Below are 57,671 nucleotides of genomic sequence, written 5' to 3'. Positions count from 1 at the left end.
AATGACCGTGAAGATTGCGACATTTACAAGATCGCGCACGCCAATTTTTGAGGTTTGCACATTGTTTTCCATAAAAATATCCTCCTTTGTTTGTTAGTTACTGCTAACCTATCTGTCAAAATGTAGCCGACGCTTTGAATATTTTCATATCAAACCATCGGCTGTAAGATTGTGTGAAAGCGCCTATACGCAGATCATTCGGGCGGCTTTAATCCGGCCACATGACATCACCCACTTTCCCGCCTTCAAAAATCGTTTTCCATCCGGCATTGAAGAACCAGCTCATACTTTGTATGTGCTTTTTAGCATCTTCTTTGGTCATATCATGGATAACGGTTTCAAAAAGGCCCGTATAAAAAGCGCTCGATAGCAGGTGGGCCAATTCCATTGTCAACCGGCCAGAAGAAATCGCATCGTTTCCAGTCTTTTCAATGTATTGCAAAGTGGTCTGTATATCAATCGCAACCACTCTGTGCATAAACTCCTGATAGCAATTTGTTTCGCCGCTGAGAAGCATGATTTTGAATTCATCAAGATGGGCGAAAACAAAATCCATCAGCTTTGAAAATTTGCCATTGGAGTAGCTATTGATTTGTGCTTTTTGTTCTTCCGGCTCTAAAGCCTCAAACCCGGCCAGCGTTTTTTGTAACAACTCGCAAAAGCCATCAGCAACAGGCTGGACAATACTGTGGTATAACGCCTCCTTGTCCGAATACCGATAGAGCAAGGAGCTTTTCGTTGTGCCTGCTTTTTCGGCAATATTACGCAAAGAAGCGTTCTCGTATCCATTGGCAAGAAATTCTTCTTTGGCACACTTGAGAATATTCTCCGTTACGCCTTCAATCATCTTGGCCATAGGCTCACCTCCTTCATGTTTTAGTCCACCGGTCTAAACCGATGGTCTAAATATAGCATAGAAAGATCAGATAGTCAAGATGGTCTTTCTATGTTTGGTTGTTAATGCTAACGGAAAACAATGTAACAGGCGGAAAAAATCCGCCTGTTCGATGCTGTTAAGCCATAATTAACTCATCTAAAACAATTTCCTCCGCCTGCGCTTTCAGCGTGTTCATCAGCCCCACCCAGCGCATGGGATCACGGACTTTCAGTTCCTCAGTGACGCCCGCCGCCTCCATCATACGGGGCAGCATGGCATCCATGCGCTCCCGCGCCGCCCGGTCAATCTCCAACAGGTGCAGGTACAGCTTTTCGCTCAAAATCAAGCTGCTGTAAAGGCTGGGTCGGTGTTCCTTCAGGTAGCGTTGCCGCATACGGCCATACTTGCCGATGGGGGCCTCCGGCTGCTCGGACAGCTTCAAGTCGGGGATGTAGTAATCTCCGCAGCGGGTGTAAGTCAATTCGCTCATGTTCATTCTCCTTTGCACTGTGATGGTCAAACTGCGGCACTGGCCGATACGGTGGCCTTGCGCGGCTCCTGCCTGGGTAACTGGCTGACGGTGGTAAAAATGCCCTTCTCCATGTCCTCGGCCCGGATAGCTGCCTTTGCCGCCTCCATTTTTGCCTTGCGCTTGGCGTTGTAGCGTTCTTCCCATTCCTTCTGCTTGCCGTTTGCTTTGCGGCGTAAATAGTTCTGGTGAAGCCTGTCCTTGCGTTCCTCCTTCTTCCGCAGTTCTTCCTGCTCCTCCGGGGTCAGGGGAACCGGCTGCAAGGCGGGCGGGATATACCGGCCCACAAAGTTGAAGTAGATTTCAACCTCCTGTGTGGTGTCCTGGCTGCCTTTGCGGGCGCGTTCATGGACAAGGATTTTCTCTACAAACTCGTTGAGCATGGTATTTGTCAGCGTGTCAAAATTCTCGTACTTGTCAATCAGGGCAATAAACTTCTCCGCAGATTTCCGGCTCTGCTCATAGCCGGTAACGGCCTTTTCCAGTTCAGCGATTTCCGCATTGAGGGCGTCCTGCTCTTTGGCGTACTGTGCGTCCAGCGCCTCATACCGGGCGTCCGGCAGTTTGCCCAGGGCATTGTCCTCATAGATTTTGCAAATCAGCTTTTCCAGTTCCCCAGCCCGCTTTTGGGCGGCGGCCAGCCGTTTCCGCTTCTTGGATATATCGGCGGTCTGCTGGGCGGCCTGCGTTTCCTGGACGGTGCGGATAAACTCGGCCCGGTCATTTTTAGAATACTCCGCGATGGCCCGGAGCATATCGGTTATCAGGGTCAGGACGGCCTCGGCCCGGATGCGGTGCTGTGTGGGGCAAAGGGAGCCGATAGGGTACTTACTGTACTGGCTGCAAGTAAACTGTGGGTCACGCTTGCCGTTATTGACGCGATGGACATACATCTTGCCGCCGCAGTCGGCACAGTACATCAGGCCGGTCAGAGGATGGGCCTCGCCCCAGCCGTCCGGGTAACGCCGGACATTTGCCCGGATGCGCTGCACATTGTCAAAGGTTTCCTGGTCGATGATGGCCTCATGGGTGTTCTCGAAAATCGTCCACTCGCTTTCGTCAACATAGTGGCTTTTCTTATCCTTGAAGTGCTTGCGGGTCTTGAAATTAATGGTGTGGCCCAGGTATTCCCGCTTTTTCAGAATATTCACAATGGTGGACGATCCCCAGCCGTAGGGGTCTTTGACCGGCTTTGACCTGTTTACGCCTTCGTGAAAGCGTGCCAGATGGACAGCGGGGATTTCAACCTTTGCCTCAGACAGCAGCTTGGAAATCTGATAGGGGCCGTAGCCCTCCATTGTCAGGGAAAAGATGCGGCGTACCACTTCGGCGGCTTCTTCGTCCACAAGCCAGTGTTCCCGCTTTTCGTCCCACAAATAGCCGTAAATGACGGTGCCGGTCAGGTGCTTGCCGCTCATGCCTTTGGACTTGAACACGGAGCGGATTTTTCGGCTGGTGTCGCGGGCATAAAACTCGTTCATGATATTGCGGAACGGGGTAAAATCATCGTCACCTTTCAGACTGTCCACGCCGTCGTTGATGGCGATCAGCCGGACGCCGCGCTGCCGCAAAATCTCCATGACCTGGCCGACTTTCAGATAGTCACGCCCCAGGCGGCTCATGTCTTTGATAACAATGGCCTCCACCCGTCCGGCCTCGACTTCCTCCATCATCGCCAGAAAGCCGGGACGGTCAAAGCGGGTTCCCGATACGCCGTCATCGGTGAAGTGGGTAGGGTTTGGCAGCCCATTCCTGCGGGCAAACTCCTCTAACATCTGCTTTTGATGGCTTATGGAGTTGCTCTCGCCCTGTAATTCATCATCGCGGCTCAACCGCTCATACAGTGGGGTGATTTTCTCGTTTCTCATGGCTGTACCTCCTGAAATGAAAATACTCTAAGTGACTGCTTCACTAACCATGACAAAAACCATGATTAAGAAGTCACTTAGAGCATACATCTCCAGTTACGGCGCAGGTAGATCCCATCCACATAGACATACGGATAGCGTCCGCCCTGCAGAGGGCGGTTCCGCCAATCCTCAATGTGGACATACGCTTTCTTGTTCAGCTCACTGATGGTGGAGGGTGAGACCTTGCTGCCCCAGAGGGCCTCGGTGATGTCCTCCACGCGCCGGACGGATACGCCGGCCAGGTACATCTCAATGAGAGCCTCTTCCACGCTGCTTTCCCGGCGGCGATACCGCTCAATGATAGCCGTTTCAAAGGAGATCCCTTTCAGCTTAGGCACCTTGAGGGTGACATCCCCGGAAGTGGTGGTGAGGTTGCGGTTGTAGTGGCCGCTGCGGTAGCCCTGGCGCTGCTCATTACGCTCGTACCGGGCTGCTTGAGTCAATTTCTCTGCCTCAGCCTCCAGCAGCTCGTTGAGGGTTTCCTCTACACTTCCGCGTACAAGTTCCTTGAGCTGCCCCTTGCTACGAAAATAAGTAGCGAGGGCGTGAACCTTGACAAACAGGCTTTCAACGCCTCATGAAAAACCATCGCAGCACAAAAAGCGGCAGGCCAAAACCTGTCGCCGGCCGAAGTATGGTACAGTGGGAATCAGCCTGGTGCCACCACAAAGTACCCCAGCTTTTGCAGTTCGTTCACCATACGGCTGGCCCGTTTGCGCTCACTTTGTTTTCTGCGGATCTCAAAACAGTCTTCGTTGTATGGAGAACCTGTCTTCAACATCGTGTAAATCAGCGCCAGCAGTTTGCGAGCCAAAGCAATCGTTGCACGTTTAGCGCCCTTCCGCTGTTTTATCCTCCAGTACCAACCGGAGAGGTACAAGCTTCGTTTTCCGGAGATGACCCATCCCACCTCACAGAGCATACTCTTCAGATACGGATTACCTTTGTTAATGTGAGCACTCTTGCGTTTTCCGGCACTCTCGTTGTTACCGGGACTCAAACCGGCCCAGGAGCATATATGCTGGGAATCCGGAAAGGCACTCATATCGGTACCAATCTCCGCGATAATGGCTGCTGCCGCAGTTACATCAATACCCGGTATGGAGCACAGGAGGCTCAATGCCTCTTCGTGCTTTATGATCTCTTTCGTAATAGCGTCCTCCACAGTATGCCGGTGCTGTTCAAGTGCTTCCAAGTGCCCAAATATCATGCGAAGAAAGCCGCGCTGGTGCTCCGAGAGCGAACCGTTCAAGGCAATCAGTATTTCGTCGATACGTTTCCGGGTCTGTGTTTTCAGACACCGATCCAGAGCTTCCCGCGAAATATTTCCGTATTCCATGAGATGACGGATGATGTTTCGCCCGGAAGCGCCAAATGCGTCCGACAGAAACGCTGTGAAGCGGAAACCGGAGCTTTGCAGAAATTTATCGATGCGATTCTTTTGGGCGGTAATGTCGCGAACGATGCTCTTACGATACCGGGTCAGATGCCGCAGTTCCCGGAAGGTCTTATCTGGGATAAAACTTCCCTTTAGTAATCCGGCACGGAGCAATGTGGCGATCCATTGCGCGTCCCGCATATCCGTTTTGCGCCCAGGCACATTCTTCATGTGGCGGGCATTCACGACCAGAATGCTGATCTGCCCATCAAAACATGGCTCCAGCATTTCGTAAATAGGCTGCCAGTAGATCCCGGTGCTCTCCATAGCGACATAGCGGCACTCTGCTTCCAACACCCAATCCCGCAGTTTCCGCATTTCCGGGATAAGTGTGCTGAAGGAGCGAATCTCGATTTCCGGATCGGTGCCCAGTTCACCTTTGGCAAGACAGGCAACAATAACGTCACGATGAATATCCAGTCCCATGGCGCAGGTCAATATGTCTTGCATCAAATCCCTCCCTGAATTATGCAGGCTGGGAATTGCCCGGGTGGGTATCCGAACTTTGCTACTCGTGCTCTTCACTTATGTGACGCAACATACTGCTGTTCTCTTGGGCAACTCGTCCACGTTGAACAAACGGGGTGAAAATCCACCAAGGTGCAACCGGACTACGCCTGCTGTATTCAGTTTAGCAAATCCTTCGGTTAACGCACAGACTATATTTTCATTCTCAGCTGTGATGGCATTTCATGAGGCGTTGATAACTTCTTCGTTTAGCTGTACAATTTTCTCGGACATGGTTTGCTGTCTCCTTTCGAATGGTGTGTCGCGACTTCATTCTACCAGAGATCTGCAAACCATGTCTCTTTTTATTTTTGCGAAATTTATTCTACCTGACCAGATTTTTTGACCCACACCGCAAAACAACTATTTGCAGCAAAAAATCCCCGAAAACCGAAGTTTTCGAGGATTTTTGGAGCTGCTGGGCGGATTTGAACCGCCGACCTCATCCTTACCAAGCGCCACCGGAACTTTTTTCTAACTATTTTTGTGCTTTATGGCCCTATCCGCTCCAATCCGCTTGCATTCCGCCACTCTTTGAACGCAAGGTTTCCGCCTGTTCCGCAACTGTCTGTGGCGGGTTGTGTGGTCAAACCGTTGGGCAGTAGGTTTGGCGATCTGGCAGTTTGCACAAATGTGGTCAAATCATGTTTTTGGGGCCGTTGCCGTAATACACCGTCCAACTTTTTCTGCGATTCACCATGAAACTGCTTTTGCGATGGTGTTAACAATGATAAGCGCTATAGAAAACATCTTGATCCTCATCACTCGACTGCGCTATGCCCACTTTTGCATCAAAAATTTGGTTTCAAAATTCATTCAAGTTAGAAGCAAATCAATATACACGATACTACCTTCAAAAAGTTGAGAGTTCTCGAGAAAAATTTGAAAAATTTGTTTCACATATTATATCCATTAGCCTTTTCTCTGCACTTTTTTGAATGTTTAATTGATAAATAACTTGAGAGTATGTTTAAAGTTCTTTGTGGGTTGTTTAGTTTATTATCACCCAAGTGCTCACCTTGGTGAATTCCCAAAGTAGTCGCAATTCGGTCGCAATTAAGTCGCAATCATTTGCTACTTAATTGTTGTCAAGTCTTTGCAAACCATCTACCGGCCTTCGTCTTCCCTTCGCAATACACCTTATTCTCTTTATGAAGTTCACGCATCAGCACCTGAATCTGATTCCGGCTATGCCCCGGCAATACCTGTTGCAGTTCCTTAAATGGGGTCCCTTTGTCACCGTTTGCACGAATATGCTTTAATAGCAGTTCCTTATTCGTTTCCCGATCCAAACCCACTACGCGCGTATGAACCCCTGATTTTCCAGCAGCCGCATACAAACTTCTGGCTAAGACATATTTGCTGCGCCCAACATGTTCTACAATCCCAAGTTCTGTCAGATGCTTGAGGCAGGGACGCAGATTCTCGGCAACACTCATCTCGTGATAGAGCGCATTGATCACCAAAAAGTCTCCAGTCGAAAGCGTTTCCATGCGCTCGTTGCCAATCTGATTGATTAATGAGAGCATTTTAGTATCCAATACAACTCCGTTCAAGGTGATACAAACAAAATTCTCGTCTGTCCCTGAAAAGTCCGGAAGCTGTTTTGCTTCTTTGATGCTTAGTTCATAAATGAGGTTCATTCCTTGACCGGATCGCTCGACCAAACCGCAAAGGGCAAGTATCTCCGCAATCCGACGATTGCGGGGCAACTGACGGTCGAGGATGTTATCTACCGAGATTCCGTTTGGAAATCCTCCAGGGCTCTCTATGACAAGCCGATCCCGATACTGACGAATAAAGACGCTTCCGCCCATTTGATAATTCCTGTGGCTCACAGCATTCAGAATCGCCTCCCGGACTACCCGCTCATTGAATGTCGGGATGTCATAGACAAAGAATCCTTCCTGATAATGCTGCTTATCATTTCTCAAGTTAATGAGTTCCCACAGGCGATTATAGCAGGCAAAAAATCCTACCCGGAATTCTTCCCGCTGATTTGCCGGCCCTGACGCATCCGATGAACGATATTCAAAAATGATCTCTGCCTGGGGCAGGTACTTCCCCAGCGATTCTCTCTTCCCGAACAGTGCCAAGGCCGCATAGGTGATCCCTTCTTCGGTGATTGCCTCACAATCCCGCAGCAGTTGTTCTGTGGATAGACTCATGATACGCCGATTCCCGCTCTTGTCTACCCACCGTGCCCGAAATGCCTCAATTGCCGTCTCATCCAAATCACTCAGAACCGCAAGTGGGCAAACGCTGCCTGAAAAATCAAATCCGGCCTCCGCATAGATCCTGCGCCGTATTTCCTCTGGCATGGGAATCAGACTATCACCTTCATACCACCAGGCAATTCCATCCGCCTGCACTGGTAAGCCTAATGGGCGAGAGGCCACATCAAATACCAAAACGCGTTTGCCTTGATATTCAAAAAGCTGGAAGTCTACCATAACTTTCAGCTTGTCGATCAATCCCTTGCGAGTGCGCTCTGGCTGTTCGAAAGCTCTGCTTCCCACCACTTGTCTCGGCCGTGCATCGGTGATTCCAAATACCAACTTTCCACCACCGCAGTTTGCCAAGGCGCAACAACACTTAGTAGCTTCTCCAGAATCAAAGCGGTTCTTTGCCTCTTTGAATTGGATATTCTCGCCTTCCTTGGCCTCCAGCAGTTCTTCAACAGTCATTGACTCGTACAATCGAAATCACTCCCGTGTTATCCTATTTTCAAATTCTAACACGATTCATCAGCTCAGAGCGCAAATAAACTCTGTGAATCAGCAGATTTTATATGTGTTTTCTGTTATAGCATATTATCTTCGCTCTATCCTGATATTTCAGCCTCTAACTTATCCAACTCCGCTTTCCTCTCGAAATGTTCCAATTGAAGGAATGCCAGCAAGCACATCTGGTAAGTCTCATCATACCAGTGCTCCACTTCTTCCGGAGTCATCTGCGCTACAATGGCGTTATATTTTGCGGGGTCAGCAGGGTCAACATTGTTATGCCGGATATTTACATTATTAAAGATACTGAACAAATCTCTCTCCAATGTCTTATCCGCCTTTTTCAAGTCCTTTCTTTTGGGTTCCAGTAAAGAAGCAAGTTGTACCAAAATGCTCTTTTTCTTTTCCAACTGTCCCTTCATAGCGTAATGATTATAGGAAATTAGACGATAAGACAAATCCGCCGGAATCAGGTCACTTTCGGCAACAGAAACTGCGGCAGGAGACTTCTCAACAAAGATTGTAACCTCGTCCTGTGTGGCATGCATATATCCCATCTTTTCCATCACTTGGCCGATTTGCTGAAGATAGAATTGCACATTGATCAGCTGCGGCCGAGTATTCCCATAGCCATAGGGAAAACTCAGAGGAATGCATTGATAAGCCAGAAGCAGATTCTCCATGTACTCACACAAAGAAATTAGATCATCAATCTTGAAATCGGCGGGGTCCTTCTCAAAATTGAAATTATGCAAATCATTAAACTCATCTAAGGAAAGGCAGGTCCCCCGAAAAGAGAAGTTGAGAAAGCATTCGCTCAATTCATCATACGCGGAGATTCGATTCGAATTAGAAACCGGAATGTCGCGTTCAAACAGCATCCCATAGAGTTTTTGATATTCCCGTTTCGGATCAATTTTCGCCTCCTGCAATATCTGTGCAAAGTTGCGTCGCATTCAGTCTCACCTCATTCCACCCGGGCCTGTCCATTCATCAACATGGGCAGGAGCCAGTCACGGACTCTTTTTAGTTCATGGTTCTCCTCTTCCAAAATACACCGCTTTTCACATAAAGGTGTAACTTTTTCTGCGAAATTATTAACAAGCGATTTCGGTGGTAATGGCACCGCAAAATTTGACAAGGTATCCTTTGATACCTCCTTGAATGTAGTCCCAACTCCTTGTTGCGCTATAGCCGGTACATTTCGTTTAATCAAATAATAAATAAAATATTCATGGTATCCAGCATTTGGAACTATCGATTTAAAACCTTGATTTGTACAAATTTCATTACTGGAAATGGCAAGATACCCAATAGGTGCTCGCGTACTCAACAGCACTGAATGCTTAGGCATTAGGACTGCCGAACTATTATCCAAACCACTCTGTGTAATATCACGCTCTCCATGACTAATAAACATCTTGTCTTCATTTTTAGATAAATCGTTTGGCGTAATCCACGCAATCCCATGATTGCAATAATAGTCCTCTCTGGTTGTCGTAGGTGTTCCACCTGAAATGACACTACCTATCTGCCCAATTGTACCAGCCTCCCACCCCTTCGGAATCTCCCGTTTGAGCTGGGGATTCCATACCATTTCACCGCCGGAGGCGCGGTAGGGACGGCCATTTTCGTCTGGAAAATCAAACTGCACGAACCAATAGTCATAAAGCGTCTTTGCCATGGATTCCAACTCGAAACAGATACTCTTATTTAATTGGATTTTTTGCTCCATTAAATAAAGCATATCTCCAATTTTCACCTGTTCCTTATATTCGGGAAGATATAAACTTAAAAACGAAAAAATATCCTCGTTGAAACTTGCCCGCAGGGTCATAAATGCGTTATTGGTGACCGCTTTCCTGAACAGTTTTCCCCGCAAATAAAAAGCAAGATATTTATGGTATGTAATCCCCTCCGTTTTAGGACGCAGCCGTTTGGTAAAGCCACTATAAGTAGCACTCGGATAATCTTTTGCAGCGACACAACTCATTGCTAATTCATCAATTGTTTCGCTGGTTCGAGTTATCAGAATATCCCCCTCTTTGATGGAATAGATATTCTGTTCTTGCTTTGATGTATCCATTAAATCGGGAAGTATATCCGGCAAAAAATAATTATTGAAAACAGTACTAAAAGAAACAAATGGGCTACCATGCCCTGCCTGTTCTTTTGTAGACGAGATGCCAGATGACATGCTATAAAGTTGCGAAAATGAATGATTTATAATCTTATTCATACTTTACCCGCCCCAACTGTTGCTTGATCTCCTCCTCCAGCCGGTGGCTCTCAGAAAATAACTCATCCAAGCGGATGGTGAACCCGTGCATCTTCTCCGCAAACTCCTCCGGCGTCAGATCTACATACTCGATCTTCACATCAAAGTACTGTCCGGCAGAAAAAGACAGTTTTTTCTGCCGGATCTCCTCATAGGTCACAGCTACGCAGAAATCATCCACCGGTTCCCCAGCGTTAAAGGCGTCAATAATCTTGGCGATCTCTTCCCTGCTGAGGACAGTCTTCTGGTTCTTTCCGTCCACTTTCTCTTTGATGCCCAGCTTAGAGGCATCCATCAGCATCACTTTACCGTCCCGGTTGTCTTTGTCCAAAAACAGAATGGAGACATTGGTACCGGTCGTGGCAAAAATATTGGAGGGCATGGAAACAATCCCCCGGAGCATTTGGTGGTTTACCAGATGCTCCCGGATTTTTTTGGGGATTCCAGTGCCGGCTGTCAAAAAGCCTGTTGGGACGACCACTGCCGCTTTTCCATGCTCTTCCATAGAGTAAATGATGTGCTGCAGGAACATCAGGTAGATGGCCATGCTGCTTTTTTCCTTGTTTGGCACATTGGGCACACCGGCAAAGAACCGTTCCTTATATGCCTCTCCCGCCAAGGTGTCCCGGTTATCGCTGAAATCCATATTAAAGGGCGGATTGCTGACGATATAATCAAATTTAGCAAGGCCGTTCCCCTTGGCGTTCAAATGCCGGGGAGAAACCAGCGTATCGTCGTGAACCACATTCCCCAGCGAGTGAACCAAATTATTCAGGATCAGGTTCAGCCGTAAAAACTCGTTGGACTTGGACGAGATATCTTGGGTGTAGATGGTGCAGTTGTCCTCCCCGATCTGGTGAGCCAGCGCCAGCACCAGGGTACCGGAACCGGCCGCTGGGTCGTAGACCGTCACATTTTGGATCTTCTCCTGCACCAGGATACGGGCAATGATCGTTGCAATGATGTGAGGCGTGTAGTATTCAGCGTACTTTCCGAAGTCTTTGTTGTAGTCCTTGATCAGATACTCAAAAATCTGGGCAAAAAAGTCGTAGTTCTGATCATACACCTCGGAGAAACTGAACTCGACCAATTTGTTGATAATGGCGCGGCAAAACGGCGTCTTTTTGGCCCCTTCGATGACATACTGGGAGATAGGATCAAAGAGCTTGATCTTTTCCTCCCCGCCGGTCTGGACAGAAAAAACATCCAAGTTATAATTGGAAATATCCACCAGAGTATCGTCGAACAACTCATGAAACGGATAGAGGGTGCCATCCGGCTTTTTCATGGAATCATCGTTCTGGTGGTTAAACAAATAGGAGATATAATGTGTCTTCTTCAGCCGGGCCGTGTCACCACCCAACATGGCCAGCAGCATCTCATACTGGTCATCTGGCATAGTCTCTAACGCTGCCTCCAGATTCTCTGCTTTTGCCAGGGTGGGTTCTACTTTTCGAACCTGATAGAAAAATTTATCGTTGAGATATTTATACAGAAACACCTGTGTGATGATTTTGTACTCGCCAGGCGAACCGCCCAGGCCAAAGTTGGCACAGATGGTTTTTAAGTCGTCGATCATCCGCTTGGTGCGAATGGTAAGGGATTCGATCTGCATTATGCTGTCCAGTTCCTTTCTGCAAAGTACTCCCCAGAGATGCAGGTATCAATAAACTTGACCTGCTCCATAGAGGGTTGTACTCCGTTATCTCGACACGACTGAATGATCGTCGGCATGATCTCCCTGGTGAAATAGGCGTGGTTGTCCATAATACGCTGATTTTTCAGCACTTTCTGATCCACCGACGTCTTCACACCCATGAGAATATCGAAGATGACCGGATCACTGCCGATGGGCGGCGGGCTGGCTTTGATGCGCTTATGGGTACGCATATATTTGGCATCGCCACCGTATTTAGCACAGAGCATTTGATCCCGCAGATTCTGCTGGGCGGCGGCTTTGCGGATTCGTTCCAGCTCCTGGATCTGCTCCTTCATCTCATCAGCTGTCAATTCCTCGATGTTTTTCTTTTTGAAGATCCGCTTCAACTCTTCTAAGAGCGTGATATACTCCGGGTCTTTGGGGTCGAGACTGCGCTCCAACTCCTGCCGGGTCTTTTCCAGTGTCTCCTGGTATCGATCCGCAATGACCATCTCGTCCTCTGAAACTTTGCGGAAGGTAAACTCGATTTGATCCAAGGCGATGTTCAGGATACCGGACGTATCTTCAATACTCTGCAGTTTCTCCTTGAGGTTCACCAGGTTGATCCGGTTATTGACCTCGCTGAGCAGAGCATGGAGGTTGTCCATGGTAAATCGCTGGGCCAGCTCCTCATAGCCGAATAACCGCATGAGATTGAACAGTTCCTTACAGGTCTCCAGCGCTTTGCGCAGATCATACAACTCCTGCTTATCATCCAGTGCTGTGATCTGCTGGGAGAACAACTCCGCATTGTCTGTGGCATAGAGGAACAGCTTCTGCTGGGCCGCCCGCAGTTCCCGCTCGACTTCCTCCTGAGATTTGAAGATGTTGTTGTACCTCTGAAACTCGTCGCCCAGTTCCGCCTGCAATTCCTTGAAATACGCCTGATTGGTCTTATCAAACTCGGCTCGGATGTCGGCAAAGTCGACCACATAGCCATACCGGAAGGACTTATAGGGGCGGTTCACGCGAGTCAATGTCTGGAGCAAATTGTGATCCTTGATGATACGGCCCAGGTATTGCTTTTTCAGCCGGGGTGCGTCAAATCCAGTTAGAAGCATATTGTAGACAACCAGCAGATCAATCTTGCCCTTCTTGAAATCATCCGTGTATCCGCGGCGGGTCTCCTTGTCCTCCACATCGTGGAGAATCAGCACATGGCTGACCTCAGTGTACCGTTTTAGTTCCTGGTCCACCATCCGCGCCTGATCGGAGGAATCGCAAACAATCATCCCACCGATGGTAGGATCACCCATGGCAATACGGCTGTGCAAGAAATCATCTACAATGTACTCCACTAACGCTGATACATATTTGGGGTGCGCATAGACATCCTTCTTTTTCAGAGACCCTTTCCGCGCCTCCAGTTCTTCTAAGACAGCGTTAAGTTTTGTGCGGTATTCGGTCTTGATACCTTCACGGATCAATTTCAGCGTATAGCCGTCTGCAATAGAGCGGTTATAATAATATTTGTGGATGTATTCTCCAAAGACATCCTTCGTGTTATAGCCATCGCCGATCAGTGGCGTACCGGTCAAGGCGATCATCACCGCTTCCCGGTCGGACGCTATAAGGTTTGCCAAAAAGGAACCCTTGGGACTGTAACTCCGGTGAGCCTCGTCCAGGAAGTAGATCCGTTGCACATTCACATCATAATCCGCTTTCCGGACGATGGACTCCGAGGAAAACTTCTGGATATTCACCACCGTAATGGTATCCTCACCTGTATTGTTGGCCGTGCCAATCGTGCGGATGTTCTGAATAAATTCCTCCTTGGAGTTTACTTTCTCCACATGAAGACCACGAGCAGCAAATTCATCTCCTGCCTGGGTTAGCAGATCCAAGCGATCAACGATAAAATAGAACTTCGTGATTTTTCCATGCCGCTGATAGTAGTCCCGAAGATAACGGACATTGTGGAACGCCAGAGCGGTTTTCCCACTCCCTTGGGTATGCCAAATAACACCATGCTTGATGCCGGCATCCAACTTCTTTTCAATTGCCAGCGTAGCAAAAAACTGTGGGTATCGCATAATGTGCTTTTGCAGTGTCTTGATACCATCCTTATCTGTGCGTTCCACATAGGCAAAGCCGTATTTCAGGAGTTTCAAAAAGCGGACAGGCAGAAATAGTGAAGTCAATATCCGATTTGTCGGCGTTAACTCGCTCAGATTTGTCTGATATTCCTTGGTACCGCGGATGGATACAAGGTTGTTGTCTCTAAGAATTAGCTCCTCGGCATCTTCCTGCAAAACGGGGATCATCGTTTGAATCTGCGGTTCCTCCTCACGGAAACGGTTAAAAAACAGTTTTTCATAGCTACTGGAGGCATAGAACGCTCCCGTGATAGGTTCTACCTCGGAGTCATCGTACTCCATGTTGTTGGAGAACACCATAATCTGCGTTATATTCGCAAAGCGTCGAAAGGTCTTCTTCTCAAATCGGCTGTTGATTCGCTTGTGCTCCGCAATGATTCCGTCCCGGTTATTGGGCTTTTTGACCTCAATAAAAGCCAGGGGCAGGCCATTGATCAGGAGCGTGATATCCGGCCGAAATTCATCATCTCCGTTTCGATAAGGAAGTTCTGTGACAACATGGTATGTATTTCGTGAAGTATCATCCAGGTCAATGATCCGCAAACCGTCAATGCCATCCAAAAGGATCTTGTAAAATGCACGGCCCAGATCGTCATTAGCCAGTTTGATTGTAAGTTCCTCAATCAGGTGATCAACTTCCGAAACTGAAAGCTTTCTTCCGTTCAACTGGTTGACAGCGCTATGCAGCAGCCCTCTAAAAATATTAGTGTCTGGGCAGATTTCGCCTTTGTACTGTTTCAGTGGACGATAAATATACCCAAGACGAGTTAGGTGCGCAATCGCCGGAATTTTGACGCGTGAATTCTCATTGTGGGCCATACCTGTCACCCCGTTTTCTCCCAAACTTATAGTTATTATATCAGGGTTTTTCAATTTCCTCAATCCAACAATATACGCACAGACAAGTTTTCATTTTGTAAGCAAGACCTTTGCAACAGTGTTGACAAAGAAACCCTTCCCCATTTACAGAAGCCCTTTGCTCCACTATACTGAATGCAGAAAAACAAAATGGGGGTGCGGGCAATGGCAGGCAGGCGGATCTGCGCCGGGTACTACCGGCGATACGATGACAAAACAGTCTATGTGATCTCCACGGCCACGGATGCCGACACCGGCGAGGAAACTGTCATCTGGACCGCCTATCCCTTCGCGGATGTCCCCAAGTACTATACCTCCAACAAGAAGTCTTTCTGCTCCTTCGTAGAAGTGGGCGGAAAGCGGAAAGCCAAGTACAAGCGGCTGACAAATATGAGGATCTCAGAGGCCGCCATCGAAAGACTGGAAGATGAAGGTTTCCGTGGGCCGGTGCGGAAAAGGCAGCGGCGGCAGCTGGAGGAAGAATACGACTCCCGCAGGTATCAGCAGTCTCTCACCTACCTTACATACGCCAAAGACTTGTGTGAGAATTACAACTTTGACCGGAGCAAATATCGCCTCTGCGTAAATGAAAAGAGGTTCGCCGCCATCACACGAAGCGACTTCACCAAGCTGAAAGAGGACCTACAGTTTCTGGAAAATGCACTGAAAACAGTCCTGTCAGAATACCAGGACTACTTCCGGGAGCGGTTCGTGGAGGGCCTGTCTATCCGCAAATACGCTGAGTCCCACCAACTCAACCGGGGCAGTGTGGACTACCTGCAAAAAAAGTTTTTCTCTGCCTTGGCCCGGCTTCTGAAAGAGCGGGACGAGGCAGAGGGCAAATGCCGCCTGTGGAAACCAGCACAAAATTGAACTGACCTAACACCAAGCGGAGTGTCTGCTGACAAAGCAGGCGCTCCGTTTTTCTGTCAATCGTATGTCAAAAAGATATACTTTCTGCAATAGAAAGTGGAGGGGAAAATCAGACGGCAATCGGCAAGTGTGTCAACTCTATGTCACACAGTAAGTGTCCTCGGGAAAGAAGTAGAGGGGAAGTTGAAGGCATGAGATTCCAGAGGCTCTGTTCATCGGCAAGACCACTAAATCAAGGCACTTTGTTTTAGTCATATCTCCGAATTTTATTCTCGGGGGTTGTCAAAACGGCTCGATCTTCCCCTATACAAATGGGAGAAAATTTTGAATAGGAGGTCGTTATTGTGAGGGAATCCAGTTACAAAAGCTACGATGACCTGCCGCTGTTTCTCAATGCGGAGACAGTGGCAAAGGTGCTGGGCGTATCCATCTCCAGCGCATACGAACTGATGCACCAGCCGGACTTCCCGGTGGTGCGGGTAGGCAGCCGGATGGTGGTGTCCAAGGAAAAGTTCATGGCGTGGGTATCTGTCCAGGCGGAAGGAGGCTGCCAGTGAAGCTTTTCCCATATCAGCGTGACGCAAAGCAGCATCGTTTCCCGCTGCCCAATGAGATCTGGAAGTGGAAACTGAAACCTCCTGCCTTTGCGATACTGGCGTATCTCCAGTACCGTCACTGCCGGAAGTTCAGTGGCACTGCCACGCCGGAGGAACTGGCGGAGCACACCCGGATGAGCGTTGAGATGGCCCAGTCCAGTGTTGAGTCCCTGCTCCACAGTGGACTGCTCACTGCCAATCTCGTCCCAATTCTGTCCGGTGTACACGGTGGCAGATTTTTCACCATGCCTGACGAAGTGTTTTACCTTGGGCTTGGCCACGGAGCAATCACAGTCTACGCCTATCTGCTCTGCTGTGAAGATCGCCGCTCTCACCAATGCCATCCCAGCTATAACACCATCTCCTCCGCAGTCGGCCTTGCCGTCAATACCGTGATGAAGCACATCTCTACGCTGGCAGATAAACAACTCATCACGGTGGAGCGCACCAGCTACATCGACAGCAACGGCATGAAGTGGAACGGCAATAATCTCTACACGATCCTGCCCATCCAGCAAGCGGCGGATGCGTTCTATCGACGGCAGATAGACAAACTGGAGCGGGCAACGGAACACCAGCGAGTGGCGAAACTCCTGCAAGAGCAAGGAAACCCCGCGTGACCGCCTGTGGGCCGCTGTGTGCCCCGATTGCGGGAGGGGCAGAGTCCCTGCCCCTCCCGGCGGGTTTCAGGCCGGTGTGGGACGGTTGTGGGAGGCGCTGCGGCACAAGGCTTCCGGCCCTTTTTGCACAGAACCGAGGGACGAAAGAAAAAGCAGGATAAAGCCCTGGCGCTTTTATGGCGCCTGGGCGGTCACTTCCGCCCGCAGTGCGGGCGGTTTCCGGGGACGGAGGCTGACGCTTTTTCAGCCAACTAAACCTGCGATTGACGCTGTTTCCGGAAAAACAGGCGTATTTCCCCGCCGTTAAGGGATATGCGCTGACGCTGCAACGGATTTAGGAGGTATTTGAGAATGGGAGAAAATAGACACAAGCACACCGTTTGGATGGATGACGCCGTGTGGGATCAAGTGGAATCGCACTACCAAAGGGACAACTGCTCCACCAGAAACGAATTTATCGAGAAGGCCATCCGATTCTACTCCGGTTACCTGGACGCGGAGTCTGCCGATGCCTATCTGCCCCGGGTTCTCGCCGATGTGCTGGAAGGCAAGCTGAATGCATTCGGTAAACGGATGGGACACCTGCTGTTCAAGCTGTCGGTGGATCAAAACCTCATGGGGAATATCCTGGCCGCCGACATAGAGATCGACCCGGATCAGCTGCGGAAAGCTCGCGTCCGCTGTGTCAAAGAGGTAAAGGAGACCAACGGTGAGATCAGTTTCGAGGACGCTGTCCGCTATCAACAGGAGGCTGAGTGATGCCGGGGTTGATCCAGAAGTCGGGCTACATCAAGCCGGGAAACGGCGGCGGACACTACGCCGAATACATCGCCACCCGGGAGGGCGTGGAGCTGATCGAGGCTCCATCCCCCTCCCATGACGGCGGCGGCTACCTGGAATACATGGCCCAACGTCCCCGCTCTCACGGTCTGTTCTCCGCCGACGGTCCTGCCGATCTGGAGAACACCATGGAGGAGATCAACGGGCACACCGGGCCGGTGTGGACCTTCGTCTACTCCCTGAAACGGGAGGATGCCGCACGGCTGGGCTACGAAAACGGCGAGAGTTGGCGCAGATTGCTGCTGGCCCATCAAACAGAATTGGCGACAGCGATGAAAATTCCGCCAAGCAGCTTCCGATGGTGTGCCGCTTTCCACGACGAGAAACACCACCCCCATATCCACATGATGGTCTGGTCGGCGGACCCCAAGCAAGGATTTCTAACGGAAAAGGGCATCGAGAAGATGCGCTCCCAGCTGTCCAATGAGATCTTCCGGGACGAGCTGCTGTCTCTCTACCAGGAAAAAGATCTGTCCTACAGCCAAGTGCGGGACGCGGCAACGGAGGCCATGGGGCGGCTCATTCGGGAGATGGAGACAGGTCTGTGCTATAGCCCGGTTATCGCGGAGCAGATGGAGACGCTGGCCGGGATGTTGGAAGGCCACAAGGGCAAGAAGGTCTATGGCTACCTGAAAAAGCCGGCAAAGGCGCAGGTGGATGCCATCGTGGATGAACTGGCCAAGGTCCCGGAGGTGGCGGAGTGCTACGAACAGTGGAATCAGCTTCGGGACGAGCTGGAACGTTACTACAAGGACGCCCCCAGAGAGCGCCTGCCCCTCTCACAGCAGAAGGAGTTCAAAGCCATCAAAAACATGGTCATCCGGGAGGCGGAGCGGCTCCGGCTGGGCACGTTTACCTTCGAGGATGTCCGTATGAGGGACGAGGTGGATGAGGACCAGGATGCGGTGTACTATGCCTGGAACTCTGACTGGCAGATGGCCGAAGCATACCAAAGTGCCAAGGAAATTCTGGAGGAGTACGAAAATCCAGAGGAGGAAAAAGCGGAGCAGGTGCAGGTGCTGGAACAGCTCTGGCAGAGAGGGTTCTCCCTGGCTACCTATCAGCTGGGCAAGTGCTGGCGGGACGGGCGCGGTGTTCTCCCTGATGACGAGCAGGCAGAGCTGTGGTTCCGGCGGGCGGCTGACGTGGGATATGACTTCGCTCAGTACGCGCTGGGAAAACTTCTGCAAAGTCAAAACCGAATGGACGAGGCGGTATCCTGGTATGAAAAAGCGACGGCCCAGGGTAACTCCTGCGCCGCCTACCGCCTGGGAAAGCTGTATCTGGAGGGGAGAGATGTCCCGAAAGACCTGCCAAAAGCGGTAGCCTATCTCACCGACTCCGCCCAGCAGGGCAATCAGTACGCCCAATATGCTCTGGGGAAGCTGTACCTCACCGGCCAGAATGTCAAACAGGACCGGGAGCGGGCCTGGGCGTATTTCTATGAATCGGCGGAACAGGGAAATGAGTACGCCGACTTCTTTCTGGAGCACTTCGATCAGGCGCGCGGGCCCAATGTGTTCCTGGCGGCCACCCGACTGCTCCACCATCTGAGTCAGATCTTCCGGGAGAACTCGGTGCCGCCCGCCGCTCCGGTGGGACAGCGGGTGGACCGAAAGCTGCGGAGAAAGATCCAGGAAAAGAAGATCGCCATGGGCCACAAGCCGGATGACCATGAGGAGGAGCAGAACCAGGGCGGAATGGTCATGGGCGGGATGTGACCCCCTCAAAAATTACGGCACAGTAAACAACAAAAGCCTTCGGACGCGGAAACCCAGTGGGATCTGACAGCAAAACTAACCGTCCAAATGATAACTTTTTGATAATAGTTCGCCGTGCCTCTGGCTATTTCCTGTTTCTGTGGTATGTTGTGTTGCTGAGGAGGGATGACCATGACAACCAATCAACCCCCAGTCCAGCGGTGCCAATACTGCGGCAGTGATGACCTTGGCCTTGGCTGGCAGCACGGAGAGGCGCTGGTGACCTACAAAAAGCATGGACTCCTGGGCAGCCGGCTTCGGTATCTGATCTGCCGCCGCTGTGGAGCCGTGGTGTATCAATGGGTAGCGGAGCCCCATAAGTTCCCACCTATCAAATGAGTCACTCAGAAATTGCGCCGCAAATCAAAGATAAACTCTGGAGGTGAGCAGCATGGCAAAGCGAAGACCATCCGGCGACGGCATGGTTAGGAAACGGGAAGATGGCCGTTGGGAGGGCCGAATCGTCATCGGCCACAAGAGCAATGGCGACTCCATCTTCCGATATATCTACGCAGATACCCAGAAAGAACTGACCGCCAAACTCCGGCAGAACATCGACGCCTATCAGGGAGTGGACCTGACGGAGGAAAGCAGAATGACGCTGTCAGAGTGGCTGGACCGATGGCTGGAGCAGATGTCACTCACCCTACGGCCCGACACCCTGAAACGGTACCGGGGCGACATGGACCGCCATGTCAAGCCCCGCCTGGGGCAAAAGAGGCTCACGCAACTCACCGCTGAAGACCTGCGGGAATTGTACCGCTTCCTTCTGGAGCAGGGGCGAATTGCCCCTCGGCCCGGCCAGGGCCCCGGCCTCTCTCCCGCCACCGTCCGCGGTATCCACGCCGCCCTCCACCAGGCCCTCCAAGCGGCGGCAGACCAGTGCCTGATACCCAACAACCCCGCCAAACAGGTGGCCCCGCCTAAGATCACCCACAAGCCCATGAAAATTCTAAACGAGGAACAGATGGACACTTTCCTGGCGGCGGTGGATGGCAATGAAATCTGGCGAGATTTCTTCTACACGGAGCTGACCACCGGCCTGCGGCTGGGTGAGATCTGTGGCCTCATGTGGAACGACTTTGATGGGCAAAAGGGCACTCTCAGCGTCTCCCGCACCCTGCACCGGGAAAAAGGCGGGCGGCTGACAGCCGGGGACACCAAGACCTACGCCGGGACCCGGACCATCCTCCTGCCCACCAGCACGGCGGAACGGCTGCGGCTGCGAAAAAAGACTTCCTACTCACCTTGGATCTTCCATGACCCATTTCGCCCGGAAGCCCCGCTGAACCCCGGCACCGCATATCGCCAACTGAAAAAGATCCTGCAGGAGACTGGACTGCCTGAGCTCAGATTCCACGATTTAAGGCACACCTTCGCCACCCACGCTCTGGCCAGCGGGGTGGATGCCAAGACCTTGTCCGGCATCCTGGGCCATACCAAGGCCAGCTTCACCCTGGACATCTACACCCACACCACCGGAGATATGCAGAAACGGGCGGCGGAAATTGTAGGCGGCTTCCTGACCGACTACTTAGGAGAGGAGATGGCCCCGTGGCAAAACGCAGAAAACACGGCGACGGCAGCGTCCGTCTGAGAAAGGACGGCCGTTGGGAGGGCCGGGTGGTCATCGGCTACGATGAGAAGGGGCTGCCAAAGACGAAGAATGTCCTTGCTAAGACGAAAACGGAGTGTGCGGCAAAGCTGAGGGCCCTGCGGGAGAGACTGACACCTCCCGCCCCTGAAGTTCCTAAGGCCGACCTCTCCCTGGGAAACTGGCTGGATCACTGGTACCAGGACTATAAGAAGGCAACCCTCCGGCCCAACACCCAAATGTCCTACGAGCGGCGGATCTATCAGCACATCATTCCTGCCCTGGGCAATATCCAGCTGGACAAGCTGACCACCGGGGACATCCAGCAGTTCTATACCCATCTCAAGCAGAACGGCAGACTGCTGCGCAAGGAGCTCTATGGTACAGGTCTCTCCGATCAGACTATCCGAGGCATCCACACCACCCTCCACGCAGCCCTGGACAAGGCAGTGGAAGAAAAGCTGATCTTCCGCAACCCGGCGGACAGCTGTAAACTTCCGCCTGTCAAGGGCAGAGAAATGAAGGTTCTAACCCCAGAGGAGATCCAGCGGCTGCTGATCCAGGCCAGGGAGGACGGCTGCTACGAGCTGCTTCTCTTGGAACTGGCCACCGGCCTGCGCCGGGGCGAGATCCTGGCTCTCCAATGGGATGACCTGAATTTCCGCACCGGGGCTCTGCGAGTAGAGCGGCAGGTACACCGAGTAAAAGGCGAGCTGGTGGTATCTCCTCCCAAGACTAAGGCAGGCAATCGGACGGTCCTTCTCCCTGCTCCTGTCTTGAAGGTCTTAAAAGCCTACCAGAAAACTGTCCACTCCCGCTGGATGTTCCCCTCTCCGGTCAAGGAAGACTCCCCTATGGACCCGGCCGCCGTCCGAAAGCGGCTCCAGACCGTACTGGAGCGGGCGGAATGCAAGCGTCTGAGGTTCCATGATCTTCGGCACACTTTCGCCACCGCCTCCCTGGAGCACGGCATGGACATCAAGACCCTGAGCACCATCATCGGCCATGTGTCCAGCACCACCACGCTGAACACCTACACCCACGTCACCGACGCTATGCGGCAGAACGCGGCGGATAAGATCGACCGGGGGATCGGGAGAGCCGAATCAAAACCCAGACAAGAATCCGCCCCCCAGAAGCCAGTCCCCAGCACCTTCCAGGCCCACAAGGGACAGCGGCGCAAACCGGGTACCGGATGCGTCAGCCAGATCAACGGCCATCTGTGGGAGGGCCGCTACTCCCCCATCGTCAACGGCAAGCGCATGGCCCGGAACATCTACGCCAAAACGGAGGCGGAGTGTGAGGAAAAACTGGCAGAACTGATCCGGGAAATGAAGGCGGAGATCGCCGCCGGGAAAAAACAGGCAAAACAGAAAAGTGCGGCAAGTTGACCGGGAGAACCTGCCGTATTGCACAAACGGGCCTCCAAGGGCAAAGCGCCCTCGGAGGCCCATCTTTTTCCTGTCTGTGGCTTGTTCTGTGGTCAAAGGCAAAAGCTAAAATTCAAACCGCCAGAAATAGTTGCAAAAAGCAAAGAAAACGTCCGCTTTTCAAGCAAAAAGCGGACGTTTTGTGGAGCTGCTGGGCGGATTTGAACCGCCGACCTCATCCTTACCAAGCGGCTCCGGAACTTTTTTCTAACTATTTTTAACGTTTTATGGCCATATCCGCTCCATTCCGTCTACTTTCTGTCACTCTCGAAAATCAAAGTTTCCGCCCATTCCGCCGCCCTCTGTGGCAACTTGTGTGGTCAAACTGTCGGGGGCGTAGATTTCCGCGATTTGACCATTTGCACAAACGTGGTTCGTACACGGTTTTCTGTCTGCCCTACTTTTCTGCAATCCACCGCGAAACATTTTGCTATGGTGTTAACAATGATGAGGGATGTAAAAGGGATCTCGATACTTAGCCATTAACCGCGCTACAAGCCGCCCATATTAGGGGGCTGGGCAAAAATTTGACAAATTAGAGATAAGCTGTTGTCAAGTCCTCGCAAACCATTCCCTTGCTCTTGCTTCCCTTTTCACAATACCTTTTCGTATAGTAGGCAGGTTTCGGTTTTTCAGCAAAAGTTTTATGACCGTGTTGAATAAGGAAGCACCGTAAGTATCCAATCAACAAGTTGCGGGGGTACCCTACCTGTTAATTGGGCGGGTACCTCCGCATTTTTTTGCTTATCTATTTACTTGGTACGTCTTCTCTAGGTGAATCTTATCCGCCTACTCTCAGGTGGAGGAACTCTGTAAGCTTACCATGCTATAACAGCAGATCGTGGGTCGGCAGCGATGGAGTATTTCTGAAGGCGGGGAGATGTGGTCTCCATCTGTCCGCCAGTATTAGAGTGATGTTTCCAGGGCCCGGTACAATGTCTTGCCCGCCTCATTTTTCGGGATCTCCTCCAGCATATGGAGGCGGAAGGTCCTGGGTGGGAAGTGCAGCTGCCCGCTCAGGTAGTCCAGCATCTGGAACGGCAGCTCCGGCTCCCGGCTGTCGTGGAACACCTCTAGGCAGTCGTCCGTGCCTACGCAGGCAAATCCCACCCCTGCAAACCGGGCCGAGAGGAGGCGCTCCACCTCATCCAGGCTGACCCGGCTGCCGTAGAGCTTGACGAACCGCTTCTTCCGCCCCACGATGGAGTAGAAGCCCTCTTCGTCCCGCTTCGCCATGTCGCCGGTATGTAGCTCGCCGTGCCACTGGTTCCCCAGCAGCAGTTCCTCCGCGTTCCGGGCATAGCCCATGGCCACGTTAGGCCCCCGGTAGACCAGCTCGCCCATCCTGCCCGCCTCTGTCAGCACGGCGCCGTCCTCCCCCAGCAGTTCAAAGGAGCCGCCGGGCACCGGGATACCCATGCAGCCGCACTTCTCCACCGCCCGCTCGGCAGGCAGGTAGCCCATGCGGGGGGCAGCCTCGGTCTGGCCGTACATGACATAGAACCGGCGGCCGGTGTGCGCCGCCCAGTCGGCAAATTCCCGGTGAAGGGGTTCGGGCAGCTTGCCTCCCGCCTGGGTAAGGGTGTGCAGGGCGGGCAGCTCCATGTCCATCAGCCCCACCCGCCGGTACATCTGATAGGTGTAGGGCACCCCGGCCAGAGAGGTGACACGTTCCCGGCGCACCAGTTCCCAGAAGGGCTTCTCCACCACGCTGCGGCGGGTGAGCACCACCGCCGCCCCGGCCAGCAGATGGGTGTTGAGGATGGACATGCCGTAGGAGTAGCTCATGGCCAGGTTGGTGACCGGCCGCTCCCCCTCATCCAGGCGGAGGTACTCCACGATAGAGCGGGCGTTGGCGTCCAGGTTTTTCCCGGTCAGGCGCACCAGCTTGGGGCTGCCCGTGCTGCCCGAGGTGGTGAGCAGCAGGGCCAGCTCCGGGTGGAGCTCCGGCCCCGTGCGGTCTCCGTCCCGGAGCAGGACACTGTCCTCCACCTCCAACGCCGGGGTGAAGGAGGCCAGCAGCACCCGGGTCTCGTCCGGCAGATCCCCCGGCGCCAGCACGAAGGCCGGGCGGTAGGTCTCCAGCAGGCCGGCCAGCTGGGCCGGGGCGATGCGGGCGTCCAGCAGGAGGGGCACCGCGCCGGTGCGCAGGCAGGCGAAATAGCCCAGCAGACTGCCCGGCGTGTTCTCGCAAAGCAGGAAGACCAGCCGGTGCCCCCCCACCGCCCGGCCCAGCCGCCCGGCGGCGGCATTCAGATCCCCCAGGGTATAGCGCCGGCCCCCCTCTGTCACGGCCAGAAGGCGCTCCGGCTCCCGGTCACAGCGCGCAAACAATTCCACGATACACACTCCTCCCCATTCACAGGGCGCTCAGCGCCCGTCCATCAGTTCCCGGATCGCGTCCTTCACCGGCTCGGGCAGGGCGTCGTACCAGGACTGCTCCTGACCGGCCGGCGGGAAGACCGTTCCAAACTTCAGGATGTTGGTGGGCTCGATGCTGGAGAGATCACACCAGATAAAGGGCTGTTCAAAATCGCACACCCCGCTCACCCGCCTGGTCAGCTCCAGCATCAGGGCCTTGTTCTGCTCCGGCGTGCGGCAGCGCACGTCGCCGCGGATCCACATGTGCCGTCCCATGGGCCGGCCGGCCACGAAGCGGTTTTCGTCGGGCACCTCGTCGATGATGACCTGCACATAGTAGGGCGGCGCCCCGGTCTGGGCCACATGGCCGTCGGTAATGGCCTGGGCCACCGCCTGCTTCTGCTCCCTGGTGAGCCGGTTTTCGTTGACATAGACGTGATAGGTCGGCATATGCACTCCTCCTTATCCGATGACGCGGGACAGGCAGGCGATCAGATCCCTGCCGTCCCATATGGTGTCAAAATCCAGAGCACGGCCCATAGGCACCACCCGATCCACCCCTCTGGCGCCCAGCCGGGCCAGCAGGGCGGCCGTCTGATCCGGATCCACCCCGCCGCACACCAGAGTCTGTACCTTTGGGGTGAGCAGAGGCGGCAGCTCCTCCATGCTACCCAGCGTCCCCTGATAGAACAAGCCGAAGCCCCCCTTCAGCGGGGGCAGCGGTCCCGCAGGACGGGCCAGCTCCGCCACATAGACTAGATTGCCTCCGTATCGTTCTGCACGGGTCACCGCCGGGGCCTGCATGGTCATGGCGCTGAGACACAGCCGCTCCAGCTTGCGGGCGGTCTGGAAGGGGCCGAAGGGGTAGCGCCGGGCCGCCTGGGCGGCTACGGCCTCCCACCAGCGGCTCCGGCAGGTCTCCTCTCCCCCGTCCTCCAGCCACAGCACCAGCTGAGGGCTGGAGCAGGCGTTCTGATCCATCTGATAGGTGTCGTTATAAAACCGCCGGGCCAGTTCCGCCATGCCGTCCTCATCCAGCTCCGAAACCGCACGCCGGCTCAGCACGGCCAGCGACCAGCGGTCGGGAAAGCACAGCTCCACGGCGTGAGGGGGCATGGGCATGGCCCGCACCGCCGCCACCGTGTCGTCGCCGCCCCACACCACCCGGGCGTCGCAGCGGGCGCACCAGGCCGCAGTGATCCTGCTGTCCCGGGAATAGGTGATCAGGCCGGTGCGGGCCCGGACAGCGGCGTGCTCCGGCCGGTCCAGCACCCGGCGCAGGACGGCCAGGAGGGCCGCCTCTCCTTCCGCCCGGCGGCTGGACAGGCGCACCACGTTGGCGTTGCCCGACAGCAGGCCCGTGGCCAGGGTGTAGGTAAACAGGGCCGGCACGTTGGCGGGCGCCAGGTGAAAGACCAGTCCCCGGCCCAGCCGGGGCAGCGGGGCGGCATGCCGCCGGGCCAGCTCCTCCAGGTGGGCGGGACGGCACCAGAAGGCCAGGGCGGCCTCCGCCTCCCGCCGCCGGGTGGCGGGATCCCGGCGCAGCTCCGCCGACAAATCCGCCAGGAAGTCCACCGCCCGGGGGTCAAATGGGGCCCAGGGGGTGCTCTCCGGCTCCGCCGTGCCGGCCAGCAGGGTCACATCATCCCTCATAGGTATCGCTGCACCCCCTTACTTCGGCCCGGGGCACCCGCCCGGTCACCCGAAAATATTTGCCCAGCCGCCCGCAGGGGCAGTCATCCTCCCCCAGCAATACCCCCAGATCCTCGGTGAGCAGAGAGTGGCCCGGATAGGAGCGGGGCAGCAGGGAGAGCACCTGGAGCACCCCCTCCTCCCCCGGTTCGCAGAGGGAGAAGTCCCCGCTTCGCCGTACCACCACGTCTGACCAGACGCTGGCGTGGAGGTGGCCGCAGGGGCACTCCATGTAGATACAGCCGGTCTGCTCCGCCATGCCGTAGTAGTTGTATACCTGCTCCACGCCGGTGGCCGCCGCCACCCTGGCCTTGAATTCCTCGGGGGACACCGCCTCACCGGCCAGCTTCTTCCACCCGCCGCCGTGGACCAGGATTCCGTCGGGGATGGACAGACGCTCCCCCGCCTCCTCCAGGGCGCGGATCACGTGCTTCCAGATCATGAAGGTGAAGCCGAATAGGAAGATGCGCTCTCCCCGGTGCCGCTCCAGAAAGGCGCGCACCCCGTCCAGATCCAGCTCCATATTCTCGTCCAGGGCGTAGCAGGTGCGGGAGCCCAGCAGGGCGAAGCCCAGGATACCCGCCCCCCGGGCGGAGAACATAGTGCGGTCCCGCAGTACCTTCCGGCTGTCCAGCACCAGGTAGGGCAGCCGCCGCTCCCCCAGGAAGTCGGACATGATGTGGCACAGGGCCTGCTGCTGCCGGGCGGCGGTGTCCGCGTCCAGAAAAATCCGGGACACCCTCTGCCCCGTGGTGCCGGAGGAGGTGAGAGTTTTGAACACCTGCTTCTCCGGGATGCTGCGCAGTGCCAGCTCCTTGAACAGGCCCACCGGCAGCATGGGCGCGTCCTCCGGCGCGTCCAGCACCTCCGGCGTCCCCAGGGCGTCCAGCAGCCGACCGTACTCCGGGCAGCAATCCCGGTGGAGACGGGTGAGCTCGGAAAGGCCCTGGGTAAACAGGGCCCGCTTCTCCGCCCGGGCCAAGGCGTAGGGCCTGCCCTGCAGCAGCCTGTCATAATCCATCCTGGCTCCACTCCTCTCCTGTCAAGGTATAGGGCGCACCGTGGCCCGGACAGATCCGCAGCCCCGGCGGCAGCTGCGCCAGAAAGGGTCTGGTTCTGGCCCGGTAGTCCGTCTCGCTCCCGCCGGGCAGGCGGAGGATCACCTTCTCCCCCGGGATCAGGTAGTCCCCGGAGAAAAAGGTATCGCCGTCCAGAAAAATGCCCGCGCTGCCCGGGGTGTGGCCGGGCAGCGCCTCACATTGCAGCCGGTGCCCCTGCCATACCGTCTCCCAGCGCCGCTCATAGGGCAGCTCCGCCGGGGCGCAGACAAAGGGGGGATAGGACACCCCCGGCTTACCCCGGAAGGTCAGGTAGACCTCCATCCGCTGGGTCATGTTGAGCCGCTTGTCCTGGAGGTTGGCACTGCACACGGCGGTGGCCGCCGCCGGTACCCCGGGCCAGCGGCGGCGCAGGGCCTCCAGGCCGGCCATATGGTCGCAGTGCTCGTGGGTGAGGAGGATCAGCTCCGGCTTCCAGCCCAGCCGCTCCAGCAGCTCCAGCGGCCCCCGGGGGTGGTTGGGGTCAATCACCACCGCCCGGCCGTTCTCTCCCAGGAGATAGCAGTTGCTCTCCGTCAGAGGGTCAATCCACCGCTCCAGACTCAGCACGGCTCAGAGCTCCACGCCGTATTTGGCCAGGATCTCCTTCCCCTTCTCGTAGGAGGAGAAGTCCAGCACATCCACCGTGCCCAGGCTGATCCCGAAGGTCTCCTCCAGGTCGCCCATTAAATCCATATGACCCAGCGAGTCCCACAGGGGGATGCCCTGATACTTCAGCCCGGGCAGATCCTCCGGCTTAACCTTAAACGAGGTGAGAAACAGGTGGTCGTATTTTTCCAAATTCGTCATGTCCGGTTTCCTTTCCCGCCAGAAGCAGAACCGCGGCGCGGAGTTGGCCGAGGCCGGCTCCGCGCCGCAGCGCGGCCGCATGGCACTTAATATTTCTGATGGAATCTCTTCTCGTACTCTTCCTTGAGGGCGTCACGGAAGTCGGGGTGGGCAATCTCGATAAGGTTGCGGGCCCGCTGGCGCAGGGTCTGCCCCTTCAGGGCAGCCACGCCGTACTCGGTGACGATGTAGTCCACGTCATTGCGGCTGGTGGTGACGGCGGCTCCCTCGTCCAGCAGTGGGACAATCTTGGAGATCTTGCCCTTGACGGTGGAGGGCATGGCCATGATGGAGACGCCGCCCTTACTGGCGGAGGCACCGCGGACAAAGTCCACCTGGCCGCCCACGCCGGAGATCTGCTTGGCCCCGATGCTCTCGGAGGCCACCTGGCCCATCAGATCCACCTGCACGCAGGAGTTGATGGACACCAGCTTCTCGTTCTGGGCGATGACAAAGGGGTTGTTGACGTAGTCCACCGGGCGCAGTTCCACGTCGGGGTTGTGATCCACGAAGTCGTACAGCCGGCGGGTGCCCATCAGGAAGGCCACCACGAACTTGCCGGGGTGGAGGGTCTTTTTGGCGTTGGTGATGACGCCGGCCTCAGCCAGCTCCACCACGCCGTCGGAGAACATCTCAGAGTGGATGCCCAGATCCTTCTTATTCTTCAGGAAGAGGAGCACTGCGTCCGGGATGGCGCCGATGCCCAGCTGGAGGGTGGCCCCATCGGGAATCAGGGAAGCACAGTGCTCGCCGATGGCCTTTTCGATGTCGCCGATCTTGGGGGGCGCCAGCTCAATCAGGGGAGCCTCATGCTCCACGATGCAGTCCAGATCCTCCACAGACACCAGGCTGTAGGGGCCGGTCCAGGGCATCTGGGGGTTGACCTGTGCGATAACTGTTTTGGCCTGCTTCACCGCCTCCTGGGTATAGTCCACCGACACGCCTAGGGAGCACATGCCGTTCTCGTCCGGCGGGGTGACCATGACCATGGCCACATCCACAGGCATGGTGGTGCTGAACTGGCGGGGCACCTCAAAGAAGAAGCTGGGGGTAAAGTCGCCCCGGCCCTCTGCAATGGCATCCCGGGTGCTGCCGCCCACAAAGAAAGCGTTGTGGCGGAAGTTCTCGGCGTACTCCGGCTTGCAGTACTCGCCCTTACCCATGGCCACCATGTGGACGATCTCCACGTTCTTGTAGGCCTTGGCGTTGGACACCATCACATCCAGCAGATAGGAGGGCTCGCCGCAGGCGTGGGCCACAACGACCCGGTCGCCGGACTTGATGTGATTGACCGCCTCTTCCGCCGTCATCAAATGCTGCTTATAATATTCTTTCCAGCTCATACTATTCACACTTTCTATCAAATTTCCCTGCTCAGCGGGCCAGGTAGGCACGGCCCATACGGTCGGCCTCCAGGATGGCGTCATAGACCTCCTGGGCGGCGATGTCGGCCCGCAGATTCCGGGTGGACTGTGTGGGAACGCAGGCGGCCTCCGCCACTTTCTTCAGGGTTTCGGGCACGACCTCTTTTACCCCCAGCTGAGCCAGGGTCATCGGCAGCCCGGTGTCCTTCAGGAAGGAGAGCACCTGCTCCAGCTCCTCCTCCGGGGCCCTTTCCAGCACCAGCTGAGTCAGTGTGCCGAAGGCCACCTTCTCACCGTGATACATGCCGTGGGCCTGGGGCTCCTGGGCAAAGCCGTCGTTGATGGCGTGGGCCGCAGCCAGGCCGCCGTTCTCAAACCCCAGGCCGCTGAGATAGATGGACGCCTCCACCACGTCCTCCAGTTCGGGGGTGACCTGATGCCGGTCTACAGCATCCAGGGCGTCCCGGCCCTTTTCCATCAGCAGGTCGTAGCACAGACGGGCCATCATCAGCCCAGTGTTGGACACGTTGCCCCGGGCCATGGTGCGGGCGCCGCTGTTTTTGCAGGCCCGGGCCTCAAACCAGGTGGACAGCGCGTCGCCCAGTCCGGCGGCGAAGAGCCGCCTGGGGGCCTCGGCGATGATGCCGGTATCTACCAGAACCAGATCCGGATTGCGGCGCATGAGCACCGCCTTGATGACCACGCCCGCGTCGTTGTAGAGCACAGCCACGCCGGAACAGGGCGCGTCGTTGGAGGCCACGGTGGGGATGACCACGCAGGGCAGGCCCAGATTTTCTGCTGCGGCCTTGGCTGTGTCCAGGGCCTTTCCGCCGCCCATGCCCACGACCACGTCACAGCCCTGGGCCTTGCATTCGTCCATTTTGGCAAAGACCTCGTCTTTGGTGGCCTCGCCGTGAAAGGTGGTGAACACTACCTGCTTCTCCTGGGCGGCCAGGCTGGCCTCCACCCGCTGGCCGAAGCGGACGCGGCTGTTGTCGGAGCAGATGACCAGGAATTTGTTTCCCAGCTTTTTGGCGCTGCGGCCCAGATTGTCCAGCTCTCCCGCGCCCTGCACATAGCGGGCGGGGGCTTTGATGGCATACGTCATGTCGTGACAGTCTCCTTTTCCTGTACTATCGAAAGGCCAGCCGCACTTCCAGATCGGCGGCCAGCGTGCCGTCCACGAATACCTGCCCGCGGCAGACGGCCAGGCCCCGCTCCGTCTTTTCCTCCAGGAGAGACACGTGGATCTCCAGGGTGTCCCCCGGCAGGATTTTCCGGCGGAAGTTGGCCTCCCGCACCCCCATGAACAGGGGGAGCTTTCCCCCGTAGCGCCCGGTGGTCATCATCAGGATGTCCGCCGCCTGGGCGGCCGCCTCGATGGTGTAGATGCCCGGCAGCACCGGGGCATCCGGGAAGTGTCCCGCGAAACAGGGCAGCTCCAGCCGGGCCCGGAAGGAGGCCACCGCCTCCTCCCCCGGCACCAGACGGCTCACCGTGTCGATGAACAGCATGGGCTCCCGGTGGGGCAGGATGCCCAGCACCTCCTGGTGGGACAGGCTCCGGGCCTCCTGGCCCTTCAGGGCCTGGGACAGCTTCTCCCGAACCGGGAGCAGCTCCTCCCACCCGCTGAGGTAGATCAGCCGCCCGGCGGGCACCGCCAGGTCGCTGGTGTTGGCGCACCGGGTGGGGCAGCCGCAGACCACCAGCACCGCCGGGTACTTCACCCCTGCCTGGGCGGTGACAAACTCCGTCTCAGGGAAAAAGCTGCTCAGCCGCTTGACCAGGGCCACCCGGTCATACCGGGGGTTGCAGCCGCCGCAGTAGCGGACACCGATCTGACAGTTATCCGCCATGGCGCATGTTCAGAATGGCGCAGGCCTCGTCCAGCAGCTCCGGGCTGATATCCTGAACCAGGACGGCCTGCTTGATGTGGGGAAGGTGCTCGGTCAGCGCGGTCTGAATCAGCTCCTCCGTGGTCAGGTCGGCCGCCGGGCAGCCGGCGCATTTTCCCCGGAGCTTGAAGCGGACGATACCGTCTTCTACCTCCACGATCTCCATGTCGCCGCCGTGGGTGCGCAGGAGCGGGCGCACGTGCTCGTCCAGCACGGCCTCGATGTCCTCATACATGGCGGATACCTCCTTATAAGAACCGGGGGGCGGCGGATTTCCGCCGCCCCCCGGTCGCACAGATTCTGATTGTTCGGATGTTCCAGGGCAGCCCCTCCCCGCGCGGGTCAGGATCAGCGCCCGACCGCCCCGCAGGGCGGTCGGGTCCCGGAGCGTGCCTCCGCCCGCACCGGAGCGCCGGGCGGACGCCGGGGAACTAATCTTGAGGGAGAGAAGAGGGATGGTTTGGGGCGTATACTCCTTGATGTGGGCGATAGCCTTGGCCAGCACCCGACCGCCCCTGAGGGGCGTCCGGGATCCCGATGGGATTTCACATCCTCGGCGGGAGTGAATCCCGCCTGCGGCAAGGTTTTGGCTGCGCCAAAACGCTTGGACGGCTTCGCCGGGGAAAGCGCTGGCCCTCGCTGGCTTACTCCTTGATGTGGGCGATGGCCTTGGCCAGCTCTTTCTTGTGGGCCAGGTTGCCCTGACGGGAGATCATGATGCGCTGAGCCTGGGGAGAGCCGGCGCCGTGCATGGACTCGGTGCGGTAGCCAACGGCGGCGGTGCCCAGGGACAGGTTCTCGATCAGGCGCAGGATGCGCAGGCGGTTCTCGGTGGACACGGTGGAGACGCCCTTCAGATACTTGTCGATGACGGGCCCCAGCTTCTCGTCCCGGAAGTCGGCCTCGCCGGGGGCGGTGACCATCAGGCCGCCGGCGATATCCTCGGCCAGGCGGACGATCTCATAGGGGAAGCGGGTGACGTTCTGCTTGCACACGTTGGCCAGCAGCAGGTCGATCATGTAGTTGCCGCTCTCGGTGGGGGCGCCCTCGGCGGAGCAGGCGATGCCGCAGCAGTACAGGGTCTCGTTCAGGTGGGTCATCTCGATGAGCTTATCCTTGATGTGGCTGGCCTTGGCGGCGCCGTTGTAGTCGGCGGCCACGGCGGCGGCGCCGATGAGCACGTCGCCCACGCCCACCTTACAGCCGCCGTAGCTCTGGCGGTGATAGCCGGCGAACCGCTCCACCAGCATGCCGGCGAACTCGGTCTCGCCGTTCATGAAGATGCGGTCGTTGGGCACGAACACGTGGTCGAACACGGTCAGGGCCTCCACGCCGCCGAACTCGCTGTTGCCCACGTCCATCTCGCTGCCCTCCAGCTTGCGGGTGTCGCAGCTCTGGCGGCCGATGATCATGAACAGGCCCTTGGTGTCCAGGGGCACGGCGAAGGAGATGGCGTAATCCTTGTCATCGGGGCCCATGGACTGGGTGGGCATGACGATGACCTCATGGCTGTTGATGATGCCGGTCTGGTGGGCCTTGGCGCCGCACACCACCACGCCGTCGGGACGGCGCTCCACCACGTGGAGGAACATGTCGGGATCATCCTGGGCGTGGGGCGCCTTGGAGCGGTCGCCCTTCACGTCGGTCATGGCGCCGTCCACGGTCAGGTCGTTCTCCTGGCAGTACAGCATGAACTTCTTAAAGTTCTCGAAATAGTGGGTGCCGTACTTCTTGTCGATCTCATAGGTGGTGGAGTACTCCGCGTTGAAGGCGTCCATGCCCACGCACCGCTGGAAGCAGGCGGCGGTCTTCTGGCCCAGCAGGCGCTGCATCTTCACCTTGTTGCGCAGATCCTCGGTGGAGCGGTGGATGTGGGTGAAGCGGTTGATGCGCTCGCCGGTCTCGGGGGAGATGGCGGTCATCAGCTCCTGATACTCGGGCATCTGGGCCAGGTCATAGGTCATCCGGACCGAGTTCAGAGAGGGGCGCAGAATCGGGTTATCAACAGGATTTTCCACCTTCTTGCCGAACATGTAGATCTCCATCGGGATCTTGCGGATGCTTTCGATGTACTGTTCGCCGGTCATGAGTGCCATAGCAGAAACTTCCTTTCTCAATCAGATTTTGATGTTCTTCTATGCGGTGTAAAGCGGCGCTCGCCGTTTTACTGGTTGTCATGCTCGCTGGGGGCGCCCACGGCCACCTGCTCCACGGCCTGCTGCTCCTGGTTCTTCTTGCTCTCGAACAGGAGGAAGAAGAGGATCAGGCCCACAGCCAGGCCCCAGGCGGCGCCCTGAAGGGCCAGGATGATGCCCATGACGCCGCAGATGCCGCGCTCGATATCCGTCCTGCACATGTTCATGGCCAGCTGGGTGCAGATGAAGCCCTGCACGATCAGGGTCAGGGAGAGGGCCACGGGCAGTACGGACTGCAGCAGGGAGGAGATGGGGATCAGTGCCACGCAGATGAAGGTGCACCAACGGAAGGTGCCGGCGCCGCTGTAGATGGACTCCATGGCCTTGGGGCCTTCCTTATACCGCTGGGACACGGCGGCGGTAACGGCCGCCCACAGGGGACCGCAGGTCTGGGTATAGGGGCAGCAGAGAGCCATAGCCACGTTGCGGATGCCGCTGATGATGTTGGAACGGTTGGCGTTGAAATCAATCTTTTCATCCCGACGAACCTCGTCAGCGGAACGGATCAGCTCCTCAGAGGTGACGAAGTCACCGAAGGCGATGATGTAGACCACAATGGCGGTGGGAATGGCGGCAATCCAGGTGGCGGCGCTGGGCCAGCCGATGGCGAAGGGAGACAGCTGGTTCCAGATGTTGGCGAACTCAGGAACCTTGATAAGGGGCCACCACTGCACCTGGGGGAAAGCCAGCTCGCCCACAATGGGGCCCAGAATCAGGGCGATGATGATGGCGGGCAGCATGCCGAACTTGCCGATGGCATCAATAAATTTGTTTTTCCGGCGCATGTTGGCCCAGATGGGACTGAACAGGCAGAAGTAGGCGATCAGCACGCCCACGGTGATGGAGATGGGGTAGGTCCAGAACCGGCCGCCCTCACCCATCTCGCCGATGATGGCGGACAGGCCGCCGCCCATCAGCACACCGGCCTTCACAGAGTTGGGCACCAGATGCACCATCTTGCCGCCGATGCCGGTGATGCCGAACACCAGGAAGATGAGGCCCAGGATCAGCTGCATGGCGATCAGTGCTTTTGTGCGGTCAGGGCCCATAGCATAGCCTTCGGTCAGCCAGGCGGTGATGATGGGGATGGCCGGGGTGATCCAGCCGGGCACCACTGGGTCGCCCAGCAGCACGTGCAGGTTGTAGAAGAAGCCGTTGATGATGACCATGGACAGGGCCACGCCGTATTCAACGCCCAAAACCTCTTGCAGAACGGGGATGGCGCCCAGACAGGTGGCGCACATAAAGACCGCCTGCACCATCTCCGGAACCGACCACTTGTAGTGGACGAAGGGAAGACGGATCTTAAATATGCCGGCCTTCCAGTATGGCTGCTCCTCACCGTACTTGCGGTAGCGGCTGACGAATTGTTCGTTTGCCATATGCGTTCCCTCTTTCTTTCCCGCGAATTTTTGTGGATAGGCGGTTCAGTTGGCCAACTGGTTCCTATGCACGAACACTCTCTATTTTGCAACCTCGGTGCCAACTTACAAAAAAATCCCAAAGCCGCTGTCCGACAACGACTTTGGGATTTTCGCAGAAATTGTCCTTTTTTGCGTACGCTGCATTTTTGAAACAGTTTGATGCTCTTCACAAAGTGAGGCCCCTTGAAAATCAAGGTTTTGGTTCCTGGTTCATTTTTGCAGCATCTGTTTTACTTTTGCAGCAGTTCTTCGTATTTCTTTCGCTTCCGCACAAAGGTAGCGCTGTCCATGCCCAGGCTTGCCGCTGCCGCCCGGACATTGCCGTACCGCTCATAGGCGCGGCAGATGTACTCGTACTCGAAGCGGGCCACCTCCCGCTTCAGGTTCACCCGCCCGTCCTCCTCGGCCGCGAGTTCCCCCTCAAACCGGCAGGCGATGGGCAGATCTTCCGGCAGAATATCGTCCCGGGTGCTGAGAATCACCGCCTGCTCCACCACATTTTTCAGCTCCCGCACATTGCCGGGCCAGGGGTAGTTGTGCATCAGCTCCAGAGAGGCGGGCGTGAACACCTTGTGATAGCGGTATTTCTTATTCATGTCCTTCAGAAAGGTGCGCACCAGGGGGAGAATATCGCCCTGCCGCTCCCGCAGGGGCGGAATGACGATGGGCACTACATTGAGCCGGTAGTACAGATCCTCCCGGAACGTCTTTTCCCGCACCATCTCCCGCAGATCGCGGTTGGTTGCGGCGATGATACGCACATCCACCGGGATGGAGCGCACGCCGCCCACCCGCCTTACCTGCATCTCCTGCAGGACGCGCAAAAGGTGAACCTGCATCTCCAGAGGCAGGTCGCCCACCTCATCCAGGAAGACAGTGCCCTTGTCAGCGCTCTCAAACACACCCATTTTGCCCTCTCTGCTGGCTCCGGTAAACGCCCCTCTTTCATAGCCGAAGAGCTCGCTTTCGATGAGGGTAGCGGGAATGGCGCCGCAGTTGATGCCGATGAAGCTCTGGCCGGACCGGGCGGAGTGCTCATAGATAAATCGGGCAAACTGCTCCTTGCCCACGCCGGTCTCCCCCAGCAGGAGGACCGTGGTGTCCAGCCCGGCCACCTTCTGCGCCCGGGCCATCACCTCCATGGTGCGGGGATCCGCCGCCACCATCTGGGAGGCAAAGGGGTCCCGGCTGCGCAGGAAACGCAGCTCCGACAGGCGGCGCTCCTCGCTCTTCCGATACTTCTCCTGCAGGCCGTAGATCTCCGTCATATCCCGAACCACCGTGATGATCATGGACAGCCCGCCCTCTCCGTCAAAGTGGGGCGTGCTGGTGATCAGCGCCTGTTTGCCTGTCCGAAAGGTCTGCTCCAGCGTGACCGGCCGCTTGGTCTCCAGCACCAGCAGGGAGCCGGAGCGGTCGATGAGGCCGGTCTCCACCAGTTCCCGCATATTCCTGCCCAGCACATCCTCCGGCCGCAGGCCGGAGATCTCCTGATAGGCGTGGTTGATCAGGATGGTATTGGCCTCTCCGTCGGTGATGTAGATGCCATCGTATATACTGTTCAGAATGGCGAACAGCTGGCGGTTGATCTCCTCCTGATCCCCCTGGAGCAGCGAGGAGCCGCTCTCCCCCACATAATAGACCTTGCTCGGCTTATCCACGGCTTTTCCTCCGTTTCCCGTCAGCCCTTCGGCGGCTCACCCTCCAAAATCACAATGGACGTTTTGCATTTTTCCACCAGAAAGCTGTCAAACCGGTCCAGCTCCGCGGCGTCGGAGAACGCCGAGGTTGGGATGATGTATGCCCCCTGTCCAAAGAACAGGAACCGCCAGCCCGGCAGCGCCGCCAGATGGTTGACCTCCGTGTAGCGGGCCGTGGTGGTCTCCTCCCCTGCCTGGGTGCGGATGCGGTCACCCAGGAAGGTAAAGGTCACCTGGGCCGGGTACGCCCCCCGCTTCTTTGCATCCTGAATCGCCTTCCGGCATGTCTTGGCCTGGGCTCGCCTGGCCCCCAGGGGAATCACCGCGAACTGCAGAATGACAAAGGCAATTCCGGCCGCGCGCAGCCATACAGGGCAGGCCTGCCAGTTCCAAATCAGCAGAAACCCAATCACAATCGCCACACTGATCAGTGCCGGGTACGCCATCACTTCCATCCGGTGCTTTTGAAACATCTTCCAGGTGGCCTTCGCCATGGCGCGATAGGCCGTCTCGTCATAAGTGCTTTTGACTACAAAATCATTCTCCGGGTTCATCTCCCCGCACTCCTCTCTTGGGCTGCCTCAAGGTAGCCCAGCCCGCGGAGGCCAGGTGATCCGACGCAGCCGCCCGCTTTGATTTCTCAGTTTATCATAACTCATCTTGGAAAACAAGCCGCCATTTCTTTAGCAGTATAATCTTCTTACTGCTGTACAAATTCGCTACATCACTATCTGCCGACCCGGATGCTCTTGATTTTTCACGGCTGCTTCGGCCGTACCCCGGACCTCCCCAAGGGTATTCTCCCCTTCCCATAGGCATCCTTTTCCTCAAACGCTTTGGCTCTTCGCTCGTAGAACGTTGTCCGGTCAAGCCGCATGATGCAAGTAGGTCAGGGATATTAAGATACTGTTGACAAAGAATACGAGGCTGGCCGCACGGTCAGCCCTGTTGTTGTTTAGTTTGATAGATACTCTTCCCGCACCCGGTAGCGGCTGACGCCAAAGCTGCTATTGCGTTGAATGACCTCATCGGGGAGCATGGCCAGGTATTTCCGGCCGAAATTGGTGTCCCCGAAGTAGCAGTCGAAGTTAATGACAGGAAGTACAACCCAATTGCTGTCCTCCGGCCGGTTTGCCACATAGTAGGCGACCAGGGTGCGGAGCACCCGGGGCGGCACTGTTTCCGGGCAGGCCCGGTCGAGCCGCTCCGCCAGCTCCGCCGGCAGATCAGCCTCCATCCGGCGCAGCGGTCCCAGCTCCAAGGCGTCAGCAATCATATCGTCAAAGCGCAGCACCCAAGCACCCTCCGTGGCCGGAGAGGACAGCGGCGTCTGGAACTGCCGGACCTTGTCCCGCCACACCCGGTCAAACTTTTTGTCCAGGTCTTCCGCCACCTCCGCATAGCTTTTCCGCACCAGGTTGGGATGTTTCTTCGCAAAATCCATGGCGCTGTGGAAGTGGCGGGCAAACCACCCTAGTCCCGCCTCGTCCACTAACTTTGGGAACTCTCCATGGAGCTCCGGGAATCCGGTGTGGTACTGCCACGTTTTCCGGCTGTTTGGCTTCTCCGGGACGCTGCACCAGGCGCAGAGACCCTTGCGGGCCTTCTCCAGTCGGCTGCGGGGGTCGCCGGGGAGCTCCGCCCCATCCGGCGTGTGGAACAAAAACCCCCGGGCCAGGATGGTCAGAATACGGGCCAGACCGCTGAAATCCCGCAAAGCCTCAAAGGTGAACCGCCCCAGCCAGGTTGTGTCCCTCTTGCCCACGGCCTGGTAACAGACTGGCCCCGTATAGTCCAGAAATTCCTGCCACTCATTCAGCATGGTGCACCTCCAGGATATTGGGCTCCAGGGCATCCAGCAGCAAGTCCCACAGCAGGTGCCGTTTCCCCAGCGCCACCACGTAGCGGACTGCTGTCACCGGCTTCACAATTTGATCCAGCTGCTTGCGGCATTGGGCGGGCACCGCCTCCCGATAGCCCTGGGAGCTTTGCTTCTGAAGATAGGCCCCCATCATATCCGCAAAGGCCGGCGAATCCCCGGGGCGGCTCAGCTGCTTACGGGCCTGGGCTTCGTGCTCCTCATGAATGTCACAGAGGAGATCTCCCAGCACCCGGTAGCCGCCGCAGCGGAAGTCAGAGAACAGGTCAAACAGCGGCTGGAACTCCGGGAGCCAGGCAAGCAGGAACTGCTCCCGTGCCTCCTCACCCAAGAACTGCCACTTCTCCTGACGCAGGGCGTCCAGTATTTCGGATACCCGTTCCGGCGGCAGCGCACTCAGCTGAGCGTACAGCTCGTCGGTATCCCAGCTGTCCTCCTGACCCCTGGAGAATAAAATCCGCTCCACGTCACTCCTTCTGCGCTTCTGCTTGATCTCCGCCCGGCAGGCCCGGATCCGGGACAGACAGGATTCATAGTCTTTCAGCAGTACAGCCACCCGGTTCAGGATGTCCCTGTCCAGTCCCTCCTTCCAGCCCGGCCGACGGGCGAAGGAAAACAGCTCGCTGTCCCCGGCGGGCCTGTCCTTCACCGCCGGGGTGTGCCGCTCCAGCTGGCGGGCCAGATAGGGCAGCCGCTCCAGGTTGGAGTCCACCGCCTCCCAGTCGATTTCCTCAAAGAATTTCTTCAGCCGCTGGGCGTGGGTTGGTTCATACCAGGCCCGGCGGGTCTCCGCCTGCTCCACCAGCCGCTTGTACTGGAGAAAGGGCGTCCGGGGCACGGTACGGTGGTTCAGGTACTCGTCCAGCTCCGGCCGGATGCCGCTCTTGGCCGAGTCGATTTCCAGTCCCGTCAGGATGGCCAACAGCTCTGTCTCCTCCCGGCACCGCCGCCGCTCCTCGCCGTCGGAGTTTTCGTTGTAGGCGATGATGCTCCGGTTCAGGGCCGCGTTGCAGATCTGCCCCACCCGGGAGGAAAAGGTGCTGCGCACTGTCTCAAACCGGGCCTCCCAGTCGTTGGCGTTCCGGATCAGCGGCTCCGCCGAGGGGATCATCAGCAGGGGGATGTTCTCATAGTTGGTCAGGGACCTGTGCTTCTGATAGGCCTGGTACAGGTGGTAGTTCCGCCGCACGCAGGCGTTGAGGATCGGGTCCGCGATGGTCTTGACCATGTCACCGTCGTAGTCTGCACCGCCAAGGCGCTCCGCCGCCAGCATATCGGCGCTCACCATCACCACATCGGTGAGATGGCCGAAGTAGTGGCGGCGCATCTGCTTGCGCTCCTCTTTGGCGTCGAAGAAGGAGAGCTGGAGTTCCTCGTTCCGGGCGATGTGGGGGTTGCGCAGGAGGGTGCACGCATCCCCGTGCGCATAGGCGGCGCCCGGGGCGTAAAAGGAGCTGGATGGGAAGCGGTCCAGCATGGCTGCCAGATAGTAGTTCTTCTGCCGCTTGGTGTCCGGAATCCGGTTCTCTACCAGAAAAGCCAGAAGGTCCAGCAGGTCGCCGGACAGGTACCGGTTGTCCCCCGCCACGATGAGCCGCCCCAGGGCGTAGTGCTTCAAGATCTGCTTTGCCTTCCCGTCCAGCACATTCCGGTAGACCGGCTCGGCGATCAGCCTGGGGTTTTTCTTTAGGAGTGCGGCCATCAGCTGCTCCCGGCTCCGGCGTCGGGAGAACAGGCTCCTGCACTCCAGCGCCTGGAGGAAATAGTCCCGCCGGAAGGCCCGGTTGGCCCGGAAGTTGTAGTAGGCCAGCTCCGTCTGCTTGGTGAGCCAGTTCCGCCCTTCCTCCTCCGGGCTGTGGTCCCAGCCGTCCGGCAGATCCCGGGGCCGGAACTCATCCTCCCGGATGGAGGCCGTGTTCAGGAACTGGTAATTCAGGTCGGTGAGGGTCCGTGGTTTTTCCTTGCTCACGTTGGTGATGTACAGGGCATGACGGCAGCGGCGGAAGACCGACCAGTAGTCCTCCCAGGTCATGCCGCTGTCCTTCAGCCAGCCGCAGCCCTTGAACATACTCTTGGTGAGAATGATGTCCACCTCCCGCACCGGATGGACCACACCCCACAGATCCACAATGGTCTCTGTGCCGCAGTTCAGCAGGAAATCGTGGAAGTCCACCTGGTGGAGCATCCCCTTGATGTAGGGCAGGCGGATCTGAAAGGAGGTGTGGATAGCCTCCCCACAAAATGCCCTGTCCACCACCTTGGCGTACTCTTTGGAGATCAGCCCCTCCCCGTCAAAGCAGGTGACGGTGATCTCCTCCCGCCGCTCCACCCGGTGGTATCTCCGGGTGCTGCCCGAGCTTCCGTCGTCCTCCACCGTGATGACCGGGACATTATATGCCTCCCGGGTGGGGTTGTCGATGACCACCACCCGGTGGGGCCTGTCGATACCGATGCCGTCCACCCGCACGCCGCCAGAGAGCATCAGGCCGTTGTAGGCGTAGAGCTTGCTGAGCTGGCAGTCCCCAATCTCCATGTCCATCTGGATCCGCCGGCGCACCTGGTGGTACACGTCCTCCCGGAGGAAGGACAGCTTCGCCTGCCGGCTCATACTGCCGGAGCGTTCAAAGGCCAGATAGCGGTGCTGGCCGGAGCCGAAGTCCAGGTAGACACCCTCCGGCCGGAACACGTCCCTGGCCTTCTCCTGCCTGAGCCGCTGAATATCCCTCAGACTACTGCGGTCAAAGATACCGGAGAAGTCCATGTAGAAAATCACGTCGGACAGCCCTGTGAGCAGGTTGTCCTCTCGAGGCTCATCAAAGCTGTCCCCATGCAGCACACACATGATCTGGAAGAACAGCGCATTGCTGTCCTGCTCGTGCAAGGCGGTACGGCTCTTGCACCGCTCCGTGGATGCCCGGTCAAGGACAAAGCGGTACTGGCCGTCCTCCTGGACGGCGCAACTCATCACGGCCCGGGCGGACAATTCAAAAATCCGGTATCTGGCCTGGGGCATGCCCCCCACCTCCTGTCAGTTCCATTCTACCACAGGTGAGCGGAAAAGCAAATAGGATACTACCCCCACAAATTTTATGGGGGCAGTGTCCTATTTTTGCGAAGGAGGGAATTTCACTATGAAATGCTCACAGTATCAGTCCTATGATGACCTGCCGCTGTTCCTCAATGCAGAAACGGTGGCAAAGGTGCTGGGCGTGTCGCCGTCATCTGGCTATGAGCTGATGCACGAGCCGGACTTTCCGGTACTGCGCGTCGGTAGCCGCATGGTGGTCCCCAAAGAACAGTTCATCCAGTGGGTATCCGCCCACGCGGAAGGGGGTGAGCGCAGATGAAACCGCAGGTCATGCAATACAGACCAGATAAATACCGGTTCGCGCTACCCAATCAAGTCTGGTCTTGGAAGCTCAAGCCGCCGACCTTCGCGGTGCTGGCATACCTGTGTTGGCTGCGCAGTCATGGTGACAACAGCGGCGTCCCTGACCCGGGCAGCCTGGCAGTGCGGCTCCATATGAGTCCAGCCATGGCGGCGGCCTGCCTGGGTGCGCTGCTCCGGCGCGGCCTTGTCGCGCAGGATCTTACCCCAACGATTCCCCGCGCTGGCGGGAGAGCCGGGTGTTTCTTCACGCTACCCCATGAGATCTTCTGTCTGGATTTGGGCCACGGCGCGATCGCCGTGTACGCATACCTGCTCTGCTGTGAGGACCGCCGCACCCATCAGTGCCACCCCAGCTACAACACCATCTCCGGTGCAACCGGCCTGGCGGTTAATACGGTGATGAAGCATGTCGTAAAGCTGGCGGAGCGAAAGTTCATCACAGTGGAGCGCACCAGCTATATCGATGACAAAGGCATGAAGTGGAACGGCAACAACTGCTACACCATCCTGCCCATCCGGACGGCAGTGGAGGTATTCCACCGGAAACAGTTGGAGACGCTGGAGGAGACAGTAGAACAGGAGCAGATCGCCGGTCTCCTAACGGCGACCAGCAAGGGCCCTCTGTGACCGCCTGTGAGGCTCTGTGTGCCTCGATTGAAGGAGGGCAGCGTCTCTGCCCCTCCCAGGGGCTTGAAGGGCCGGTTCGGCCCGGTTTCGGAAGTCCTTCGGGGGACAAAGGCCAAAGCAGGATAAACGACGGGGTCGCAAGCGCCCCGCGTCGGCTCACAACTGCCCGCAGTGCGGGCAGTTTCAGGGGCCGTAGAATGGGGTCAAACTCAGAGGTGAAAGCTGAGGTTACGGTCGTTCTGCCGGAGGCCCTACGGACACGAGGAAAAAACGGGGGTCAGCCCCGGGAAAGGAGCCTGTTTATGAGTAAGAAGGAGAAATTCGCCCTCTATCTGACGCCGGAGAAGAAAGCCCTTCTGGAGCGGCGTTTTCGAGAGGATGGGAGCCGGAGCCTCACCGGCTTCATCGAGCGTGCCGTGGACTTCTACCTGGACTACCTCAGCGCCGGCGACGCCGGGTTGTTCCTGCCCGCCTCCATCAAGTCCTGTCTGGACGGGCGGCTGGATCAGCTGGATGACCGCCTGGCCGCGCTGGCCTTCCGGCAGGCGGTGGAGACGGACATGATGGCCGGTATCCTGGCGGACACCTGCCAGCTCAGCCGGGAGGAACTGCGCCGCCGGCGGGCGGAGAGCGTGCGCAACGTGAAGGCCACCAACGGCCGCATATCCCTGAAGGGGCGGTCACAGGAGATGTGGGAGGAGGGGGATGAGTGGCTGGACTGATCGTCAAGAGTCCCTACATCAAGGGCGGCGGTGCCGGCGGCTACCTGCGGTACATCGCTACCCGGGAGCGAGTGGAGATCCTGCCGGATGGCCGTCCGCCCACCCGCAAGCAGGAGCAGCTGATCGCAAAGTTGACAAAGGACTTCTCTGGTGTGAAGGAGCTTTCCGAGTACGCAGACTACACCGAACGCCCCACCAAGGCCAACGCCTCGGCGCTGATCACCATGGCACTGGAGGGACACTGGGACGAAGTCCGTACCTCTGACGGCTACGCCAGGTACATCGCCACCCGGCCCCGGGCGGAGCGATTAGGCAGCCACGGTCTCTTTGGTGATGAAGATTTTGTGGATCTGAACGCCGCCATGGCGGAGGTGTCCGCCTACCAAGGCAACATCTGGACGCATATCATCTCCCTGAAGCGGGAGGATGCCGCACGGCTGGGATACGATAATGCCAGAGCGTGGCGTACTTTACTCCGGGCCAACCGCCACGAGATTGCCGCCGCTATGAACATTCCGCCGAATCACTTTCGCTGGTACGCCGCCTTCCACGATGAGGGGGAGCACCCCCACGTCCACATGATGGCGTGGTCAACGGTGCCGGGCGAAGCCTATCTGACGCGGGAGGGTATCCGCCAGATCAAGTCCACGCTCACCAACCAGATCTTCAAACAGGAGATGCTCCACACCTACGAGCAGAAGTCCCAGTCACGGGACGAGCTGGTACGGGAGGCCCGCCGAGCAATGGTACAACTCACCCGGGAGATGGCGGACGGGATCTGTAATTGCCCGGCGGCGGAAGCGCTGATGCAGAAGTTGGTGGTGCAGTTAGAAACCGTAAAGGGTAAGAAGTCCTACGGGTACCTGCCAAAGCCGGTGAAGAAAACGGTGGACGAGATTGTGGATGAACTGGAGAAGCTGCCCATAGTAAAGCAGTGCTATGACCAGTGGCTGGAGCTCCAAAACCAGGTAGACAGCTACTATCACGACAGCCCCAGAGCACGGAAGAAACTGTCCCAGGAAAAGGGGTTCCGGCAGATTAAAAATGCGGTCATCCATGAGGCAGAACGGCTCCGGCTTGGGGAGCCCACCTTTGAAGATCAGGAGATAGAGGGGATGGATGAACATCCGGATGAACAGGGAATGTCCTTCGAGTGCTGGGAGCTCTGGCAGTTCATCCAGGATAAGCGGTATCCCCTGGAGCTCCGGGATCAGTGGGTGGAGCGTCTGGAACAGATGGCGGAGCAGGGTGACACCTATGCACAGTTCGCCATGGGCCAGCTCTGCCGGGACGGCCCGCTGCTGATCCCGGACAGTCAAAAGGCAAAGCGGTGGTTCACCTTGGCGGCGGAGCATGGAATGCCGGAGGCACAATACGCACTGGGTAAACTGCTCTTGTCGGAGGACACGGAGGTTCATGACCTAGACGAGGGGCTCCAGTGGCTGCGGCGGGCGGCACAAAAGGGAAATACATACGCCGCCTATCGACTGGGGAAGGAGTACCTGACGGGTGAGCATACCCCAAAAAGCACCGAGACGGCCGTGGGCTGCTTCCGATCGTCCGCCGAGCAGGGCAATCCCTTCGCCCAATACATGCTGGGCAAGCTGTGCCTGGATGGGAAAGTGGTTCCCCGTGACCAGGAGCAGGCGGTACAGTGGTTCCGGCGGTCAGCCGCACAGGGAAACCGGTATGCCCAGTTCTTCCTGAACCGGCAGAACAACCTTCGGCCGCCCGGGGTGATGCTCTCCGTCACCCGGCTGCTCCACCACCTGAGCCGGGTATTCCAGAAGAACTCCATGCCTGCAACTAACCCCGGCGTACTCCAAATCGACCGCAAGCGCCTGCGCCAGCTCCGGGATAAGCGCATCGCTCTGGGCCACAAAGCGGACGACCACCCGGAGCAGGGCTGGGGCGGTATAACTATGGGGTAAGTGTGTATAGGCAAAAGGGCCTCCTGCATCATCAAACAGGAGGCCCACATCTGTCGCTCACAGCATCGTCATGCCCGGGGAAATCGTCGGATCCTGCACCGCGTATTGGAATCTCCGCTCCAGCTCGTCAATAGCACTTTCTTGCCCAAGGCGGCTGAGGCGTTCCTTCTCTCGGAGCACCGCAATACTCCCTTTCACAGATTGTATTTCTTCGCTGGACCAAGGTCGGTTCCAATATTGGAACAATGCGTTGGATGGCCTGCCGGGATCTTCCGTGCAATCAAATATTTTGTCCAGCTCCCTGGTCCAGATCGTCACTCTGGAAAGTACAGGATCGGCGTTTAGCTTATCTAGATTGTCCGGCAAAACAGCTACAACATGGTCATGGGCATCCATTGCTGTTGCCCTTGGTATCGTGCCGCCTTCGTTCATCTTGTAAAACCGAAGAAGCGTACTGCATAACGAAACAACCGGACGAACTGCTATCGCCGCAAGTTCTACTCCATAGCTCTGCCCGATGAGCAGTTCCGCTGTATGATGGGGAACTTCTGTGGTGCGGCCAGTCCCCTCAATGATCATGTTTATCTTCTGCTCGGAGAGTCCTTCGATCAATGTTCCGTTACGGCTGAGGAAAAGCTACTGGTCATGGAAGCGCTATCCGTTCCAAATGCCTCATATAGTTTCCTGTAATTCGGGTGAAAGCGCCGGTACTCATCCGCATTGATGAAGAATGCGTCCCCGCCAAATGTCCGGTTCAGCATTGCGGACAGGATCGTTTTCCCCGCGCCGGACTGACCCGCCAGGAGGACAGCAGAGGGATCCGAATGGCTTGCATAGTTGGAAGCCAGGGCTAATTCACGTTCAACGACATAATCGACGTCGCCTGGAGTAAACCGGGCTAGCATCTTCTTCCCGCCTTCCATAACCGTCAGGCCCCGATCCCTGCCGAAAAGCGCCGGGCCAAATCAAACTGAGTGTCGATTTGATCTAATTCCGACTCCGTCCTCGCATCCAAGATGTCGTGCTTTGCATGCCATACCAAGGCGTACATCACATTGACAGGGTTTGTTCGGTCAGACAGGGGGATATTATTTCTCCTCCCGAAGCGGGAAATTGAGCCCAAAATATCCGCTCCTTTTTCCAGCAGGATTTCCTGCCGGAGGGAAAATTCATAGCTGCTGTTCATAAATACACCTCCGTCCGTCTCGTTGGACGCAGCATCCTGTTCTGTGTGCGCATTGCAGCATAAGCCACGAGCAGTTGCAAATCAAAATAGTATCCTGCTCTCTTCGGATTGGCCGCAATCATCTGCGCCAGCTCTGGGAGGTGCCCCTCACCCTATAAAACAATAGGCCCCATCCTACCAGATTGAGACGCTGTTAACAAGGAATACAGCAGTGGATTAAACCGCCCAAATGATAACAATTTGATAATAGTGCGCCGAGGCCCTGGCTATTTCCTGTTTCTGTGGTATGGTGGTTACTGAGGAGGGATGACCATGACAACCAATCAACCCCCAGTCCAGCGATGCCAATATTGCGGGAGTAACGATCTGGGCCTCGGCTGGCAACATGGCGAGGCTATCGTCACCTTCAAGAAACATGGGCTTGGGGGCAGCCGGCTCCATTCTCTGATCTGCCGCCGCTGCAGGGCTGTGCTCTATCAATGGGTGACGGAGCCTCACAAATTTCCGCCTGTCAGTAATTGTACCACAAATCAGAGATAAAACGTCAGGAGGTGTATAGCATGGCAAAGCGCAGACCGTCCGGTGACGGTATGGTGCGGAAGCGGCCGGATGGCCGGTGGGAGGGGCGTATTGTGGTGGGCCACAAGGCAAACGGCTCCTCCATTTTCCGCTACCTCTACGCGGACACCCAAAAGGAGTTGACAGCCAGGCTCCGGCAGGAGATCGACGCCTACCAGGGCATCGACCTGACAGAGGATAGCCGCATGACCCTGGCAGAGTGGCTGGATCACTGGCTGGAGCAGATGGCCCTCACCCTTCGGCCGGGCACTCTGAACCACTACCGCAATGACTTGGCACATCACGTCGTGCCCTATCTGGGACAGAAGAAGCTTACCCAGCTCACAGTGGCTGACCTGCGGAATCTCTACAATATTTTGAAAGAGCATGGGCGCATAAAGCCACGCCCCGGCCAAAATCCTGGGCTCTCCCCCGCCACTGTCCACGGCATCCACGCCACCCTCTACCAGGCGCTCAGCGCGGCAGTGGACCAGGGGCTGATGCCTGTCAATCCAGCCGGGCAGGTGGATCCACCCAAAGTTCATCACAAAGCGATGCACGTCCTGAGCCAGGAGCAAATGGAGATGTTTCTGGAGGCCACGGAACAGGACCCTGTCTGGCGGGATTTCTTCTACACAGAGCTCACCACCGGCCTGCGGCTGGGGGAGATCTGCGGCCTGATGTGGGGCGACTTTGATGAGCGGAAAAGCACCCTCAGCGTCAGCCGCACTCTGCACCGGAAGGCAGGCGGACGGCTGGTGGCGGGGGATACCAAGACCTACGCCGGAACCCGGAAGATCGTCCTGCCGCCCAGCACGGCGGAGCGGCTGATCGGGCGCAAAAAGCACTCTTGCTCCCCCTGGATTTTCCACAATCCCCTTCGCCCGGAGGCTCCGCTGAATCCCGGCGCCGCATACCATCAGTTGAAAAAATTCCTGAGAGTAGCGGATTTACCTGAAATTCGCTTCCACGATCTTCGTCACACATTTGCCACCCAGGCCCTGGCCTCCGGGGTGGACGCCAAGACTCTGGCCGGTATCCTGGGGCACACCAAGGCCAGCTTCACCCTGGATACCTACACCCATACCACGGGGGATATGCAGAAACGGGCGGCGGAGATCGTGGGTGGCTTCCTGACCGACTACTTAGGAGAGGAGATGGCCCCATGGCAAAGCACAGAAAACGCGGGGATGGCAGCGTCCACCTGAGAAAGGACGGCCGCTGGGAGGGTAGATACGTGGTGGGCTACGATGAAAAAGGCCTCCCTGTGACCAAGAATGTCCTCGCCAAAACCAAAACCGAGTGCGTGGCAAAGCTGGAGAGGCTGCGGGAGAGCATCAAAGCCCCTGCTCCGGAACAGCCAAAGGCGGGTATTCTGCTGGGTGACTGGCTGGATCTCTGGTACCAGGGCTATAAGAAGCCCAATCTCCGCCCCAACACCCAGATGTCCTATGAGCGCAGGATTTATCAGCACATCTTACCCGCCCTGGGCAGCGTCCAGTTGGACAAGCTGACCACTCCGGACATTCAGCAGTTCTATACCGGCCTGAAACAGGGCGGGCGGCTGCTCCGCACAGAACTCTACGGGGATGGGCTCTCCGATCAGACCGTCCGTGGGATCCACACCACCCTTCATGCAGCCCTGGACAAGGCGGTGGAGGAAAAGCTGATTTTCCGTAACCCCGCCGAGGGCTGCAAGCTCCCGCCCGTCAGGGCCAGAGAGATGCAGGTGCTCACCCCGGAGGAGATCCAGCGGCTGCTGATCCAGGCCAGGGAGGACGGTTGCTACGAATTGCTCCTTCTGGAGCTGTCCACCGGCCTGCGCAGGGGCGAGATTTTAGCACTCCAATGGGGTGACCTAAATTTCAGAACTGGTTCCCTTCGGGTAGAACGTCAAGTTCATCGGGTAAAGGGAGAGCTGGTTGTATCCCCACCTAAAACCAAAGCCAGCAACCGGACGGTCCTTCTCCCTGTCCCTGTCTTGAAGGTCTTAAAAGCCTACCAGAAAACCATCCACTCCCGCTGGATGTTTCCCTCCCCCGTCAAGGAGGACTCCCCCATGGACCCGGCCACCGTCCGGAAACGGCTCCAGATAGTGCTGGAGCGGGCGGAGTGTAAGCGCCTCCGGTTCCACGATCTCAGGCACACCTTCGCCACCGCCTCTCTGGAGCATGGAATGGACATCAAGACGCTGAGCACTATCATCGGCCACGTGTCCAGCAGCACCACGCTGAATATCTACACCCATGTCACCGACCAGATGCGCCGGACCGCAGCGGCAAAGATCGACCGGGGTATTGGCAAGGGGACTGCCCTGCCAGAGGCAGAGGTTCTTCCCCAGAAACCCACCCCCAGTACCTTCCGTGCATATAAGGGGCTGCGGCGCAAACCAGGCACCGGGTGTATCAGTCAAATCAACGACCAACTGTGGGAGGGGCGGTACTCCCCAAGAGTCAACGGAAAGCGGCTGGCCCGCAACGTCTACGCCAGGACAGAGGCAGAGTGTGAGGAGAAACTGGCCGCGCTGATCCGAGAGATGAAAAGGGAGCTCGCCGCAGAGCGGGAGCGGCCTAAACAAGGAGATTCGGCAAGTTGAACAAATGGGCCTCCGGGGACAAAATTCCCCCGGAGGCCCATTTGTTCTCTGTCTGTGGCTGGTTCTGTGGTCAAGCCGTTGCCCGCAGGTTCTTATGCCCCAGAAAAGTAACAAAAACAAAGAAAATCGACCGCTTTTCAAAAGAAAAACGGTCGATCTGTGGAGCTGCTGGGCGGATTTGAACCGCCGACCTCATCCTTACCAAGGATGCGCTCTACCGACTGAGCTACAGCAGCGGATGGCGACGCGGAAGGGACTTGAACCCTCGACCTCCGGCGTGACAGGCCGGCGTTCTAACCAACTGAACTACCGCGCCATCGCTGTATCAAAAAGCAGAGGCAATCTGCAATTTGGTCTGGCAGGGGCAGAAGGATTCGAACCCTCGGCACTCGGTTTTGGAGACCGATGCTCTACCAGCTGAGCTATACCCCTAAATGGTGGGCCTTCACGGGCTCGAACCGTGGACCGGCCGGTTATGAGCCGGCTGCTCTAACCAACTGAGCTAAAGACCCATACCGTTCCACAGCTTTTGAAAAAGGGGGCTTGCCGTCACCAATTCCGTGGCGGCAAGCCACATCTTTTGGCTCCCCCTGTTGGACTCGAACCAACGACACCGCGGTTAACAGCCGCGTGCTCTACCGACTGAGCTAAGGAGGAATATGAAGGGTCTGGCCTGGTCACAGGCCAGACCCTCGTTTTGTGTCGGCGTTACCTATTTTCCCGGCCCGTCTCCAGGCAAGTATCTTCGGCGCAGGTGAGCTTAACTTCCGTGTTCGGGATGGGAACGGGTGGACCCTCACCGCAATCAACACCGACTTACTTTTCTTTGACAAGAAAAGTAAGCAAAAGAAACTTCAGAGAACTTTCTTCTCCTTACCGTTCTTCTCAACGATAAGTCATTATATTCAATTCTCAGGCGCTTGTCAAGAGAGAAATGGTGACCCGTGCGGGAATCGAACCCACGTTTGCGGCGTGAGAGGCCGCCGTCTTAGCCGCTTGACCAACGGGCCGTTTGGTGCGCCTTCAGGGACTCGAACCCGGGACCCACTGATTAAGAGTCAGTTGCTCTACCAACTGAGCTAAAGGCGCATACCGCCATTCCTTCGGGGGTGCCAGCACCCTCAAAACCGAACAATGTAAACTCTGCTGTACCTTCGCAAGCGCCTGCATGCATCCATGTTAAGGTCAAGCCCTCGGCGGATTAGTATCGGTCAGCTTCACACGTTACCGTGCTTCCACCCCCGACCTATCAACGTCATAGTCTACGACGCGCCTTACTCCATAAGGATGAGAGATCTAATCTTAGGGGGAGTTTCACGCTTAGATGCCTTCAGCGTTTATCTCGTCCGTACATAGCTACCCAGCTATGCCCTTGGCAGGACAACTGGTGCACCAGAGGTACGTCCATCCCGGTCCTCTCGTACTAAGGATAGCTCCCTTCAAATCTCTTACGCCCGCAACAGATAGGGACCGAACTGTCTCACGACGTTCTGAACCCAGCTCGCGTGCCACTTTAATCGGCGAACAGCCGAACCCTTGGGACCGAATTCAGCCCCAGGATGTGACGAGCCGACATCGAGGTGCCAAACCTCCCCGTCGCTGTGGACGCTTGGGGGAGATCAGCCTGTTATCCCCAGGGTAGCTTTTATCCGTTGAGCGACGGCACTTCCACTTGCATACCGCCGGATCACTAACTCCAACTTTCGTTACTGCTCGGCCCGTCAGCCTCGCAGTTAGGCTCGTTTATGCGTTTACACTCACTGCACGGTTTCCGTCCGTGCTGAACGAACCTTTGAGCGCCTCCGTTACCTTTTAGGAGGCGACCGCCCCAGTCAAACTGCCCACCTAACAGTGTCCCCCGACCGGATTCACGGCCGCAGGTTAGAAAACCAGCAAATCAAGGGTGGTATCCCAAGGGTGGCTCCACCTGAGCTGACGCCCAGGCTTCCAAGCCTCCCACCTATCCTGTACATGATTTACCGATTTCCAGTATTAAGCTACAGTAAAGCTCCATGGGGTCTTTCCGTCTAGTTGCGGGTAACTGGCTTCTTCACCAGTACAACAATTTCGCCGGGTGGGCTGTTGAGACAGTGCCCAAGTCGTTACGCCATTCGTGCGGGTCAGAACTTACCTGACAAGGAATTTCGCTACCTTAGGACCGTTATAGTTACGGCCGCCGTTTACTGGGGCTTCAATTCAATGCTTCGCCTTGCGACTAACATCTCCTCTTAACCTTCCAGCACCGGGCAGGCGTCAGCCCCTATACGTCATCTTTCGATTTAGCAGAGACCTGTGTTTTTGGTAAACAGTCGCTTGGGCCTATTCGCTGCGGCCTCCCGTAGGAGGCTCCCCTTATCCCGAAGTTACGGGGTCATTTTGCCGAGTTCCTTAACAACCCTTCTCCCGTTGGCCTTAGGATTCTCTCCTCATCTACCTGTGTCGGTTTGCGGTACGGGCACCTTAGCATACCATACACCTTTTCTCGCCACAGAGCATCGCGGACTTCCCTACTATAAGTTCGGTCCCTTGCGCCCGGGTCAACCAACGCCCGGGTCCCGCTATCTCCATGTGTCAGTGTACTTAAGGTTCGGTGGCTACGGAATTTCAACCGTATGTGCATCGACTACGCCTTCCGGCCTCGCCTTAGCTCCCGGCTTACCCTGGGCGGACGAACCTTCCCCAGGAAACCTTAGATTTTCGGCCATTATGATTCCCACATAATTCTCGCTACTCATTCCGGCATTCTCACTCGAATACAGTCCACCGCTCCTTCCGATGCGACTTCACCCCGTATTCGACGCTCCCCTACCCCGCACATTGCTGTGCAGCCCAAGCTTCGGTTAGACGCTTAGCCCCGTTATATTTTCCGCGCAGAGTCACTCGACCAGTGAGCTATTACGCACTCTTTTAATGAGTGGCTGCTTCTAAGCCAACATCCTGGTTGTTTTCGCAACTCCACATCGTTTTCCACTTAGCGTCTATTTGGGACCTTAGCTGTGGGTCTGGGCTGTTTCCCTTTTGTCCACGAGACTTATCTCACGTAGACTGACTGCTGATCATCAATTAGCCGGCATTCTTAGTTTGATAGGGTTCAGTAACCTTATCGGCCCCTAGCCCATTCAGTGCTTTACCTCCGGTAATCTAAATCAACGCTAGCCCTAAAGCTATTTCGGGGAGAACCAGCTATCTCCGAGTTCGATTGGAATTTCACCGCTATCCACAGGTCATCGCCGGTCATTGCAACGAACGTGCGTTCGGTCCTCCATGGGGTTTTACCCCCACTTCAACCTGCCCATGGATAGGTCACCCGGTTTCGGGTCTATTGCCACCGACTTTATGCGCCCTATTCAGACTCGGTCTCCCTTCGCCTCCGGTGCTGAACACCTTAAGCTTGCCAGTAACAATAACTCGCCGGACCATTCTACAAAAGGTACCTCATCACCCTTTAACGGGCTTTGAGTGCTTGTAAGCACAAGGTTTCAGGTTCTGTTTCACTCCCCTCCCGGGGTCCTTTTCACCTTTCCCTCACGGTACTGCTCCTCTATCGGTCATCAGGTAGTATTTAGGGTTGGAGGGTGGTCCCCCCAGTTTCCCACCGGGTTTCACGTGTCCGGCGGTACTCTGGAACTCGACTAACAGAAATCGGTTTTCGCTTACGGGGCTCTCACCCGCTCTGGCCGGCCTTCCCATGCCGTTCAGCTAACCTATCCTGCCGTTGTGTCGATCCACAACCCCGAAGGATAAATCCCTCGGTTTGCCCTCTTCCGCGTTCGCTCGCCACTACTAGCGGAATCTCGGTTGATTTCTCTTCCTCGCCCTACTTAGATGTTTCAGTTCAGGCGGTTCCCCACGTACGCCTATTTGATTCAACGCACGCTGACAGAGTATTGCTCTGCCGGGTTTCCCCATTCGGAAATCTGCGGGTCAAAGCTTATGTGCAGCTCACCGCAGCTTATCGCAGCTTGTCACGTCCTTCTTCGGCTCCTGATGCCAAGGCATTCCCCTTGCGCTCTTTCTAGCTTGACCTTCGTAGAATCAGTCTTGCTGATTCTAACTAGATCATGAATTATGCAGGCACCACAGAAGTTTTGCAAATTGGCTACATTGTTTTACCCTTATTAAAGTTCCACAACATTGCTGTTTTTGCCCTCTGTTGCTTGCTCTTGTACATCTTCGTTTACATTGTTCAGTTTTCAAGGTGCTGACTTTCCAACCTCTTTCAAGGTCAGATTGAAACATCTGTTGTCCAGGTGCTTCAATCTAATCTCGAATCTTTAAGGAAGTTTTCTCTACTTACTCTCTTTTTCAAAAGAGAGTAAGTGGTGGGCCCAAGTGGACTCGAACCACCGACCTCACGATTATCAGTCGTGCGCTCTAGCCAGCTGAGCTATGGGCCCGTATCCGGTCCACTCGTGGTGGAGGTTACCGGACTCGAACCGGTGACCCCCTGCTTGCAAAGCAGGTGCTCTACCAGCTGAGCTAAACCCCCGCATGGCGTGTACCCTCTAAATTAAACAACGTGAGAACCACTTCGCTCCAGAAAGCTGACCTTAGGACGTTACAACAGAGCTTGCTCCGTTGAAGTCTCCTTAGAAAGGAGGTGATCCAGCCGCACCTTCCGATACGGCTACCTTGTTACGACTTCACCCCAATTATCGAACCCACCTTCGGCCGCGCCCCCCTTGCGGTTAGGCTACGGACTTCGGGTGTTCCCGACTCTCATGGTGTGACGGGCGGTGTGTACAAGGCCCGGGAACGTATTCACCGCGGCATGCTGATCCGCGATTACTAGCGATTCCAACTTCATACAGGCGGGTTTCAGCCTGCAATCCGAACTGGGACGGCTTTTAGGGATTTGCTCCACCTCGCGGTTTTGCTTCCCTCTGTTAACCGCCATTGTAGTACGTGTGTGGCCCAGGACATAAGGGGCATGATGATTTGACGTCGTCCCCACCTTCCTCCGTTTTGTCAACGGCAGTCTCGCTAGAGTGCTCTTGCGTAGCAACTAACAATAAGGGTTGCGCTCGTTGCGGGACTTAACCCAACATCTCACGACACGAGCTGACGACAACCATGCACCACCTGTCTCTGCTTTCCCCGAAGGGCACCTAATGTATCTCTACTTCGTTAGCAGGATGTCAAGCCCTGGTAAGGTTCTTCGCGTTGCTTCGAATTAAACCACATACTCCACCGCTTGTGCGGGCCCCCGTCAATTCCTTTGAGTTTCAACCTTGCGATCGTACTCCCCAGGTGGGATACTTATTGCGTTAGCTGCGGCACGGAGGGGGTCAGTCCCCCCACACCTAGTATCCATCGTTTACGGCGTGGACTACCAGGGTATCTAATCCTGTTTGCTCCCCACGCTTTCGCGCCTCAGCGTCAGTTACTGTCCAGCAATCCGCCTTCGCCACTGGTGTTCCTCCGTATATCTACGCATTTCACCGCTACACACGGAATTCCGATTGCCTCTCCAGCACTCAAGACCAACAGTTTCAAATGCAGGCCATGGGTTGAGCCCATGGTTTTCACATCTGACTTGCCAGCCCGCCTACACGCCCTTTACACCCAGTAAATCCGGATAACGCTTGCCACCTACGTATTACCGCGGCTGCTGGCACGTAGTTAGCCGTGGCTTATTCGACAGGTACCGTCATTTTCTTCGTCCCTGTCAAAAGAAGTTTACAACCCGAGGGCCTTCTTCCTTCACGCGGCGTTGCTGGGTCAGGCTTGCGCCCATTGCCCAATATTCCCCACTGCTGCCTCCCGTAGGAGTCTGGGCCGTGTCTCAGTCCCAATGTGGCCGGTCAACCTCTCAGTCCGGCTACTGATCGTCGCCTAGGTGGGCCGTTACCCCGCCTACTAGCTAATCAGACGCGAGGCCATCTCAGAGCGATAAATCTTTGGCAGTCAGAGCCATGCGGCCCAACTGCATTATGCGGTATTAGCAGTCCTTTCGGACTGTTATTCCCCACTCCAAGGCAGGTTCCTCACGCGTTACTCACCCGTCCGCCACTAAGAATTCCCTTCAATTGGACGAATCCTCTATCAGGGGTTCTCCGTTCGACTTGCATGTGTTAAGCACGCCGCCAGCGTTCATCCTGAGCCAGGATCAAACTCTCAATAAAATGGTATCTAAAGAACCGAAGTTCCTTAAATCATCTTATTGAAGCTTATCTTAGCTTCAAAGAAATTTGGAAGCCTTCTTCAAGCTTTCGCTTGTCAGAAGGACTCTTAGTCCTTTCTGGTGCTTCGTGTTTTTCTCACGTTGTTTAATTTACAAGGTACACGCTCCTGCCAGCCTCACGGCCAGCGTGCTATTTATTTTAGCACTTTCGCTTTCGCTTGTCAAGAACTTTTTTCAAGTTTTTTCGAAGTTTTTTCTTCGAATCCGCTTGGTTTTCGTCCTTTTCAAGCTCGTTCACACCTTCCGGCGCGAACTCATTTAGTTTACCACGCACTTCCCAGTTTGTCAAGAACTTTTTTCAGGAATCTTTCAGAAGTCCGTCCGGCTTCCGCCCGGTCTCTCCTGTCCGTTTCCTTCTTTTTCTTGCCCTCCCGTGAGGCGCTCAGATAGAATACCAGCTTTCGGCCGCTTTGTCAACACCTTTTTCCGCTTTTTTTCAGAGTTTTTTCGAGGGCCCAGATCTGTGGTGCGCCGCCCCTTAGTATGCACAAGATCTGCCTGTCTATACCTGCCCTCTCAGCTTTTTGACCAAGAGCAGGAGCACCGGCAGCCCAAAGCCCAGCAGCAGATTGCCCGGCCACACCACGTTTTCCATCCACCGATCCAGGGAGAAGGCGTCGGGGAACAGCAGCCACGCCCCCGCCAGGGCCAGCAGCACCACCGGCACGGCGGCGTGCCTTCTCTCTTTCAAGGAGAACACCGCCTGGGCCAGGGCGGCGCAGGAGGAGGCCAGCAGGGCCAGCAGGGCCAGGTCGGAGAACACCCACAGGGCGATGATCAGCGACTCCACCCGCTGGAAGGTGCCCTCGATGCCGATGCCCTTTACCATTAAGAAGAAGGGGGTGTCCGCCTGAGCGGTGAGAGTGGGGCCGAAGTTGCCCTGGCACACCAGCTGCAGGGCGGTGAGCACCAGGCAGAACACCGTCCCCCACACCAGCAGGCGGCGGCGGTCGTTTTCCGTCCGCGTCACATTGCCCCCCAGGAAGGCGGCAAAGAGCCCATAGCCCAGCAGGCCCAGCACCGGCAGGGCGGCGGAGAGCAGGCCGGGCACGTCCTCCGTCCAAATGGGGAGCACATGGCGGGGCTCGATCTGAAAGGCCCCCAGGGCCAGGGAGAAGGCCAGCCCCACCGCCAGGGCCAGGCGGAAGATCTCCCCCGCCCGGGCCAGCACCCGCACCGGCTTCCACGCCAGCCAGAGGGCCAGGGCCAGCAGCACCGCCAGAAACAGCCCGGCGGGGGAATTGCTGTAGCTGGTGGACAGGAAGCGCAGGGAGAACAGCCGGGCGTTGGCGGCCAGGAGCAGCAGCCCCCACCCCAGGCAGAGCAGCAGCACCAGCCTGCCCAGGGGCCTCCCCAGCACCCGCTGGGTCACCTGGGCCAGGCCCGCCC

General features: G+C 56.7%; 44 protein-coding genes, 9 tRNA genes, 3 rRNA genes and 1 pseudogene (1 of these 57 running past the window's edge). 14 read left to right on the top strand and 43 right to left on the bottom strand.

Features of this window, described 5'->3' with window-relative positions:
* From B5E42_RS00290 to B5E42_RS00240, 11 genes and pseudogenes are all read right to left on the bottom strand, one after another.
* Positions 1 to 72, bottom strand: the beginning of a protein-coding gene (locus B5E42_RS00290) for an MptD family putative ECF transporter S component (RefSeq protein ID WP_087235875.1). Its footprint begins 525 nt before the window's first position; 72 of the gene's 597 nt are visible here — the first part of the coding sequence; its start codon is at positions 70 to 72; its stop codon lies off the left edge, out of view.
* 136 nt (positions 73 to 208) lie between these two features.
* Positions 209 to 856 carry a TetR/AcrR family transcriptional regulator gene (locus B5E42_RS00285; protein WP_087235873.1) on the bottom strand — a complete coding sequence of 216 codons (648 nt, stop codon included), beginning with the start codon at positions 854 to 856 and terminating at the stop codon, positions 209 to 211.
* Between the two features lie 157 nt (positions 857 to 1,013).
* Complete coding sequence (locus B5E42_RS00280; protein WP_087235871.1) at positions 1,014 to 1,367, bottom strand: TnpV protein; 354 nt, start codon at positions 1,365 to 1,367, stop codon at positions 1,014 to 1,016.
* Positions 1,368 to 1,393: 26 nt separating this feature from the next.
* Positions 1,394 to 3,274, bottom strand: a complete 1,881-nt coding sequence (locus tag B5E42_RS00275) for a recombinase family protein (protein WP_087235869.1) — start codon at positions 3,272 to 3,274, stop codon at positions 1,394 to 1,396.
* Positions 3,275 to 3,366: 92 nt separating this feature from the next.
* Positions 3,367 to 3,879, bottom strand: a pseudogene (locus B5E42_RS00270) (transposase); the annotation flags it as partial.
* An 86-nt stretch (positions 3,880 to 3,965) separates the two neighbouring features.
* Positions 3,966 to 5,204 carry an IS110 family transposase gene (locus B5E42_RS00265; RefSeq protein WP_087235867.1) on the bottom strand — a complete coding sequence of 413 codons (1,239 nt, stop codon included), beginning with the start codon at positions 5,202 to 5,204 and terminating at the stop codon, positions 3,966 to 3,968.
* Positions 5,205 to 6,349: 1,145 nt separating this feature from the next.
* A complete protein-coding gene (locus B5E42_RS00260) occupies positions 6,350 to 7,960 on the bottom strand; it encodes an ATP-binding protein (protein ID WP_242966962.1) in 1,611 nt (536 codons plus the stop codon).
* Between the two features lie 125 nt (positions 7,961 to 8,085).
* Positions 8,086 to 8,943 carry a hypothetical protein gene (locus tag B5E42_RS00255; RefSeq protein WP_087235863.1) on the bottom strand — a complete coding sequence of 286 codons (858 nt, stop codon included), beginning with the start codon at positions 8,941 to 8,943 and terminating at the stop codon, positions 8,086 to 8,088.
* Positions 8,944 to 8,954: 11 nt separating this feature from the next.
* Positions 8,955 to 10,226: a restriction endonuclease subunit S gene (locus tag B5E42_RS00250; RefSeq protein WP_087235861.1), complete on the bottom strand. Its 1,272-nt coding sequence runs from the start codon at positions 10,224 to 10,226 to the stop codon at positions 8,955 to 8,957.
* Positions 10,219 to 11,880: a class I SAM-dependent DNA methyltransferase gene (locus tag B5E42_RS00245; protein WP_087235859.1), complete on the bottom strand. Its 1,662-nt coding sequence runs from the start codon at positions 11,878 to 11,880 to the stop codon at positions 10,219 to 10,221. The genes B5E42_RS00250 and B5E42_RS00245 overlap by 8 nt, the downstream gene beginning before the upstream one ends.
* Positions 11,880 to 14,879, bottom strand: a complete 3,000-nt coding sequence (locus B5E42_RS00240) for a type I restriction endonuclease (RefSeq protein WP_087236621.1) — start codon at positions 14,877 to 14,879, stop codon at positions 11,880 to 11,882. The genes B5E42_RS00245 and B5E42_RS00240 overlap by 1 nt, the downstream gene beginning before the upstream one ends.
* A 204-nt stretch (positions 14,880 to 15,083) precedes the next feature.
* On the opposite strand from B5E42_RS00240, the gene B5E42_RS00235 reads away from it, so the two are divergent.
* The 8 genes from B5E42_RS00235 to B5E42_RS00200 all read left to right on the top strand — a co-directional run bounded on the left by B5E42_RS00235 (position 15,084) and on the right by B5E42_RS00200 (position 22,592).
* On the top strand, positions 15,084 to 15,791 hold the full coding sequence (locus B5E42_RS00235) for a hypothetical protein (RefSeq protein WP_087236620.1): 708 nt from the start codon (positions 15,084 to 15,086) through the stop codon (positions 15,789 to 15,791).
* A 344-nt stretch (positions 15,792 to 16,135) separates the two neighbouring features.
* Positions 16,136 to 16,348, top strand: a complete 213-nt coding sequence (locus B5E42_RS00230) for a helix-turn-helix domain-containing protein (RefSeq protein WP_087235856.1) — start codon at positions 16,136 to 16,138, stop codon at positions 16,346 to 16,348.
* Complete coding sequence (locus B5E42_RS00225) at positions 16,345 to 17,007, top strand: helix-turn-helix domain-containing protein (RefSeq protein WP_242966961.1); 663 nt, start codon at positions 16,345 to 16,347, stop codon at positions 17,005 to 17,007. Before B5E42_RS00230 ends, B5E42_RS00225 begins: the two co-directional genes overlap by 4 nt.
* A gap of 351 nt (positions 17,008 to 17,358) precedes the next feature.
* Positions 17,359 to 17,766 carry a hypothetical protein gene (locus B5E42_RS00220; protein WP_087235854.1) on the top strand — a complete coding sequence of 136 codons (408 nt, stop codon included), beginning with the start codon at positions 17,359 to 17,361 and terminating at the stop codon, positions 17,764 to 17,766.
* Positions 17,766 to 19,568, top strand: a complete 1,803-nt coding sequence (gene mobP3 / locus B5E42_RS00215; protein WP_087235852.1) for a MobP3 family relaxase — start codon at positions 17,766 to 17,768, stop codon at positions 19,566 to 19,568. The genes B5E42_RS00220 and mobP3 (B5E42_RS00215) overlap by 1 nt, the downstream gene beginning before the upstream one ends.
* Before the next feature lie 171 nt (positions 19,569 to 19,739).
* Entirely contained in the window at positions 19,740 to 19,946 is a 207-nt protein-coding gene (locus B5E42_RS00210; protein ID WP_227603568.1) for a hypothetical protein, read from the top strand.
* A gap of 52 nt (positions 19,947 to 19,998) precedes the next feature.
* Positions 19,999 to 21,204 (top strand): site-specific integrase, encoded by a 1,206-nt coding sequence (locus B5E42_RS00205; protein WP_087235848.1) that lies wholly within the window; start codon positions 19,999 to 20,001, stop codon positions 21,202 to 21,204.
* The gene (locus tag B5E42_RS00200) at positions 21,162 to 22,592 is read left to right on the top strand and encodes a site-specific integrase (RefSeq protein WP_087235846.1); all 1,431 of its coding nucleotides are present in this window, start codon (positions 21,162 to 21,164) and stop codon (positions 22,590 to 22,592) included. Before B5E42_RS00205 ends, B5E42_RS00200 begins: the two co-directional genes overlap by 43 nt.
* Positions 22,593 to 23,537: 945 nt before the next feature.
* Here the strand turns inward: B5E42_RS00200 and B5E42_RS00195 are convergent.
* From B5E42_RS00195 to B5E42_RS00120, 16 genes are all read right to left on the bottom strand, one after another.
* Entirely contained in the window at positions 23,538 to 24,971 is a 1,434-nt protein-coding gene (locus tag B5E42_RS00195; RefSeq protein ID WP_087235844.1) for an AMP-binding protein, read from the bottom strand.
* Positions 24,972 to 25,001: 30 nt separating this feature from the next.
* Positions 25,002 to 25,442 (bottom strand): 4-oxalocrotonate tautomerase family protein, encoded by a 441-nt coding sequence (locus tag B5E42_RS00190; protein WP_087235842.1) that lies wholly within the window; start codon positions 25,440 to 25,442, stop codon positions 25,002 to 25,004.
* Between the two features lie 12 nt (positions 25,443 to 25,454).
* Positions 25,455 to 26,645, bottom strand: a complete 1,191-nt coding sequence (locus tag B5E42_RS00185) for an acyl-CoA reductase (RefSeq protein WP_087235840.1) — start codon at positions 26,643 to 26,645, stop codon at positions 25,455 to 25,457.
* On the bottom strand, positions 26,635 to 27,705 hold the full coding sequence (locus B5E42_RS00180) for an acyl-protein synthetase (RefSeq protein ID WP_087235838.1): 1,071 nt from the start codon (positions 27,703 to 27,705) through the stop codon (positions 26,635 to 26,637). The genes B5E42_RS00185 and B5E42_RS00180 overlap by 11 nt, the downstream gene beginning before the upstream one ends.
* A complete protein-coding gene (locus tag B5E42_RS00175; protein ID WP_087235837.1) occupies positions 27,695 to 28,351 on the bottom strand; it encodes an MBL fold metallo-hydrolase in 657 nt (218 codons plus the stop codon). Before B5E42_RS00175 ends, B5E42_RS00180 begins: the two co-directional genes overlap by 11 nt.
* 3 nt (positions 28,352 to 28,354) lie before the next feature.
* The gene (locus B5E42_RS00170; RefSeq protein ID WP_087236618.1) at positions 28,355 to 28,591 is read right to left on the bottom strand and encodes an acyl carrier protein; all 237 of its coding nucleotides are present in this window, start codon (positions 28,589 to 28,591) and stop codon (positions 28,355 to 28,357) included.
* An 86-nt stretch (positions 28,592 to 28,677) separates the two neighbouring features.
* Entirely contained in the window at positions 28,678 to 29,973 is a 1,296-nt protein-coding gene (locus B5E42_RS00165) for an acetyl-CoA hydrolase/transferase C-terminal domain-containing protein (RefSeq protein WP_087235835.1), read from the bottom strand.
* 31 nt (positions 29,974 to 30,004) lie between these two features.
* Positions 30,005 to 31,102: a glycerol dehydrogenase gene (locus B5E42_RS00160; RefSeq protein WP_087235833.1), complete on the bottom strand. Its 1,098-nt coding sequence runs from the start codon at positions 31,100 to 31,102 to the stop codon at positions 30,005 to 30,007.
* 25 nt (positions 31,103 to 31,127) lie between these two features.
* The gene (gene fabZ, locus B5E42_RS00155) at positions 31,128 to 31,850 is read right to left on the bottom strand and encodes a 3-hydroxyacyl-ACP dehydratase FabZ (RefSeq protein ID WP_087235831.1); all 723 of its coding nucleotides are present in this window, start codon (positions 31,848 to 31,850) and stop codon (positions 31,128 to 31,130) included.
* Positions 31,840 to 32,124 carry a NifU family protein gene (locus B5E42_RS00150; protein WP_087235829.1) on the bottom strand — a complete coding sequence of 95 codons (285 nt, stop codon included), beginning with the start codon at positions 32,122 to 32,124 and terminating at the stop codon, positions 31,840 to 31,842. The genes fabZ and B5E42_RS00150 overlap by 11 nt, the downstream gene beginning before the upstream one ends.
* Positions 32,125 to 32,533: 409 nt before the next feature.
* The gene (locus tag B5E42_RS00145) at positions 32,534 to 33,985 is read right to left on the bottom strand and encodes a 4-hydroxyphenylacetate 3-hydroxylase family protein (RefSeq protein WP_087235827.1); all 1,452 of its coding nucleotides are present in this window, start codon (positions 33,983 to 33,985) and stop codon (positions 32,534 to 32,536) included.
* A 68-nt stretch (positions 33,986 to 34,053) separates the two neighbouring features.
* Positions 34,054 to 35,466, bottom strand: a complete 1,413-nt coding sequence (locus tag B5E42_RS00140) for a solute carrier family 23 protein (protein WP_087235825.1) — start codon at positions 35,464 to 35,466, stop codon at positions 34,054 to 34,056.
* 272 nt (positions 35,467 to 35,738) lie between these two features.
* Positions 35,739 to 37,169 (bottom strand): sigma 54-interacting transcriptional regulator, encoded by a 1,431-nt coding sequence (locus B5E42_RS00135; protein ID WP_087235823.1) that lies wholly within the window; start codon positions 37,167 to 37,169, stop codon positions 35,739 to 35,741.
* Positions 37,170 to 37,189: 20 nt separating this feature from the next.
* On the bottom strand, positions 37,190 to 37,762 hold the full coding sequence (locus B5E42_RS00130) for a YcxB family protein (RefSeq protein WP_087235821.1): 573 nt from the start codon (positions 37,760 to 37,762) through the stop codon (positions 37,190 to 37,192).
* 401 nt (positions 37,763 to 38,163) lie between these two features.
* Positions 38,164 to 39,030 (bottom strand): hypothetical protein, encoded by an 867-nt coding sequence (locus B5E42_RS00125; RefSeq protein ID WP_087236617.1) that lies wholly within the window; start codon positions 39,028 to 39,030, stop codon positions 38,164 to 38,166.
* A complete protein-coding gene (locus tag B5E42_RS00120; protein ID WP_242966960.1) occupies positions 39,020 to 42,100 on the bottom strand; it encodes a hypothetical protein in 3,081 nt (1,026 codons plus the stop codon). The genes B5E42_RS00125 and B5E42_RS00120 overlap by 11 nt, the downstream gene beginning before the upstream one ends.
* Before the next feature lie 118 nt (positions 42,101 to 42,218).
* On the opposite strand from B5E42_RS00120, the gene B5E42_RS00115 reads away from it, so the two are divergent.
* The 4 genes from B5E42_RS00115 (at position 42,219) to mobP3 (B5E42_RS00100) (ending at position 45,758) form a co-directional block, all read left to right on the top strand.
* The gene (locus tag B5E42_RS00115) at positions 42,219 to 42,434 is read left to right on the top strand and encodes a helix-turn-helix domain-containing protein (RefSeq protein WP_087235819.1); all 216 of its coding nucleotides are present in this window, start codon (positions 42,219 to 42,221) and stop codon (positions 42,432 to 42,434) included.
* A gap of 320 nt (positions 42,435 to 42,754) precedes the next feature.
* On the top strand, positions 42,755 to 43,105 hold the full coding sequence (locus tag B5E42_RS19065) for a helix-turn-helix domain-containing protein (RefSeq protein ID WP_162613884.1): 351 nt from the start codon (positions 42,755 to 42,757) through the stop codon (positions 43,103 to 43,105).
* A 302-nt stretch (positions 43,106 to 43,407) separates the two neighbouring features.
* Positions 43,408 to 43,827: a hypothetical protein gene (locus B5E42_RS00105; RefSeq protein WP_087235815.1), complete on the top strand. Its 420-nt coding sequence runs from the start codon at positions 43,408 to 43,410 to the stop codon at positions 43,825 to 43,827.
* Positions 43,815 to 45,758 carry a MobP3 family relaxase gene (gene mobP3 / locus B5E42_RS00100; RefSeq protein WP_087235814.1) on the top strand — a complete coding sequence of 648 codons (1,944 nt, stop codon included), beginning with the start codon at positions 43,815 to 43,817 and terminating at the stop codon, positions 45,756 to 45,758. The genes B5E42_RS00105 and mobP3 (B5E42_RS00100) overlap by 13 nt, the downstream gene beginning before the upstream one ends.
* A gap of 57 nt (positions 45,759 to 45,815) precedes the next feature.
* On the opposite strand, the gene B5E42_RS19820 is transcribed toward mobP3 (B5E42_RS00100), so the two are convergent.
* From B5E42_RS19820 to B5E42_RS00085, 3 genes are read right to left on the bottom strand one after another with little or no spacing between them, the layout of a single operon-like run.
* Complete coding sequence (locus B5E42_RS19820) at positions 45,816 to 46,337, bottom strand: zeta toxin family protein (protein WP_087235812.1); 522 nt, start codon at positions 46,335 to 46,337, stop codon at positions 45,816 to 45,818.
* Between the two features lie 29 nt (positions 46,338 to 46,366).
* On the bottom strand, positions 46,367 to 46,681 hold the full coding sequence (locus tag B5E42_RS19815; RefSeq protein WP_087235810.1) for a zeta toxin family protein: 315 nt from the start codon (positions 46,679 to 46,681) through the stop codon (positions 46,367 to 46,369).
* Positions 46,682 to 46,686: 5 nt separating this feature from the next.
* Positions 46,687 to 46,944: a hypothetical protein gene (locus tag B5E42_RS00085; protein ID WP_087235808.1), complete on the bottom strand. Its 258-nt coding sequence runs from the start codon at positions 46,942 to 46,944 to the stop codon at positions 46,687 to 46,689.
* A 560-nt stretch (positions 46,945 to 47,504) separates the two neighbouring features.
* Between B5E42_RS00085 and B5E42_RS00075 the strand changes: the two genes are divergently transcribed.
* Positions 47,505 to 48,710 (top strand): site-specific integrase, encoded by a 1,206-nt coding sequence (locus B5E42_RS00075; RefSeq protein WP_087235804.1) that lies wholly within the window; start codon positions 47,505 to 47,507, stop codon positions 48,708 to 48,710.
* Positions 48,668 to 50,098, top strand: a complete 1,431-nt coding sequence (locus B5E42_RS00070) for a site-specific integrase (protein WP_087235802.1) — start codon at positions 48,668 to 48,670, stop codon at positions 50,096 to 50,098. The genes B5E42_RS00075 and B5E42_RS00070 overlap by 43 nt, the downstream gene beginning before the upstream one ends.
* A gap of 160 nt (positions 50,099 to 50,258) precedes the next feature.
* On the opposite strand, the gene B5E42_RS00065 is transcribed toward B5E42_RS00070, so the two are convergent.
* The 13 genes from B5E42_RS00065 to B5E42_RS00005 all read right to left on the bottom strand — a co-directional run.
* Positions 50,259 to 50,334, bottom strand: a tRNA-Thr gene (locus tag B5E42_RS00065).
* 3 nt (positions 50,335 to 50,337) lie between these two features.
* Positions 50,338 to 50,414, bottom strand: a tRNA-Asp gene (locus B5E42_RS00060).
* Positions 50,415 to 50,454: 40 nt separating this feature from the next.
* Positions 50,455 to 50,530 (bottom strand) — tRNA-Trp (locus B5E42_RS00055).
* Positions 50,531 to 50,533: 3 nt separating this feature from the next.
* A tRNA-Ile gene (locus B5E42_RS00050) sits at positions 50,534 to 50,610 on the bottom strand.
* 69 nt (positions 50,611 to 50,679) lie between these two features.
* Positions 50,680 to 50,755: transfer RNA gene (locus B5E42_RS00045), tRNA-Asn, on the bottom strand.
* Positions 50,756 to 50,798: 43 nt separating this feature from the next.
* Positions 50,799 to 50,914: ribosomal RNA gene (gene rrf, locus B5E42_RS00040) — 5S ribosomal RNA — on the bottom strand.
* A 119-nt stretch (positions 50,915 to 51,033) separates the two neighbouring features.
* A tRNA-Glu gene (locus B5E42_RS00035) sits at positions 51,034 to 51,108 on the bottom strand.
* 3 nt (positions 51,109 to 51,111) lie between these two features.
* A tRNA-Lys gene (locus tag B5E42_RS00030) sits at positions 51,112 to 51,187 on the bottom strand.
* 92 nt (positions 51,188 to 51,279) lie between these two features.
* Positions 51,280 to 54,124: ribosomal RNA gene (locus B5E42_RS00025) — 23S ribosomal RNA — on the bottom strand.
* A 294-nt stretch (positions 54,125 to 54,418) separates the two neighbouring features.
* A tRNA-Ile gene (locus B5E42_RS00020) sits at positions 54,419 to 54,495 on the bottom strand.
* A 16-nt stretch (positions 54,496 to 54,511) separates the two neighbouring features.
* Positions 54,512 to 54,587, bottom strand: a tRNA-Ala gene (locus tag B5E42_RS00015).
* A 104-nt stretch (positions 54,588 to 54,691) separates the two neighbouring features.
* Positions 54,692 to 56,223 (bottom strand): 16S ribosomal RNA (locus tag B5E42_RS00010).
* Together the 16S, 23S and 5S rRNA genes with 9 tRNA genes alongside form the textbook arrangement of a ribosomal RNA operon.
* A gap of 561 nt (positions 56,224 to 56,784) precedes the next feature.
* The coding region (locus tag B5E42_RS00005; protein WP_141242414.1) for a GerAB/ArcD/ProY family transporter at positions 56,785 to 57,671 on the bottom strand (887 nt) is incomplete at its 5' end.

This window comes from Flavonifractor sp. An10, from assembly GCF_002161215.1.
Taxonomy (GTDB): domain Bacteria; phylum Bacillota; class Clostridia; order Oscillospirales; family Oscillospiraceae; genus Flavonifractor; species Flavonifractor avistercoris.
This window is presented reverse-complemented; position numbering and strand designations above follow the sequence as displayed.

Coding starts and splice junctions, on each gene's coding strand:
- B5E42_RS00130 (WP_087235821.1), bottom strand. CDS start 37,762: ATGAACCCGGAGAATGATTTTGTAGTCAAAAGCACTTATGACGAGACG.
- B5E42_RS00285 (WP_087235873.1), bottom strand. CDS start 856: ATGGCCAAGATGATTGAAGGCGTAACGGAGAATATTCTCAAGTGTGCC.
- B5E42_RS00120 (WP_242966960.1), bottom strand. CDS start 42,100: ATGCCCCAGGCCAGATACCGGATTTTTGAATTGTCCGCCCGGGCCGTG.
- B5E42_RS00070 (WP_087235802.1), top strand. CDS start 48,668: ATGGCAAAGCACAGAAAACGCGGGGATGGCAGCGTCCACCTGAGAAAG.
- B5E42_RS00235 (WP_087236620.1), top strand. CDS start 15,084: ATGGCAGGCAGGCGGATCTGCGCCGGGTACTACCGGCGATACGATGAC.
- B5E42_RS00085 (WP_087235808.1), bottom strand. CDS start 46,944: ATGAACAGCAGCTATGAATTTTCCCTCCGGCAGGAAATCCTGCTGGAA.
- B5E42_RS00115 (WP_087235819.1), top strand. CDS start 42,219: ATGAAATGCTCACAGTATCAGTCCTATGATGACCTGCCGCTGTTCCTC.
- fabZ (WP_087235831.1), bottom strand. CDS start 31,850: ATGGCGGATAACTGTCAGATCGGTGTCCGCTACTGCGGCGGCTGCAAC.
- B5E42_RS00280 (WP_087235871.1), bottom strand. CDS start 1,367: ATGAGCGAATTGACTTACACCCGCTGCGGAGATTACTACATCCCCGAC.
- mobP3 (WP_087235852.1), top strand. CDS start 17,766: ATGCCGGGGTTGATCCAGAAGTCGGGCTACATCAAGCCGGGAAACGGC.
- B5E42_RS00190 (WP_087235842.1), bottom strand. CDS start 25,442: ATGCCGACCTATCACGTCTATGTCAACGAAAACCGGCTCACCAGGGAG.
- B5E42_RS00170 (WP_087236618.1), bottom strand. CDS start 28,591: ATGACGAATTTGGAAAAATACGACCACCTGTTTCTCACCTCGTTTAAG.
- B5E42_RS19815 (WP_087235810.1), bottom strand. CDS start 46,681: ATGGAAGGCGGGAAGAAGATGCTAGCCCGGTTTACTCCAGGCGACGTC.
- B5E42_RS00185 (WP_087235840.1), bottom strand. CDS start 26,645: ATGAGGGATGATGTGACCCTGCTGGCCGGCACGGCGGAGCCGGAGAGC.
- B5E42_RS00220 (WP_087235854.1), top strand. CDS start 17,359: ATGGGAGAAAATAGACACAAGCACACCGTTTGGATGGATGACGCCGTG.
- B5E42_RS00145 (WP_087235827.1), bottom strand. CDS start 33,985: ATGGCACTCATGACCGGCGAACAGTACATCGAAAGCATCCGCAAGATC.
- B5E42_RS00150 (WP_087235829.1), bottom strand. CDS start 32,124: ATGTATGAGGACATCGAGGCCGTGCTGGACGAGCACGTGCGCCCGCTC.
- B5E42_RS00105 (WP_087235815.1), top strand. CDS start 43,408: ATGAGTAAGAAGGAGAAATTCGCCCTCTATCTGACGCCGGAGAAGAAA.
- B5E42_RS00075 (WP_087235804.1), top strand. CDS start 47,505: ATGGCAAAGCGCAGACCGTCCGGTGACGGTATGGTGCGGAAGCGGCCG.
- B5E42_RS00265 (WP_087235867.1), bottom strand. CDS start 5,204: ATGCAAGACATATTGACCTGCGCCATGGGACTGGATATTCATCGTGAC.
- B5E42_RS00160 (WP_087235833.1), bottom strand. CDS start 31,102: ATGACGTATGCCATCAAAGCCCCCGCCCGCTATGTGCAGGGCGCGGGA.
- B5E42_RS00125 (WP_087236617.1), bottom strand. CDS start 39,030: ATGCTGAATGAGTGGCAGGAATTTCTGGACTATACGGGGCCAGTCTGT.
- B5E42_RS19820 (WP_087235812.1), bottom strand. CDS start 46,337: ATGATCATTGAGGGGACTGGCCGCACCACAGAAGTTCCCCATCATACA.
- B5E42_RS00250 (WP_087235861.1), bottom strand. CDS start 10,226: ATGAATAAGATTATAAATCATTCATTTTCGCAACTTTATAGCATGTCA.
- B5E42_RS00275 (WP_087235869.1), bottom strand. CDS start 3,274: ATGAGAAACGAGAAAATCACCCCACTGTATGAGCGGTTGAGCCGCGAT.
- B5E42_RS00205 (WP_087235848.1), top strand. CDS start 19,999: ATGGCAAAGCGAAGACCATCCGGCGACGGCATGGTTAGGAAACGGGAA.
- B5E42_RS00140 (WP_087235825.1), bottom strand. CDS start 35,466: ATGGCAAACGAACAATTCGTCAGCCGCTACCGCAAGTACGGTGAGGAG.
- B5E42_RS00245 (WP_087235859.1), bottom strand. CDS start 11,880: ATGCAGATCGAATCCCTTACCATTCGCACCAAGCGGATGATCGACGAC.
- B5E42_RS00240 (WP_087236621.1), bottom strand. CDS start 14,879: ATGGCCCACAATGAGAATTCACGCGTCAAAATTCCGGCGATTGCGCAC.
- B5E42_RS00255 (WP_087235863.1), bottom strand. CDS start 8,943: ATGCGACGCAACTTTGCACAGATATTGCAGGAGGCGAAAATTGATCCG.
- B5E42_RS00210 (WP_227603568.1), top strand. CDS start 19,740: ATGACAACCAATCAACCCCCAGTCCAGCGGTGCCAATACTGCGGCAGT.
- B5E42_RS00180 (WP_087235838.1), bottom strand. CDS start 27,705: ATGGATTATGACAGGCTGCTGCAGGGCAGGCCCTACGCCTTGGCCCGG.
- B5E42_RS00165 (WP_087235835.1), bottom strand. CDS start 29,973: ATGAGCTGGAAAGAATATTATAAGCAGCATTTGATGACGGCGGAAGAG.